At 54.4% G+C, this 57,671-nt stretch carries 54 protein-coding genes, 1 pseudogene and 1 riboswitch (1 of these 56 running past the window's edge); of the genes and pseudogenes, 49 read left to right on the forward strand and 6 right to left on the reverse strand.

The genetic code is table 11. The features are described 5' to 3' along the window. Nucleotides 1-368 precede the first annotated feature (368 nt). Nucleotides 369-3,431: an FAD-dependent oxidoreductase gene (locus tag KP806_RS27880; RefSeq protein WP_318153840.1), complete on the reverse strand. Its 3,063-nt coding sequence runs from the start codon at nt 3,429-3,431 to the stop codon at nt 369-371. A gap of 325 nt (nt 3,432-3,756) precedes the next feature. On the opposite strand from KP806_RS27880, the gene KP806_RS26380 reads away from it, so the two are divergent. The 3 genes from KP806_RS26380 (at nt 3,757) to KP806_RS26390 (ending at nt 7,078) form a co-directional block, all read left to right on the forward strand. Further along, nucleotides 3,757-4,176: an RrF2 family transcriptional regulator gene (locus tag KP806_RS26380; RefSeq protein ID WP_224726733.1), complete on the forward strand. Its 420-nt coding sequence runs from the start codon at nt 3,757-3,759 to the stop codon at nt 4,174-4,176. A 68-nt stretch (nt 4,177-4,244) separates the two neighbouring features. Then, nucleotides 4,245-4,556 carry a thioredoxin gene (trxA, locus tag KP806_RS26385; protein WP_224726734.1) on the forward strand — a complete coding sequence of 104 codons (312 nt, stop codon included), beginning with the start codon at nt 4,245-4,247 and terminating at the stop codon, nt 4,554-4,556. A 158-nt stretch (nt 4,557-4,714) separates the two neighbouring features. Further along, on the forward strand, nt 4,715-7,078 hold the full coding sequence (locus KP806_RS26390) for an S-layer homology domain-containing protein (RefSeq protein WP_224726735.1): 2,364 nt from the start codon (nt 4,715-4,717) through the stop codon (nt 7,076-7,078). 380 nt (nt 7,079-7,458) lie between these two features. Here the strand turns inward: KP806_RS26390 and KP806_RS26395 are convergent, their stop codons facing one another. After that, complete coding sequence (locus KP806_RS26395; RefSeq protein ID WP_224726736.1) at nt 7,459-7,602, reverse strand: hypothetical protein; 144 nt, start codon at nt 7,600-7,602, stop codon at nt 7,459-7,461. 165 nt (nt 7,603-7,767) lie between these two features. Between KP806_RS26395 and ychF the strand changes: the two genes are divergently transcribed. From ychF to prmC, 3 genes are all read left to right on the forward strand, one after another. Then, nucleotides 7,768-8,868: a redox-regulated ATPase YchF gene (gene ychF / locus KP806_RS26400; protein WP_224726737.1), complete on the forward strand. Its 1,101-nt coding sequence runs from the start codon at nt 7,768-7,770 to the stop codon at nt 8,866-8,868. A gap of 257 nt (nt 8,869-9,125) precedes the next feature. Further along, complete coding sequence (prfA, locus tag KP806_RS26405; protein ID WP_224726738.1) at nt 9,126-10,196, forward strand: peptide chain release factor 1; 1,071 nt, start codon at nt 9,126-9,128, stop codon at nt 10,194-10,196. Between the two features lie 486 nt (nt 10,197-10,682). Further along, on the forward strand, nt 10,683-11,675 hold the full coding sequence (gene prmC, locus KP806_RS26410) for a peptide chain release factor N(5)-glutamine methyltransferase (protein WP_224726739.1): 993 nt from the start codon (nt 10,683-10,685) through the stop codon (nt 11,673-11,675). 316 nt (nt 11,676-11,991) lie between these two features. Here the strand turns inward: prmC and KP806_RS26415 are convergent, their stop codons facing one another. Further along, nucleotides 11,992-12,429 carry a carboxymuconolactone decarboxylase family protein gene (locus KP806_RS26415; protein ID WP_224726740.1) on the reverse strand — a complete coding sequence of 146 codons (438 nt, stop codon included), beginning with the start codon at nt 12,427-12,429 and terminating at the stop codon, nt 11,992-11,994. Nucleotides 12,430-12,806: 377 nt separating this feature from the next. Beyond that, nucleotides 12,807-13,691, reverse strand: coding sequence for an RNA polymerase sigma-70 factor (locus KP806_RS26420; protein WP_224726741.1), 885 nt, complete (start codon nt 13,689-13,691; stop codon nt 12,807-12,809). A 316-nt stretch (nt 13,692-14,007) separates the two neighbouring features. Here KP806_RS26420 and spoIIR point away from each other — a divergent pair, with 316 nt between their 5' ends. From spoIIR to KP806_RS26480, 12 genes are all read left to right on the forward strand, one after another. Continuing rightward, nucleotides 14,008-14,754 carry a stage II sporulation protein R gene (gene spoIIR, locus KP806_RS26425; protein WP_224726742.1) on the forward strand — a complete coding sequence of 249 codons (747 nt, stop codon included), beginning with the start codon at nt 14,008-14,010 and terminating at the stop codon, nt 14,752-14,754. A 140-nt stretch (nt 14,755-14,894) separates the two neighbouring features. After that, nucleotides 14,895-15,956, forward strand: coding sequence for an L-threonylcarbamoyladenylate synthase (locus KP806_RS26430; protein ID WP_224726743.1), 1,062 nt, complete (start codon nt 14,895-14,897; stop codon nt 15,954-15,956). Nucleotides 15,957-16,304: 348 nt separating this feature from the next. Further along, the gene (locus KP806_RS26435) at nt 16,305-16,850 is read left to right on the forward strand and encodes a manganese efflux pump MntP (RefSeq protein ID WP_224726782.1); all 546 of its coding nucleotides are present in this window, start codon (nt 16,305-16,307) and stop codon (nt 16,848-16,850) included. 38 nt (nt 16,851-16,888) lie between these two features. Further along, nucleotides 16,889-17,467: an arsenate reductase/protein-tyrosine-phosphatase family protein gene (locus KP806_RS26440; protein WP_224726744.1), complete on the forward strand. Its 579-nt coding sequence runs from the start codon at nt 16,889-16,891 to the stop codon at nt 17,465-17,467. A gap of 81 nt (nt 17,468-17,548) precedes the next feature. After that, nucleotides 17,549-17,630: riboswitch (ZMP/ZTP riboswitch) on the forward strand. Between the two features lie 98 nt (nt 17,631-17,728). Beyond that, complete coding sequence (rpiB, locus tag KP806_RS26445) at nt 17,729-18,190, forward strand: ribose 5-phosphate isomerase B (protein WP_224726745.1); 462 nt, start codon at nt 17,729-17,731, stop codon at nt 18,188-18,190. 63 nt (nt 18,191-18,253) lie between these two features. Continuing rightward, entirely contained in the window at nt 18,254-18,859 is a 606-nt protein-coding gene (locus tag KP806_RS26450; protein WP_224726746.1) for a TIGR01440 family protein, read from the forward strand. 72 nt (nt 18,860-18,931) lie between these two features. Next, entirely contained in the window at nt 18,932-20,179 is a 1,248-nt protein-coding gene (locus KP806_RS26455; RefSeq protein ID WP_224726747.1) for a serine hydroxymethyltransferase, read from the forward strand. A 777-nt stretch (nt 20,180-20,956) separates the two neighbouring features. Continuing rightward, complete coding sequence (locus tag KP806_RS26460) at nt 20,957-22,630, forward strand: peptide ABC transporter substrate-binding protein (RefSeq protein WP_224726748.1); 1,674 nt, start codon at nt 20,957-20,959, stop codon at nt 22,628-22,630. Nucleotides 22,631-22,751: 121 nt separating this feature from the next. Further along, nucleotides 22,752-23,687: an ABC transporter permease gene (locus KP806_RS26465; protein WP_224726783.1), complete on the forward strand. Its 936-nt coding sequence runs from the start codon at nt 22,752-22,754 to the stop codon at nt 23,685-23,687. A gap of 3 nt (nt 23,688-23,690) precedes the next feature. Then, nucleotides 23,691-24,635, forward strand: coding sequence for an ABC transporter permease (locus KP806_RS26470; RefSeq protein ID WP_318153843.1), 945 nt, complete (start codon nt 23,691-23,693; stop codon nt 24,633-24,635). Between the two features lie 33 nt (nt 24,636-24,668). Next, complete coding sequence (locus KP806_RS26475) at nt 24,669-25,670, forward strand: ABC transporter ATP-binding protein (RefSeq protein WP_224726749.1); 1,002 nt, start codon at nt 24,669-24,671, stop codon at nt 25,668-25,670. Further along, nucleotides 25,667-26,623: an ABC transporter ATP-binding protein gene (locus KP806_RS26480; RefSeq protein ID WP_224726750.1), complete on the forward strand. Its 957-nt coding sequence runs from the start codon at nt 25,667-25,669 to the stop codon at nt 26,621-26,623. Before KP806_RS26475 ends, KP806_RS26480 begins: the two co-directional genes overlap by 4 nt. Before the next feature lie 292 nt (nt 26,624-26,915). On the opposite strand, the gene modB is transcribed toward KP806_RS26480, so the two are convergent. After that, nucleotides 26,916-27,590, reverse strand: coding sequence for a molybdate ABC transporter permease subunit (gene modB, locus KP806_RS26485; RefSeq protein WP_224726785.1), 675 nt, complete (start codon nt 27,588-27,590; stop codon nt 26,916-26,918). After that, a complete protein-coding gene (modA, locus tag KP806_RS26490) occupies nt 27,587-28,435 on the reverse strand; it encodes a molybdate ABC transporter substrate-binding protein (RefSeq protein ID WP_224726751.1) in 849 nt (282 codons plus the stop codon). The genes modB and modA overlap by 4 nt, the downstream gene beginning before the upstream one ends. A 162-nt stretch (nt 28,436-28,597) precedes the next feature. On the opposite strand from modA, the gene KP806_RS26495 reads away from it, so the two are divergent. The 31 genes and pseudogenes from KP806_RS26495 to nuoL all read left to right on the forward strand — a co-directional run. Next, nucleotides 28,598-29,548, forward strand: coding sequence for a helix-turn-helix transcriptional regulator (locus KP806_RS26495; RefSeq protein WP_224726752.1), 951 nt, complete (start codon nt 28,598-28,600; stop codon nt 29,546-29,548). Between the two features lie 527 nt (nt 29,549-30,075). Further along, nucleotides 30,076-30,306, forward strand: a pseudogene (locus KP806_RS26500) (ABC transporter permease); the annotation flags it as partial. 69 nt (nt 30,307-30,375) lie between these two features. Further along, nucleotides 30,376-31,449: a glycine-rich domain-containing protein gene (locus tag KP806_RS26505; protein ID WP_224726753.1), complete on the forward strand. Its 1,074-nt coding sequence runs from the start codon at nt 30,376-30,378 to the stop codon at nt 31,447-31,449. Nucleotides 31,450-31,666: 217 nt separating this feature from the next. Then, complete coding sequence (gene upp, locus KP806_RS26510) at nt 31,667-32,296, forward strand: uracil phosphoribosyltransferase (protein ID WP_224726754.1); 630 nt, start codon at nt 31,667-31,669, stop codon at nt 32,294-32,296. 37 nt (nt 32,297-32,333) lie between these two features. Continuing rightward, nucleotides 32,334-33,482, forward strand: coding sequence for a non-hydrolyzing UDP-N-acetylglucosamine 2-epimerase (wecB, locus tag KP806_RS26515; RefSeq protein ID WP_318153844.1), 1,149 nt, complete (start codon nt 32,334-32,336; stop codon nt 33,480-33,482). Nucleotides 33,483-33,673: 191 nt separating this feature from the next. Continuing rightward, nucleotides 33,674-33,907 (forward strand): AtpZ/AtpI family protein, encoded by a 234-nt coding sequence (locus tag KP806_RS26520; RefSeq protein WP_224726755.1) that lies wholly within the window; start codon nt 33,674-33,676, stop codon nt 33,905-33,907. Next, the gene (locus KP806_RS26525) at nt 33,900-34,268 is read left to right on the forward strand and encodes an ATP synthase subunit I (RefSeq protein ID WP_224726756.1); all 369 of its coding nucleotides are present in this window, start codon (nt 33,900-33,902) and stop codon (nt 34,266-34,268) included. The genes KP806_RS26520 and KP806_RS26525 overlap by 8 nt, the downstream gene beginning before the upstream one ends. A gap of 22 nt (nt 34,269-34,290) precedes the next feature. Continuing rightward, entirely contained in the window at nt 34,291-35,055 is a 765-nt protein-coding gene (atpB, locus tag KP806_RS26530; protein ID WP_224726757.1) for a F0F1 ATP synthase subunit A, read from the forward strand. A gap of 87 nt (nt 35,056-35,142) precedes the next feature. After that, on the forward strand, nt 35,143-35,358 hold the full coding sequence (gene atpE, locus KP806_RS26535; protein WP_091189914.1) for a F0F1 ATP synthase subunit C: 216 nt from the start codon (nt 35,143-35,145) through the stop codon (nt 35,356-35,358). Nucleotides 35,359-35,449: 91 nt separating this feature from the next. Beyond that, nucleotides 35,450-35,932, forward strand: coding sequence for a F0F1 ATP synthase subunit B (gene atpF / locus KP806_RS26540; RefSeq protein ID WP_224726758.1), 483 nt, complete (start codon nt 35,450-35,452; stop codon nt 35,930-35,932). Beyond that, entirely contained in the window at nt 35,929-36,468 is a 540-nt protein-coding gene (locus tag KP806_RS26545; protein ID WP_224726759.1) for a F0F1 ATP synthase subunit delta, read from the forward strand. Before atpF ends, KP806_RS26545 begins: the two co-directional genes overlap by 4 nt. Before the next feature lie 25 nt (nt 36,469-36,493). Beyond that, nucleotides 36,494-37,999 carry a F0F1 ATP synthase subunit alpha gene (gene atpA / locus KP806_RS26550; protein WP_224726760.1) on the forward strand — a complete coding sequence of 502 codons (1,506 nt, stop codon included), beginning with the start codon at nt 36,494-36,496 and terminating at the stop codon, nt 37,997-37,999. Nucleotides 38,000-38,187: 188 nt separating this feature from the next. Then, nucleotides 38,188-39,048, forward strand: a complete 861-nt coding sequence (gene atpG / locus KP806_RS26555) for an ATP synthase F1 subunit gamma (protein ID WP_318153847.1) — start codon at nt 38,188-38,190, stop codon at nt 39,046-39,048. Nucleotides 39,049-39,126: 78 nt separating this feature from the next. Next, on the forward strand, nt 39,127-40,533 hold the full coding sequence (gene atpD, locus KP806_RS26560) for a F0F1 ATP synthase subunit beta (protein WP_224726761.1): 1,407 nt from the start codon (nt 39,127-39,129) through the stop codon (nt 40,531-40,533). A gap of 21 nt (nt 40,534-40,554) precedes the next feature. Next, on the forward strand, nt 40,555-40,953 hold the full coding sequence (locus KP806_RS26565; protein ID WP_224726762.1) for a F0F1 ATP synthase subunit epsilon: 399 nt from the start codon (nt 40,555-40,557) through the stop codon (nt 40,951-40,953). Between the two features lie 212 nt (nt 40,954-41,165). Beyond that, nucleotides 41,166-42,200 (forward strand): ABC transporter substrate-binding protein, encoded by a 1,035-nt coding sequence (locus KP806_RS26570; protein WP_224726763.1) that lies wholly within the window; start codon nt 41,166-41,168, stop codon nt 42,198-42,200. A 38-nt stretch (nt 42,201-42,238) separates the two neighbouring features. Then, on the forward strand, nt 42,239-44,260 hold the full coding sequence (gene fhuB, locus KP806_RS26575; RefSeq protein ID WP_318153849.1) for a Fe(3+)-hydroxamate ABC transporter permease FhuB: 2,022 nt from the start codon (nt 42,239-42,241) through the stop codon (nt 44,258-44,260). A 158-nt stretch (nt 44,261-44,418) separates the two neighbouring features. Further along, nucleotides 44,419-46,638 carry a methyl-accepting chemotaxis protein gene (locus KP806_RS26580; protein ID WP_224726765.1) on the forward strand — a complete coding sequence of 740 codons (2,220 nt, stop codon included), beginning with the start codon at nt 44,419-44,421 and terminating at the stop codon, nt 46,636-46,638. Nucleotides 46,639-46,817: 179 nt separating this feature from the next. Further along, nucleotides 46,818-48,437: a spore germination protein gene (locus tag KP806_RS26585; RefSeq protein ID WP_224726766.1), complete on the forward strand. Its 1,620-nt coding sequence runs from the start codon at nt 46,818-46,820 to the stop codon at nt 48,435-48,437. Next, nucleotides 48,434-49,684, forward strand: a complete 1,251-nt coding sequence (locus KP806_RS26590; RefSeq protein WP_224726767.1) for a Ger(x)C family spore germination protein — start codon at nt 48,434-48,436, stop codon at nt 49,682-49,684. Before KP806_RS26585 ends, KP806_RS26590 begins: the two co-directional genes overlap by 4 nt. A gap of 9 nt (nt 49,685-49,693) precedes the next feature. After that, entirely contained in the window at nt 49,694-49,936 is a 243-nt protein-coding gene (locus KP806_RS26595) for a hypothetical protein (protein WP_224726768.1), read from the forward strand. A gap of 5 nt (nt 49,937-49,941) precedes the next feature. Next, on the forward strand, nt 49,942-51,165 hold the full coding sequence (locus tag KP806_RS26600; RefSeq protein ID WP_224726769.1) for a GerAB/ArcD/ProY family transporter: 1,224 nt from the start codon (nt 49,942-49,944) through the stop codon (nt 51,163-51,165). Between the two features lie 109 nt (nt 51,166-51,274). Then, on the forward strand, nt 51,275-51,646 hold the full coding sequence (locus KP806_RS26605) for an NADH-quinone oxidoreductase subunit A (RefSeq protein WP_224726770.1): 372 nt from the start codon (nt 51,275-51,277) through the stop codon (nt 51,644-51,646). After that, on the forward strand, nt 51,631-52,149 hold the full coding sequence (locus tag KP806_RS26610) for a NuoB/complex I 20 kDa subunit family protein (RefSeq protein ID WP_224726771.1): 519 nt from the start codon (nt 51,631-51,633) through the stop codon (nt 52,147-52,149). Before KP806_RS26605 ends, KP806_RS26610 begins: the two co-directional genes overlap by 16 nt. Continuing rightward, complete coding sequence (locus KP806_RS27885) at nt 52,146-52,787, forward strand: NADH-quinone oxidoreductase subunit C (protein WP_224726772.1); 642 nt, start codon at nt 52,146-52,148, stop codon at nt 52,785-52,787. The genes KP806_RS26610 and KP806_RS27885 overlap by 4 nt, the downstream gene beginning before the upstream one ends. Before the next feature lie 6 nt (nt 52,788-52,793). Next, entirely contained in the window at nt 52,794-53,894 is a 1,101-nt protein-coding gene (locus tag KP806_RS26620) for an NADH-quinone oxidoreductase subunit D (protein ID WP_224726773.1), read from the forward strand. Beyond that, nucleotides 53,894-54,907 (forward strand): NADH-quinone oxidoreductase subunit NuoH, encoded by a 1,014-nt coding sequence (nuoH, locus tag KP806_RS26625; RefSeq protein ID WP_224726774.1) that lies wholly within the window; start codon nt 53,894-53,896, stop codon nt 54,905-54,907. The genes KP806_RS26620 and nuoH overlap by 1 nt, the downstream gene beginning before the upstream one ends. 19 nt (nt 54,908-54,926) lie before the next feature. Continuing rightward, nucleotides 54,927-55,376 carry an NADH-quinone oxidoreductase subunit NuoI gene (nuoI, locus tag KP806_RS26630; protein ID WP_224726775.1) on the forward strand — a complete coding sequence of 150 codons (450 nt, stop codon included), beginning with the start codon at nt 54,927-54,929 and terminating at the stop codon, nt 55,374-55,376. Then, nucleotides 55,377-55,892, forward strand: coding sequence for an NADH-quinone oxidoreductase subunit J (locus KP806_RS26635; protein ID WP_224726776.1), 516 nt, complete (start codon nt 55,377-55,379; stop codon nt 55,890-55,892). A gap of 3 nt (nt 55,893-55,895) precedes the next feature. Beyond that, nucleotides 55,896-56,198 carry an NADH-quinone oxidoreductase subunit NuoK gene (nuoK, locus tag KP806_RS26640; protein WP_224726777.1) on the forward strand — a complete coding sequence of 101 codons (303 nt, stop codon included), beginning with the start codon at nt 55,896-55,898 and terminating at the stop codon, nt 56,196-56,198. An 8-nt stretch (nt 56,199-56,206) separates the two neighbouring features. Continuing rightward, nucleotides 56,207-57,671, forward strand: partial view of an NADH-quinone oxidoreductase subunit L gene (gene nuoL / locus KP806_RS26645; RefSeq protein ID WP_224726778.1) — the 5' portion only. 407 nt of this gene lie beyond the right edge of the window; only the first 1,465 of its 1,872 coding nucleotides appear in the window; the start codon lies at nt 56,207-56,209; its stop codon lies off the right edge, out of view.

Raw genomic sequence — 57,671 nt, forward strand, 5'->3', positions numbered from 1 at the left:
CAAATTGACGGTGGGAGACTCCAGAATTAAGGGGCCTAGCCGCTTTTGCATCAGAATGAACCTTAAACACCCCGATAAAGCCGAAAAGGTACAAATCTGATGCAACAAATGCAGCAGAGCTGAGCGAACAACATGATCATCCCCGTTCTAATGCACAAATTGCAGCAGAACGCGGAGCAGCCGATGTCCGGGCACCAAAAAACCGGCCTGGGGAAGACCCCCGGACCGGTTTTTGCTTCAACTATAAACGTATAAATGACTTCTTTTCAATGCGAAACGAGCTTTTGCCGCTAAAGGAAGGCACAGAACCGAGCTGCGCAAGAAGAAGTTAACGGTTCGTGCGTAGCGTCAGCCGTTTACGCTTGATGTTACTCAAATACCGTATCTGCGTAAAATTCAAGCACATCGCGAAGCAGCATAAACGATTCGCCATTCGTAATCGCGTTTTTGTCGGTAATGGCATCGATCGTCTCCTGCGTAATCCAGCCGCGCTCCAGCATCTCATCCAGGGTGAGCGTGTCTGTGTTGTCGTTGTGAATCGCCGCCGCGATCGTCTTGACCGCCTGCTCCAGCGTAAGCGGGATGGAACCGGCATTTTTGACGCCTTTAATCAGCAGCATCGGATCGCCTTTAAAGTAATCCGGCAAAATCTTCTTCACATTCAGCAGCTTGTAAACGAAACGCTCGTTGTTGGAGATGCCGTCAAGGTCAAAGTGCATGTTATCGTAGTTGCCGCTCGTATTCATCATGCTGACGGCGGTAATGAGCGCTTTGTAGGCTTTATGCTTCGTGTAATAAGGAGGCTCGAAGTCATTCATCTCCAGATCCATGCCCTGCTCCTCCAAATTGGCGCGCAGCTGAGCGATGAGCTCCTCCGAACGCGACAGCTCCCTTACCGTCATGCCGTTGTCGAGCGCAAGCTTCGCGGCGGCCCCCGCCGCTTCGGCGGTAGCCATGCCAAGCGGGATGACCCTCGCGCTGCCATGCGGCATGGAATCGAAGCTTGACGCACGGCCGACGACAAGCAGATCGTCTACCTTCAGCGGCACAAGCGTCCGGAACGGCACGCCGTATTGAATCGGCGACATCATAATAATGCCGGGGTCTTGATAGTTGATGCTCTGCATATCGACATCGTACGAGCCGTAAGCAACGGCATCCCAATGATCGCGGTTGTCCATCAGATCGGCCATCGTCAGGCGGTATTCGCCCTGAAAGTGACGGGATTCCCGGATATACAGCTCGTCGGCCGTGCCTGCGAACTTGAGATCCTTGAATTCGGGAAATTTCTTCTTCAGAAACTCTACGATCCGCGGAGCCTCGGCCTTGCCTGTCTCCATTGCAGCTTGTACGGAAGCCGGATCGAGCGGATCAACTCCGAAAATATGCATCGCATTGATCAGAATCGTATTGTCGTTCTGCCTGCCGATATTCAAGCCGCGCATCTTGACGCGCTCCGGATTGGAGGATGGATATTCGGCCGCTTCAAAAAAGCCCCAGCCGCTCATCGCATCGACGCCTGAGCGCTCATGCCTGCCGAACGAATCCCAAATGTCCTGCGTCACGCCGCTCAGCTTGAACACTAGCGTAACGGCCATTTGAGCCTCCGGCCTGCCCAGATCCTCACGGCCAATCGTGAACGGCGCCCCGGCTGCGGCCGCGATATCGCCGTCCTGCGTTGCATCGATGACGACGCTGGCCATAATATCCTGCTCGGTGCCGTCTTCCTTGACGATATGCAGGCCGTCGATCGCCGCATTTCCTTCTTTTCCATCTCCCATAATGGGCTCCATGCTTTGAACCTTCATGACGACGTCGATGTTCGGCTCTCCCGAAACTAATTTGTAAAAGACGTTAGCCGCGGTATTCGTATCGAAGGAGGTGCCTTCGACCTGGTCGTACCATTCCTGGAAAATGCCTTTATTCAAAAAATTATGTTTTCCGATAATGCCGGATTGCACCGGCGAATAGTTATTGTCGAGCGTATTCAATCCGCCTACGGTCATAAGGCCGCCGAGAATTTCGCGGTTTTTGCCGTCAACCAAGAGCACTTTTAGTCCGTTACGCGCGGCGGATACGGCTGCGGCGACCCCCTCGGGATCGGTGCCGGCGACGATGACGTCATACTGCTCGCTAACGACTTCTGACGAGACGACCTCCAATAGCTGCTGCCGCTCGTGCTTGTTGACGGTCTCTTCCGACTTGATCCAAATGCCGATCAGCGCGGACGCAGCAAGAATGGCAATTGCAGCTGCGGTGATGACCGCATTTTTTTTCGTAATCGTCATGCTTCTCTTGGAGCCGGCGACGTTGCCGAACAGCATCCAGGAGAACGGGATGAACCGGGTTGTAAAAGCTACTGCGGCCCAGGAGCCGAACAGCATGAACAGCCAGCTTCCCAAATAGCTGAAGTGCGCCTTCCACGTAATGCCGAAGCTTGGCATAAACCTGTCGTAAATAAAGGACAAGAACAATAAATGAATCAAATAAATGCCGAACGATAATTCCCCGATCCGATAAAGAGGTTTGGAGACAAAAGACGGAAAGCTTCGGTAAATAATAAATGCGGCTTGTATAAGCACAAGAGCCGAAAAGACCGAATGGAAATTCCATAAAAAATCGAACCATAACCCGTCATAGCTTTTGCCAAAGGCACGGGCGTTATAAAAAGTGTTAACATGGGTAAAAGCAAGTATAAGCCATGCCGCCCATACGGCAATCCAAGCGGTCACTCGGTAAGGGTTGGCGTTTTCCTTATTCATGATCATCCAATTTTTGATTTTCGGGTAATAAATGCCTAAAGCCGCTCCGAGGAAAAAGAAGGAGAAATAAGAGAGCGACCAGCTTCCCCTGTTTTCGACTTGCCAATCATATTTATTAATAAGGAAAAAGCCCCATTGAATAGCAAACCCGAGCGGAATCAGAAAATGAACGAGCGGGCGCCATTTTTTGGCGAGCCACAGCAAAATCGGAAACAGCAAATAAAATTGAATGCTTATATATACGAAATAAAGATGGGCGAACGCTTTGCCGGTGCGCAGCCGCTCCCAATAATCTTCCAATGAATCTATTGAAAAAATAGGCAAATCCGAGAGAATTCTGCCCAAAACAAAATAAACCGTCGAAAACAAAATATAGGGAACTATGATGTAAAGCAGCCGTTTTTTATAAAAGCCCGTAATCAGTTTGCGATCAAGCGGGCGGGAATAATAGCTGTAGAATAAAACGAAGCTGCTGAGTAAAATAAAGGTAGGCGTACCATATTTCATGAAAATATTAATGAAATTATAAAAGAAATAATAGCCCGATTCTTTCATGGTAATCGTTGCCGAGGCGCTGGCATGGACGGAAAGAACGCCAAGAATCGCCAAAGCCCGTACAATTTGCAGCTCAGGGATATGCCCGTTTTTTTTCAATTGGCTCGTAGTCATAATCAAACCTTTCCTAATCCGGTTTAGTGAAGTACAACATGTTCGATGTTAGCATTATAGAGAAGGGTTTGCAACTTTTTGAGCGCACTTATTATGCCCGTTTTGCGCGTTTCGCATACCTGTCGGCCGATAGGAATCTGTCAAAAATCTCTATTCTATTCTAGAAGTATTTGGCTGATTATAAATAGAGTTCCATTCTGCCATTTCCGGCGAATAAGCGATGCTGATCCGTCGCATGCTAGGGGATGGGAAGCGGCAGCCTGACTGTTGACAAATGTAACTGTAACTGATAAAATTACAGTACAAAGCAGGGAGGCCCTAAACAGTGAACAGCGAATTTACGATTGCCGTACACAGTCTCGTTTACTTGGCTTATTTGCCGGAAAGAATGGCGAGCAGCGATATGATTGCCGAGAATGTCGGAACTCATTCCGCACGCGTCAGGAAGGTAATGAGCGGTTTGCGCCGCAGCGGTTTTGTGGATACGCGCGAAGGCTCGGGCGGCGGCTACAGGCTGACGATCGATCCGAGCGTTGTGACACTGGCCGACATCTACCGTGTAATGGCACAGGGCTCGCTTATCCCGAGCTGGTGCTCGGGCAATCCGGATATGGATTGCGTGGTCGGCTCGAATATGAATCAGGTGATGTTCGGCATCTTCTGCAAGGCGGAGAAGCAGCTCGAGAACCATTTCAGCGCCATTACGATTGAAGATGTGCTTAAGCAAATCCGCGCCTGCGGTTAGTGTTTTTGAAAACGATGAGACGGGTAAACCCTTCATCATACACATTAGTTTGGAGAGGATGATTGAAAATGGCAGTAGCATTGACGAAAGAAAACTTTGCTCAAAGCGTGGAAAACGGCGTAGCTCTTGTAGACTTTTGGGCCCCTTGGTGCGGACCTTGCAAAATGCAGCTTCCAATCGTGGAGGAGCTTTCCACCGAGCTTGAAGGCCAAGCTGTAATCGCGAAAATCAACGTAGACGAAGAGCCTGAACTGGCTTCCCAGTTCGGCGTAATGAGCATCCCTACGCTTATTCTGTTCAAAGACGGCCAGCCCGTTGACAAAATGGTCGGCGTACAAAGCAAGGATGCGCTGAAATCGAAAATTTCCGGCCAGCTGTAAGACACGGATTAAGAATAACCGCATGAATTTAAAAAATATCGCCCGGCGTTTGGCTTGTGCTGAACGCCGGGCGATATTTTTTTGGGCAGGACTGCAACCTCCCGAATGTATGGCTCGTCTAGTTCATGAAGAAATTGGAAAGCATGGGAGGGATATTGATGATGAAAAATAATCGTAAGAAGGTAGCCGTCGTACTGTCTGCGGCTATGCTGATGAGCTCTCTGCCGGCTGCGGCATATGCTGAAAGCGTGAACAATCCTGTATGGTCGAGTGCTGTTGCGGCGCCGGGAGGAGGAGCATCTGCCGTGACCGTTTCTGACTCTGCACCAATCGAGGCGGACGTGACGAAGGAAAAGGCGGAAGCGCTCGCCAGACAGTATGTCAGCATTCCGAAGGATTATTCGCTGCAGGGGGCCAGCTTCTCGACGGATATGTTGGCCGGCGGCAAGCGCAACGTCTGGAGTCTCGATTTTGTGAAGAAAACAAACGGCAAACATGTCGGCAGCATTTATGTCCGGTTGAGCGCCGATGACGGCCAGCTGCTGGAATTCAACAGTTATGTCAATAACCCGTCTGCCAAGCCTACATATCCGCTTAAGGTAGAGCGCGAAGCCGCCGGCCAGATTGCGCTCGGTTTTATCGGCAAGCTGGCATCCGAGTACAAGGATCAGATCGCTTACAACCCGGAGTTCGGCGTACAGGTGCTGCCGCCATTGACAGGAGAGGTCGTCCATACTTTGCGTTACGATCGTATCGTTAACGAAATTCCGTACGTGGACAACTTTATACAGGTTGAGGTGGACAGCGAAGGGCATGTAAAAGGATATTCGCTGGTGTGGGACGATACGGTCACATTCCCGAAGGTGGAATCGAAGCTGACGGCGGAGCAGGCTAACGATAAGCTTCGCGCTGCGGCGGCCCCGCAGCTTTCTTATATTATTCCATATAATTCGCAAGGCAAGCGCAAGCCGCTGCTCGTTTACGGCCTGCAGCCGATCGCGATCGATGCGGTAACGGGCGAGGTAAAGGGGCAGCCTGAGGAAAGGTATTTCAGAGCGGGAAAGGTATCGGAAACGCCGGTTACAGCGCAGCCGCTCGGCGAGAAGCCGAAGGCCGGCAAAGTAACCGAAAAGCAGGCGGTCGAAGCGGTCAAAGCCGCATTCGAGCTTCCGGAGGGCGCGGAACTTAGCGGCTCGAGCTACAATGAATACCAAAACGAGTACCTCGGCAAAACGGAAGCAAGCTGGAATTTGAATTGGAGCATCAAGAAAGACGGCAAAGAAGCGGGAAGCGCGTCGGCGGCAGTGGACGGCCTCACGGGCGCCGTTCGTAATTTTTACATCTATTATTATAATGGTCAGCCCGCGGGCAGCCCGGCTATCACGCTGGAGAAGGCTTCGGACCTTGCCGTCGATGCCGTGAAAAAACATCTTCCGTGGCTGACACACGAGCTTTATTTCGTGAAGCCTGATCCGGAGCAGTACAAGGAGCGCGAAACCAGTCAGTATTATTTCAGCTTCGTTCATAAGGTTAACGGCGCAGATGCGCAATATGACAGCATTAATGTAGCCATCGACGCCAAGACGGGCGATGTCGCGAACTATGACGCCTATATTCAAAATTTTGATTATCCGGACAAGGCTCCATCGCTCATCTCGAAGCAGAAAGCGGTGGACAGCTGGCTGACTTACTACCGGACACAATTGACTTACCGCCTCGTGCAGCAGTATTCGTGGAACGGCCAGCCGATTCCGGTCGAGAAATATAAGCTCATGCTTGCATCGGGTGAGCTTGAAGCGGATAAAGTCGAAACGAAGACCGAAGCGGAGCTCGTCTACCGTCTCGTGCCGCGTCTGATCGACGAAGACGTGGTGCTGGATGCCGAGACAGGAGAATGGCGCAACTCGGGCACGGGAGAGACCACGCAGCTGGAGAAGCCGAAAGCAACTGACATCGACGGCCACTGGGCGCAGCGCCAGCTGGAGCTGATGGTCGCCTACAAAGCGCTGGACGTCAAGGACGGCAAGGTGCGGCCGAATGAGCAGGTTACGCGGGGAGAGTTGATCAAGATGCTCGTACTCGCCAGAAACAGCGGCCGGACGTACGGTTTGTCAACAGCGGACGGTGCAGCAAGGAAACAGTCGTTCAACGACGTTGCCGCGGATTCGAGCTACTTCGTCTATGTAGAAAGCGCGCTGGAGCAGAATCTGATCGATCTGGGTGACGGCTCGTTTAATCCGGAGGGCAAGGTGTCGCGCGACGATATGGCGGAGCTGATCGTAAGAGCGCTCGGCTACAATTCGCTGGCAAATCATGATCAGATCTTTAATACGTCGTTTGCGGACGCGAGCAAGATCACGAACAAAGGGCAGGCGGCGATCGTCGTTGGCTTGAAGATCATGAGCTTGACGGGCGGCAAGTTCCAGCCGGCCAAGCAAGTGACGCGCGCCGAGGCGGCGACGGCGTTTTTCCGTTACCTTCAAACGCGGGCCGATCTGCAGGAAGCTCCGATTCGGATGTAAGGATTTCTAAGTAATACTAAGTAATGCTGAGTAATTCTGAAATGGCTGGGTAATGCGACCCGATTAGCTGGGTTTCGTACAGTTATTTTAGTCTAAATGAATAAATAATGGTAAATAACTGGATTCGATGTATCTAAATCGCAAGAAATGAGCTGAATGGCGGCTTTTACTGTGATTTGATACCAGGAATCCAGTTATTTTTTTGGTGTAATATGAATCCGCGAAAATAATAGCAGAAACTACAGTTATGAATACACAGGTGTGTGCGGAAGAGGGCAGTGGCGGAAAAAAAGAGCATTCATATGAAGGAGAAGGTTGCGGGATAGGAGAGCGCAGAGCTTCATGCGCAGCGGCTCTCCTGTATTTTTGTCTGAGAGAGGTTAGTCGGATTTTTTCTTTTTCGTGGAAAAGTTCGTGACGGACTTGGCATCTTCCACATTGTCGTTAACGAAGGCCATGTCCTGGTTTTTCGCTTTCATGTTCGTTGTGGCTTTGTAGTTGCCCTTGTGCGACTGGTTTTCCATTTCGATCATCTCCTCGAATGTGATGGCTGGCCGTGAAGCCGTCCGCAATGCTAGTATTTCCCCGATGCCGTCAACCATTCCGCGCCGCGGCACTTTCAAAGTAGGGGGTACTGGGGTATAATAGCGGGAGCTATTTATTTTCGGGAAACAGGGGTGTCTTTGAGCATGGCATTGAAAGCTGGTATCGTCGGACTGCCGAACGTAGGCAAGTCGACATTGTTTAACGCGATCACGCAGGCAGGGGCGGAATCCGCCAACTATCCTTTTTGTACAATAGATCCGAACGTCGGAGTCGTTGAGGTGCCGGACGAGCGTCTGGACAAGCTGGTCGAGCTTGTTGTTCCGAAGAGCATCGTGCCGACGGCGTTCGAGTTTGTCGATATTGCCGGTCTTGTGGCAGGAGCGAGCAAGGGCGAAGGGCTTGGCAACAAGTTTTTGGCGCATATCCGTGAGGTTGACGCGATCGTTCACGTGGTGCGCTGCTTCCAGGACGAGAATATTACGCATGTCTCCGGCAAAGTGGATCCGATCAGCGATATTCAGACGATCAATCTGGAGCTGATTTTGGCGGATATCGATTCCGTCGACAAGAAAATCGAGCGTTCCCGCAAAAACCTGAAAAGCGGCGACAAGAAGGTTGCACAAGAGGTTGAAGTGCTCGAGAAAATCAAGGAAGCGTTGTATAACGACCAACCGGCTCGCAGCCTGGAGTTGAACGACGACGAGCGCCTGCTCGTCCGCGATCTGCATCTGCTTACGATGAAGCCGGTGCTGTATGCGGCTAATGTGAGCGAGGACGAAGTGGCCGATACGGACGGCAACGAATACGTGCAGAAGGTGCGCGAGTTCGCGGCGCAGGAGAACGCTGAAGTCGTGCCGATCAGCGCGAAGGTGGAATCGGAAATCGCCGAACTGGAAGGCGAAGACAAAGCGATGTTTCTGGAAGAGCTGGGCATGTCCGAATCCGGCTTGAACCGTCTGATCCGCGCAGCTTACAAGCTGCTTGGGCTTTATACGTATTTTACGGCTGGCGTGCAGGAAGTGCGTGCGTGGACGATCCGCCAAGGCACGAAAGCGCCGCAGGCGGCCGGCGTTATTCATACCGATTTCGAACGCGGCTTTATCCGCGCGGAGGTTGTCGCTTATTCCGACCTGCTGGCGGCCGGCTCGATGGTCGCTGCCCGGGAAAAAGGGCAGGTACGCCTCGAGGGCAAGGATTATGTCGTTCGCGACGGCGACGTGATGCACTTCCGTTTTAACGTATAGAGTGTGTATGACACTGGCCGTGCAATCGCGGCCGGATCAAAAAGCCCGGTAAGCGCGGCGATGCGCTTGCGGGGCTTATTTTGTATGGCTGAGGGAAGTTATGGCGGCCCTATCCGGTGCGGGAGTTGTCACCCTTGACGGCTGACAGGCATATGTAGAGGGTAAAGGCTAAAGGGCAACGATTGGTTGTCGATACGATGCCGCGGATATGATATAATAAGCATTATCCTAATGGAAAAAAACAGAGGTGAAGGAACGTGTTTGACCGATTAGAAGCACTCGCCGACCGGTACGAGAAGCTGAGCGAGCTGCTGTGCGATCCGGATGTGTCCAGCGATCCGAAGCGGCTTCGCGAGCTATCCAAGGAGCAGTCAGATCTACAAGAGGCTTATGACGCCTATACGGAATATAAGCAAGTGTCGGAGCAGCTGGAGGACGCCAAGCTGATGCAGGCGGAGAAGCTCGACGACGAAATGCGCGAGATGGTTAAGATGGAAATTGACGAGCTGAGCGAACGCAAGACGGGGCTCGACGAGAAAATTCGTATTTTGCTGCTGCCGAAGGATCCGAACGACGACAAGAACGTCATCGTCGAAATCCGCGGCGCGGCCGGCGGCGACGAAGCGGCTTTGTTCGCTTACGACCTGTACCGGATGTACACGAAGTTTGCGGATTCCCAAGGCTGGCGCGTAGAGCTGATGGATTTCAGCGAGAATGACCTGGGCGGATTTAAAGAGGTTATTTTCATGATCAACGGCAAAGGCGCATACAGCAAGCTGAAATTCGAGAGCGGCGCGCACCGCGTGCAGCGTATTCCGGCGACGGAATCCGGCGGGCGCATTCACACGTCGACATCAACGGTAGCGGTCATGCCGGAGGTTGAGGACGTGGAGGTCGAAATTCTCGACAAGGACATCCGGATCGATACGTTCTGCTCGAGCGGAGCTGGCGGTCAGTCCGTCAATACGACCAAGTCGGCGGTTCGGGTACTGCACGTGCCGACCGGCATTATGGCAACCTGTCAGGACGGCAAATCGCAGAACGAGAACAAGGCGAAGGCATTGCAGGTTCTTCGCGCGCGGATTTACGAGATCCGCCGCCAGGAGGAAGAAGCGAAGTACGCCGGCGAACGGAAGAGCAAGGTCGGAACGGGCGACCGAAGCGAGCGGATCCGCACGTACAACTATCCGCAAAGCCGCGTGACGGATCACCGGATCGGCTTGACTTTGCATAAGCTGGATGCGGTCATGAACGGCGACATGGAGGAAATCATTTCGTCACTGACGATCGCCGAGCAGGCGGACCTGCTGGAGCAGGAAATGGTGTAATAAAGGAACAACCGGACTGGGCTGCCAGAGGCTTGCGCGACGCAAGCGGCGGCCCGGTTTTTTGTTTTGTTGCGGATTTTTTAGGCAGCACTGTTCTGATGTACTTTTTGCATTAGAATGGGGTAAGTTTAGTAGAAATGGTTGTTTTGCTGTACTTTTTGCTGCGGAATGGGATGTCATTCGTTCGGATAGGGCGAAATCAGGGAGTTCTCGCGATTCTGATGTAAAAAATACAGCGGAGCTCGTTAGTTCGTCTGATATGACTTCATCTGCTGTATTTTGTGCAGCGCGACGGATGCGGCAAGATGATGTCGTTGCAAAGTAGAGGGCGATTGGGTATTTGGAGTTAGGGGCAGGCAGTTTTGGCGGGCATAAGTATCAGGATATAAGTAATCAGGATGGCAGTAAAGTACAGGTGTTCTGGTCTAGGCCTAGACCCGTAAGGAAAGTTGGGCATTTGTTTGATGGCAGGAAGGGGAGTTGGGGATGAGTCTGTTGGAAGGTGAAAAATGGTTTGAAGAGCCGCTGACGATTCGCGAAGCATGTATGCGGGCGACCGCGATTTTGAATGAAGCGGCGGTCGAGGAGCCGCGTAATAATGCGGAGCTGCTGCTGATGCATGTGCTGGGGATGGACCGGGCGGCTCTGCTGCGTGACGGAGGCGAACCGTTTCCGGCCGGGCGCTTGGCCGATTGGGAGCGGGTAGTGCGGCGCAAGGCCGGTGGCGAGCCGGTTCAGTATATTATTGGCGAGCAATGGTTTTACGGCCGGCCGTTTGTCGTTTCACCGGCCGTGCTGATCCCGCGGCCCGAGACGGAGCTGCTCGTCGAGGCCGTGCTTGAGGCGGGCGACCGCCTATGGCCCGGGGCGGCCCTGGAGCGGGACGCCGGCGGCGCCGAGCGGTCGCCGGGCGGCAGCGCCGGCGTGCCGACGGTCGTCGACGTCGGCACGGGCAGCGGCGCCATCGCCGTGACGCTTGCTGCGCAGCGTCACGCTTGGCGCGTAAGCGCGTCCGACCTGTCGCCGGACGCGCTTGAAGTCGCCCGCACGAACGCGGCCCGCCATGAGGCGGCGGGCCGGATGTCGTTCGTGCCGGGCGACCTGCTCGCGCCCTTCCTGGCGGGGCGCGGCAGCGGGGGCGGCTCCGCCGCCCCGCACATCGGGCTGCGCATCGATGTGCTTGTGTCCAATCCGCCGTATATCCCGGCGGCGGATTTGCAAGGGCTGCAGCGCGAGGTCCGCGACTATGAGCCGCGTCTCGCGCTGGACGGCGGGGCGGACGGGCTGGAGCCGTACCGCCGCATGCTCGGGCAGCTTCCGCTGCTTGCCGCGATTCCTCGCATTGTCGCTTTTGAGCTCGGCATCGGCCAGCCTCGCGTGGTCGCCGATATGATGCGCCATATGGGCGAATGGGACGATATCCGCATCATCACCGATTATGCGGGGATCGAGCGCCATGTTTTGGCCGTCCGCAATTGACTTGGAAAACTGCTCGAATGCGTGATTGAGGCAGCGCTGCTCTGCCGGTAGACCGACTAAGCTTAATTTGAGGTGTGCAGTTTGTGTGGCCGTCAGAGATAGCTGGATTCCATGTATTTATTTGCCCAGCACGACTTCGGGGCCGGGAAATACCTGTATTTTTGGTATCTAAATCGGTCATATCGGATAAATTCGCCGAATATCTGCGGTTTAGATACATGGAATACAGTTATTTTCCGCGAAAGCGGGCAACCGTTAAAAATAGATACACTAAATCCATTTACTCACTAACGGCGTTTGGCGGGCTGGCGCAGGTTTACTCCGGCATCATCCCGGTGCTGATGGCAATGCGGTTCCATGCGTTGATCGTGACGATCGCCATAATGAGCTCGCCCATTTGCGTTTTGTTGAAATAACGGGCGGCTTCGTCGTAGACGGCATTGGGCACATGCTCCTTCGTAATCACCGTAACGGATTCCGTCAGGGCAAGCGCCGCCCGTTCCTCAGGCGTAAAATACGGCGTATCACGCCAAGCGCTAAGCGCATAAATCCTCTGCTCAGATTCGCCGAGCTTTCTTGCGTCCTTGGTGTGCATGTTGATGCAATAGGCGCAGCCGTTTATTTGTGAGGCGCGGATTTTGACCAATTCCTTCAAGCTGGCGCTGACGCTCGATTCCCCCAAATACTTTTCCAGCCCCAGCATCGCCTGGTACGCACCGGGATTTTCCTTAATAATGACGGTTCTTTGTGACATGACTTCTATCTCCTTTATCTCTGAATATGGCCCAGCCATACCGCTTTCCGACCGGACTCATTATCTAAGACAAAACAGTGCCGCCGATTGTGACAAAGAAACGGAAATTCATATGCGTCCGAAATGAACACCGAAGCTTGGGGCAGAAGCATGACCCTGCCACTACTCCTGTTATTACTTCTGTTAGTTCTCCTGCCGCTACTCCCGCACCCGCACCCGCACCCGCACCTATACCCGCACCTATACCCGCACCTATACCTATACCTATACCTGAATCTATATCTGACTGCTCCTACTCCTACTCCGCACTTACTCCTGAGCACCCACACATGCACTTGCCCTTACATTTACCCTGGACCACCCCAACTCCCCCTCCTCTACCCAAGCGTCTCCACATGCCCGAGCTTCTCCGGATTCAGCTGGACGAAAATGCGCTCCAGCCGCTCCTCGGCAGCGTCCATTTGAAAGCTGATAACACTTCTGACGTGTCCCGCTTCATATGTCACGACGCCAAGCTGTCCGTTAACCGACGCAAGCCGGCGCTCTTCCCCGAGAAACCCTTTTGGAATGACTCCTTCCAAAAAGGCCCCGATACGCTCCCTGCCGAAAATCGGGAAGATCGCCGCACGCACTCTTCCGCCTCCATCGCTGACGAGAACGGCGTCCTCCGTCAGCAGCCGGGTCAGCTCCTCCAGCCTGCCGCTTCTCGCCGCTTCGATGAAGGCCGTAATGAGCGGCTCCGCTCGGCGTTCGTTCGAAGGCAGCGATTCCCGCTCGAGCTGCAGCTTCTCCTTCGCCCTGCTGAAAATTTTGCGGCAATTGGCTTCCGTCTTCTGCAAACATTCGGCGATCTCGCCGTATTCATAATCCAGCGATTCCCGGAGGATGAAGACGGCGCGTTCGACAGGCGACAGCCGCTCCAGCATCACGAGCAGCGCGTACGACACGTCCTCTTGGCGCGCGTATTGCTCCGCGGGATCGGAGCCTGTGAAGCTGACGTCCGGCTCGGGCAGCCAGTTCCCGACGTACACCTCGCGCCGCTTGCGGGCGGACTGCACCTCGTTCAGGCAGCGGTTGGTGACCATCCTCGTTAAATATGCTTTTACGCTCCGGATGCCTTCCGGCTCCAGACGGCTGTAATCGGCGAAAACGTCCTGCACCAGATCCTCAGCCTCGGCATGCGAACCGAGCATGCGGTAAGCGATCGAATGCAGCAGCGGCTTGTACTCTTTATAGGCTTGCTGGAAATCCAAGGGCGGCACCTGTCCTTTCATCCAAATATAAGAAAATATAAATTTCACTATATACTGGACTTGTATTTCATCGCGAAACGAGCTTTTTCCGCCAAAGGACGGCACAGAACCGAGCTGCGCAAACATGCAGCTAACGGTTCGTGCGTAGCGTCAGCCGTTTACGCTTGGGTTCAATTCTTTTGCTTAGTATAGCACTGAAACGGGAAACGTATAAAAAAATAGATTGCTAGGTTTAGAGGGAGACGGCAGCGGACATACTTACGGATAGAGACGTTCCGGAACGCAAGCAGCGCACCGACGGGTGCGGCGAGAGGAGCTTGTGTGTATGTCCAGCTATCATTCCTTTCATTCCTATCAATCCGTTGACACCCCGTCCCGTTCGGTCAGCCCTTATAAATTTCCTTACCGCAAATCCTACGGTTTTATCGTATTTGCACTTATTCTTCTTATTATGAGCTGGGAAGTCCAGCAAATGGACGCAGCGGTCGCAAGCGGCGATATTCCGCAGGAAGCAATCCGCCTTCGTATATTGGCAAATTCCGATCGTCCCGTTGACCAGGTCGTGAAGCGCGTGGTACGGGATGAGATCGTTAAAGCGATGAACGGCTGGGTGACGGGTCCTCAAACGATTGAGGAAGCGCGCGAGACGATCATGGCGCATATGCCTGAAATTGAACGGATTACCGCAGAGGTTCTGAAAAGCCGCGGCTTTACTTACGGCTCCTCGGCCGAACTTGGCATCGTACCGTTCCCTACAAAAATGTACGGCAACAAGGTGTATCCCGCCGGCGAATACGAAGCGGTGAGAATTACGCTCGGCGCAGGTGCAGGCGAAAACTGGTGGTGCGTGCTGTTTCCGCCGCTCTGCTTCGTTGACTCCGCTACGGGGGAGGCAGCCGCAGTTACGGCTTCCGCTTCCATCGAGACGGCGGCAGCCGCTCCGCTGCAGGACGAGGTGCAGGCCGCTCCCGCAGACGAAGCTTCTGCAGGTGTTCAAGCGCCGGAGGTTAAATTTTTTCTGTGGGAAATGATTGAAGCACTGATCGACTTTATCAAATCTTTGTTCTCTTAATTTTCCGATGAAGGCATGTCCGCCGCGTGAACGTACGCGCTAGAAGCGGGCATGCCTTTTCCGCTTGTAGCGGTTCTCTTATGGTATAATAACGTTATGTATACGCCTATAACTAACTTAGCAAGGATTGAAGCATAGACATGACCACTACGAAAATTTGGAAGGTCCGCGAAGCCGGCGAAAGCCGGCTCAGGGGCGAGCTGAAGGAGGCTGCCGCGCTGCTGGCAGAAGGCGGACTGATCGCTTTCCCGACGGAGACGGTGTACGGCCTTGGGGCCGATGCCCGCAGCTCGGCAGCCGTCGAGCGGATTTTCGCCGCCAAAGGGCGGCCTTCCGACAACCCGCTGATCGTCCATATCTCAGACAGGGACCAGCTTGACGGACTGGTGCTTCCCTATCCGGAGCTGGCCGGCGAGCTGATGGACCGGTTCTGGCCGGGTCCGCTGACCATCGTGCTGCCGGCAAGGGAAGGTGCGCTGTCGCCGCTCGTGACGGCGGGGCTGCCGACGGTCGGCATCCGCATTCCCGATCACCGGGCGGCGCTGGCGCTGCTTAGGGAAGCGGGCTGTCCCGTGGCGGCGCCTAGCGCCAACCGCTCGGGAAGGCCAAGCCCGACGCTGGCCGATCATGTGCTGGACGATCTGGACGGCCGGCTGGACGGCATCGTAGACGACGGCGCGACGGGCGTCGGCCTAGAATCGACCGTAGTCGAGCTGGCCGGCGAGCGGACGATCCGCATTTTGCGTCCGGGCGGTATCACCGCAGAGGCGCTTTTGCAGGCGCTGCCCGGCGCATTCATTGACAGTGAGCCTACCGGCGAGAGCGAGTCGGCTCCGAGGTCGCCCGGCATGAAATACGCGCACTACGCTCCGAAAGGCGAGCTGGAGCTCGTTCTCGGCCGGCCGGAAGAAGTAACGGAATATATTCGCAGCCGTCAGGAAGCAGCGCGCAGCCGCGGCGAAAAAACCGGCGTGCTGGCCTTCGAGGAGCGGCTGGCCGCATACGAGGCGGATCAGCTGCGGTCGCTAGGCAGCGAGGATGAGCTGGAGGGCGCGGCGCATGTCCTGTACGCCGCCCTCCGCGAGATGGATGCCGCCGGCGTCCAGCGCCTGTGGGCCGAAGGCTGCGGCGAGGGAGGCATCGGCGCAGCGCTGATGAACCGCCTCGTCAAGGCGGCAGGCAACCGGGTCGTTCGCGTGTAGATCCTCACCGTTGGCTTTAGATATAGGATCGTATAAGATTCACTCCAAATACTGATGCCTATGTCTCACCGCGAAACGCAAGCTATTGCCGCCAAAGGACGGCACAGAACCGGGCTGCGCAAAGATGCACCTAACCGTTCGTGCGCAGCACCAGCCGTTTACGCTTGAAATATAGGAAAGTATAAGTTTTCTCCATACTTGGCCTATATTTCTCGGATTGAAACGCGCCGTGCCGCCAAAGCGGCTACAGCCGTTTCATCTAGCCAAGTATGTTTGTCCCCATGTCCGCATATGTTTGGTAGAGAAAACAAGCGGACATGGGGGAGATTAGCTTTGATCGATGCACAAATGCAGGCCGGGCAGCTCCTGACGCTGCTGATTATCGCATTGGCGCTCGGGCTGGACGCTTTTTCACTGGGACTTGGCATCGGCCTGAAAGGGATACGGCTGCTGGATATTTTGAAGCTGGGCATCGTGATCGCCCTTTTTCATGTTATGATGCCATTAGCGGGCATGTACACGGGGCAATATGTCAGCGGGCTGCTCGGCGATGTGGCGACGACGGCCGCCGGTATTTTGCTCTTGCTTCTCGGAGGGCATATGATATACAGCTCCCTTCGCGGGGAAGAGGTGCAGTCCTTCGATCACCGGTCCTCGTGGGGCTTGCTGGTGCTTGCGCTCAGCGTGAGCGTGGATTCCTTCTCCGTCGGCATTACGCTTGGCATGTTCGCGGCGAACATTTGGATGACCGTGCTGCTGTTCGGTTTTTTTGGAGGGCTGATGTCGGTGCTGGGACTGCTTCTGGGCCGCAAGGTAAGCGGCAATTTGGGAGAGTACGGCGAGGCGTGCGGGGGAGCGATTTTGTTCGTATTCGGTATTCTTTTTATATTTTAATACGGCGCTTGAACACGAGTTGAAGGGAGCTGTGCATGATGAAACGGATCTTATTTATTTGTACAGGCAATACATGCCGCTCGCCGATGGCGGAAGCGATGCTTCGCCGGATGGCTGCCCAGCGGGGCCTGACGGTGGCGGTCCGTTCGGCTGGGGTATCGACTGTAGACGGTCTTCCGGTGTCGGCGCATGCTCTGGAGACGCTCCGCAGGCGGGAGATCGAGCACAAGAGCTCGTCGCGCGCGCTGACGGGCGAAGCGGTAAAGTGGTCCGATATTATTTTGACGATGACCTCCAGCCACAAGCGGGGTTTGCTGCAGTGGTACCCGGAGGCCATCGATAAAACCTTTACGCTCAAGGAATTCGCTTATCAGGATGAACGGCTGCTTGCGGATATCGAGGAGCTGGAGGGGCTCTACACGGAGCTGCACATGAAGCAGGCGCTTGGCGGCCAGCTGTCGGATGCGGAGCGGAACCGGCTGCTGGAGCTGGAACGGCGTATTCCGAGCTTCGACATCGTCGATCCGTTCGGCGGCTCCCTGTCGAATTACGACAGTTGTGCAATGGAAATTGAAGCGGCGCTTTCCAAGCTGCTGGACAAGCTGACGAAACGGTGATGAAACGGTAAATCCGCGCCGGTCCGCTTTCGAACGGATTGATTTTTGGGACGGATTCGGCTATTATAAAAGAACATATTCGGTTTCCGATGTAACTGGCGACGGAAGTGGGTTAACCACGGTGGAGCATCGGAATATACGGCCGGTCGCCTGGGCAAAGAGCAGCATGCTGATAAGCATGTCTTGCTCTTTTTTTCGTCTTTTTCTGCAAAAATAGGTATACTAGGACTGTGATGTTCAATTCGAAGGAGGTCTTTTACGTTGAAAATTGCAATCGGAGCCGACCACGGCGGTTATAGCTTGAAGGAAGTCATCGTTCCTTATCTGTTGTCGCTCGGCCACGAAGTTGAAGATGTCGGGTGCAGCTGCGACCAATCGGTGGATTATCCGGATTATGCATTGCCTGTATGCGACCTTGTAACGAGCGGCAAAGCGGAACGCGGTATCCTGATTTGCGGAACGGGCATCGGCATGTCGATCGCGGCGAACAAGGTGCGGGGCATCCGCTGTGCACTGGTGCATGACCTGTTCTCGGCGCAAGCAACGCGTGACCATAATGATACGAATGTGCTAGCGATCGGCGAGCGGGTAGTCGGTCCTGGCGTTGCCCAGGAAATCGTACGCATCTGGCTGGAAACGCCGTTCTCGGGCGGCGAGCGCCATGTAGGACGCTTGAACAAGGTGAAGAAGATCGAGGACCAATACGCGGGGCAAACCACTTAGAAACCTGCCCGAATAACGAACGCAGCGTGCAAATGTCACCACACAATGAGGAGGCTGGGCACTATGGCGGCAAACGACGGATTATGGCCGGAAGGCATTACGGATTCGGTGGAAACGATCGTAAGGGAGCTGGTCCGGGCGGGCGGGCTTACCGTGAGTCAGCTGCTGGTAATCGGTGTAAGTACTAGTGAAGTATTGGGCCGGCGGATCGGAACGGCCGGAACGGTCGACACGGCTGAGCAAATTTATGCGGGCGTGGAGAGGGTCCGGGCGGAAGTCGGCTTTGTGCCGGTATTCCAGTGCTGCGAGCACTTGAACCGCGCGCTTGTCATCGAGCGTTCGGCGGCGCTGGCGCTCGGCCTGGAGCTCGTATCGGCGGTGCCCGTCCCGAAGGCGGGCGGATCAATGGCGGCTTACGCATACCGCCAGCTGAAAGAGCCGTGCCTGGTGGAAGCCGTTCAGGCGCATGCCGGCATCGATATCGGGGATACTTTTATCGGTATGCATTTGAAGAGAGTGGCGGTGCCGGTTCGTCCGAGCATCCGCAGCATCGGCGGCGCTCATGTGACGATGGCGGTGACCCGGCCGAAGCTGATCGGCGGCGCGCGCGCGGTTTACGAGCTGGAAACGCGAATCGCTCCCGAGCAAGCGGCGGACACCTGCGAATAGACAGCGGAATAACTTGATCTTTATGATTTTATTTCAATAAATAGGCAGCACAATTTGAGGAGGATTATTAAAATGGAAAATTTGCGAAATCAAGATCCGGAAGTATTGAAAGCACTTGGCCTTGAGCTGAAACGCCAACGCGACAACATCGAGCTGATCGCATCGGAGAACATCGTAAGCGAAGCCGTTCTTGAAGCGATGGGCAGCGTTCTGACGAACAAATACGCGGAAGGTTATCCGAGCAAGCGTTTCTACGGCGGCTGTGAGCACGTGGACATCGTAGAAGATATCGCCCGCAACCGTGCGAAGGAGCTGTTCGGCGCCGAGCACGCGAACGTTCAGCCTCACTCCGGCGCGCAAGCGAACATGGCGGTTTATCTTGCCGCTCTGCAGCCTGGCGACACCGTTCTCGGCATGAATCTGGCGCACGGCGGTCACCTGACGCACGGCAGCCCGGTTAACGCTTCCGGCTTGCTCTACAATTTTGTTGCTTACGGCGTACAAGAGGATTCGTTCACGATTGATTACGAAGAAGTCCGCAAGCTTGCGTTCAAGCACCGTCCACGTCTGATCGTAGCCGGCGCCAGCGCTTACCCGCGCACCATCGATTTCGAAACGCTTGGCAAGATCGCAAACGACGTAGGCGCGCTGTTCATGGTGGATATGGCTCATATCGCCGGTCTGGTTGCTGCCGGCCTGCATCCTAGCCCGGTGCCGCATGCTCATTTTGTTACGACAACGACTCACAAAACGCTCCGCGGACCTCGCGGCGGCATGATCCTTTGCCGTAAGCCGTGGGCTGCAGCAATCGACAAAGCGGTATTCCCTGGTTCCCAAGGCGGACCGCTTATGCATATCATCGCAGCGAAAGCCGTAGCGTTCGGAGAAGCGCTTAAGCCTGAGTTCAAGCAATACGCGGCGCAAGTTGTGAAAAACTCGAAGGTACTTTCCGAAGAGCTTCTGGCTAAAGGCTTCAACATCGTATCCGGCGGCACGGACAACCACCTGATGCTGCTCGACACCCGCAATCTGGGCATTACGGGCAAAGCGGCCGAGCATGTGCTGGATGAAGTGGGCATCACTGTCAACAAAAATGCGATTCCGTTCGACCCTACCAGCCCGTTCGTCACTTCCGGTATCCGGATCGGTACACCGGCGGCTACTGCGCGCGGCATGAACGAAGAGGCGATGAAGGTGATCGCGGAAGTGATCAGCCTTGTGCTGAGAAGCCCGGAAGATCAAGAAGTGCTGGAGAAAGCCCGCGGCATGGTTCGCGATCTGACCTCCCAATACCCGCTTTACCCTAACATGACTTACTAATTTGAAATAGAATTTCCAAACACGCACATACTAAACACCGTCACCGGTTTCGCCGGGACGGTGTTTTTTTATGCACACAAGTGCATTCGGCCGTATAAAAGGCTGTGACAAGCTCCGACATTTCTGCCTCGAAAATTCCTCTATATGTTCGAAATATGTAAGGTTATTGTTGATTTTTTGTAAAACTGACGAAAGACGATGTATGGCATTGAGGCGAGTTGTCAGCTTATAGGTCTGCGGATGTCAACCAATGTGTTTCTCATTCTGCAAATTAGGTTAATTAATGTTATAAAATCGTTTAAGTTGTTTAAATAACAGACATTACGTCGAAATTTATAATTATTCATAATTACATAAATTAACTGTTTTGGGCTTAGAAATTCTGGAGACAAAAGCATCCAAATCGACCAAGTGACTGCTCAAGGTTATAAGGAATCTATGGAAAATAATAGGAATTCCCTTTAATGACTATGACAAATATGCATTAATGCGCATTCGTATTAATGCAAATACGCATTAATGCTTATATGTATCAATACAAAAATGCATTAATGCATTAAAGTTATGAAACATAATCAGAGGTGAAAAAGAGCATATTTAAGCGATTTTTGGAAATTTTTTGAGCCTTTATTCATGTTGACAATTGGTAAAATTAAATTGTATATTGAATAACGTTGATTAAATATTATTTTATGTTAGTATTTATTACACGAAAAATAATATTCATCTTCACCCTATTCAAACGGCTTTAAAAAAATCATATAGGAGTTGATGGTTGTGGAAGGTAGCTTCAAAAAGCCGGTACAGTTCATGCTGGTCCTAGTGCTTGCGTTCGGCATGCTGTTGACAGCTTGTTCGGGCAACAACAACAAACCTGCGAACGACGAGGGGGGAGCCGGGGGCGGAGATGGCAAAGCGCAAGAGTTCCGGTTTACGCTGGCCAGCGAACCTCCAAGCTTGGATCCCGCAACAATGACGGACGCGCAGTCCAGCATCGTTGCCGCAGGTCTGTATGAAGGCTTGACGCGTCTGAACACCGACGGCGAGCCTGAACCGGCAATCGCAAAAGAGTGGAAGGTTTCCGAGGACGGCAAAACCTACACGTTTACGCTGCGCGACGATGTGAAATGGAGCAATGGCGAGGCTGTAACAGCCGAAGATTTCGTCTACTCCTGGAAGCGTACGCTGGATCCTGAAACGGCTTCTGATTACGCTTACATGCTTTACTACATCGAAAATGCCGAGAAAATCAACTCCGGTGAAATAACAGACACGGATCAGCTGGGCGTAAAGGCATTGGACGAGCATACGCTGGAAGTGAAGCTTTACACGCCGGCTCCGTATTTTATTAGCCTGGTGTCCCACTATACTTACTTGCCGGTTAATAAAACGGCCGTTGACGGTAAGCCGGAATGGGCATCCGAAGCGAAAACGATCGTATCGAACGGTCCTTTCCTTTTGAAGGAATGGGCGCATGAGGACAAGCTGGTGCTGGAGAAAAATCCGGATTACTACAACGCGTCCGCGATCAATTTCGATAAAGTGACGATTACTTTGATTAACGATACAAACACGGTATACAACCTGTTCGAAACGGACAAAATCGATTGGATCGGAGCCCAGGCAGGCTCAGTTCCGACGGATTTGACGCCTCAGCTCGTAGCCGACAAAAAAGCGGTCATTACACCGGTAGCTTCGACCTATTACTACCTGTTCAACACAACGAAAGCGCCGTTCAATAATGCAAAAATCCGCAAAGCCTTCGCGATGACTGTCGATCGCCAAGCGCTGATCGATAACGTGACGAAAGCGAACCAGCAGCCTGCATTCGCATTGGTGCCGCCGAGCATCGCGGGCGTGGAAGGCAAATCGTACCGCGAGATGTATCCGGATACGGATTACTTCCAGGAAAACATCGAAGAAGCACAGAAACTGCTGGCGGAAGGCTTGGCCGAGAGCAATATGAAGGCTCTGCCTGAAATCACGCTTCTTTACAACACGGACGACGCCCACAAAGCGATCGCGGAAGCTATCGTCGACATGTGGCGCAAAAACCTGAACGTTGAAGTGAAGCTGGCTAACCAGGAATGGGGCACGTTCCTGGAATCCAGAAAAGCGGGTCAATTCGACATCGCGCGTTCCGGCTGGGGCGCGGACTTCAATCACCCGATCAACTTTACGTACGACCTGATTCACCCGCTGTCCGGCAACAACGACGGCAAATACAACAATCCGGAAGTGGCGAAGCTGCTTGACGAGTCTTTGCTGACTACGGACATCAAAGCTGGCATGGACAAAATCGCGGCTGCGGAAAAAATCGCCTTTGCCGACGATATGGGCGCATTGCCGCTGTACTACTACACGACGGTAACGATGGTGAAGCCCGGCATCGAGAATGTCGTATCCGACTACGCGGGTCACCTGGACTGGGTATTCGGCAGCAAGAAATAGGTCACTCCTGCATCATGTGCACAACATCTAAACTTAAGTAACTCGTTTCGGAAGGGTATATATAGCGACTATATATACCCTTTTGAAATGCCATTAAGATCGTGAGAGAGTGGGTGATCGCTTGATCCGCTACATTTTGAGCAAATTTATGTTTATGCTGTTGTCGCTGTTTTTGCTAATAACTGCTACGTTCGTGCTGATGAACGCCGTTCCGGGCAGTCCGCTGCAATCGGAGAAGGCGACAAGCGAGCAAGTACAGAAAAACTTGGAAGCGTATTACGGATTGGATAAACCGCTTATCGTCCAATATGGAACTTATTTAAAAAACCTTGTAAAAGGCGATCTGGGCATTTCCATGAAGAAAAAGTTCCAGTCCGTCGACAAAATGATTGCCAGCTCCTTTAAGTACTCGCTGAAGCTGGGTGTTTCGGCCATCGTGACTTCCGTAGTAGCTGGAAGCGTGCTTGGCATCGTGGCCGCTATGTATCACCGCAAATTTCTGGATAACCTGGCTATGATTATAGCCGTAATAGGTCTCGCCATACCGAGCCTGGTTTTGGCGCCGCTGCTGCAATACTTATTCGCTGTTAAGCTTAGAATTTTTGAAGTTGCCGGCTTGAACGGACCGATGGATTACGTGCTGCCGACCATTGCCTTGGCATCCGGTCCGATTGCTTTTATCGCAAGACTGCTAAGATCCACCATGATTGAAGTGCTGAATGCCGATTTTATTAAAACTGCCAAATCCAAAGGGCTTTCCGGTTACGTGATCGTGATGCGGCATGCTTTGCGCAACTCCATGCTGCCTGTCGTGACGTACCTCGGTTACCTGACGGCCGGGATCATTACGGGCTCCGTCGTCATCGAGGAAATTTTCGGGATTCCGGGAATCGGAAAGTACTTTGTTCAGAGTGTAACGGATAGAGATTACCCGCTGATTATGGGGATTACGATTTTTTACGCCATTATTTTGATGGTTACCCGATTTTTAGCCGATATCGCTTATGTGTTCGTTGATCCTCGCATGCGGGTGTCCGGCGGAAAGGCAGGAAAATAAGCTATGTCGAGAAGAGTAGACATCGATTCCGCCCGCCATCTGGCGCCGGAAATGTTTGAGAAAATTAGCCGGGACCGGGTCGGCGCAGAGGAAGTCGGCCGCAAAAGCCTGACGGCCTGGCAGGATATCCGGATCAGGCTGCTAGGCAATAAGCTGGCGATGACGGGTTTCTGGATTATCGTCGTCATCATGCTTTGTGCGATTTTTGTCCCGGTCCTGTCGCCTAACGACCACTTTACGAATGATTTGGCGAATACGAATAAAGCCCCGAGCGCGGCTCACTGGTTCGGCACCGACGATCTTGGCCGGGATCTGCTGGAGAGAACGTGGAAGGGTGCTCAAATTTCTTTGTTCGTCGGCTTGATGGCCGCCTTGATCGACCTGATCATCGGTATCGTTTATGGCGGCATTATGGGCTACTATGGCGGTAAAGTGGATGAGGTCATGAACCGGTTTGCCGAAATTTTATATTCGATACCGTATTTGCTGGTCGTTATTTTGCTGCTTGTCGTCATGGAGCCGAGCCTGACGACGATCATTATCGCTATGTCCATTACGGGCTGGATCAATATGGCCTGGATCGTACGCGGCCAGATTATGCAGCTCAAAAATCAGGAATACGCTCTTGCTTCCAAGTCGCTTGGCGCGGGCGCGATGCGCATTATTTTCAGGCATCTGATTCCGAACGCCATGGGACCGATTCTCGTAACGCTGACGCTGACGGTGCCAAGCGCGATATTTACCGAAGCGTTCCTCAGTTTCCTCGGACTCGGCGTTCAGTCGCCCGTCGCTTCCTGGGGTACGATGATCGACGACGGCATTAGCGCGATGACGATTTATCCATGGAGGCTGCTGTTCCCGGCTTTCTTCCTGAGCTTGACGATTTTTGCCTTTAACGTATTCGGAGACGGCCTGCGGGACGCGTTTGATCCGAAGCTGAAAAAATAACATTCCGTTGACAAGAGAGGAGGTCGCGGCATTATGAAAACTTTGCTGGAAGTGAAAGATTTAAGCGTCTCCTTCGACGTGTACGGCGGTGAGGTGCAGGCCGTCCGCAACGTCAGCTTCGATGTGAAGAAGGGCGAGGCGGTGGCGATTGTCGGCGAATCCGGCTCCGGGAAAAGTGTGACGGCGCAATCGATTATGCGGCTGATCCCTTCCCCTCCAAGCCGGATCAAGAGCGGCTCCGTCCTGTTCGAGGGAGAAGAGCTGCTGTCGCTGTCGGAGAAGGATATGCAGAAGGTGCGCGGCAACAAAATCGGAATGATCTTTCAAGATCCGATGACATCTTTGAATCCTACGCTGACGGTCGGCGACCAGATCATGGAGGGTTTGATCAAGCACCAGAGCTTGAATAAAGCGGAAGCCAAAGCGCGGGCGGTCGAGATGCTTCACCTGGTCGGCATTCCGAATCCGGAAGCGCGGCTGAAGCAGTTTCCGCACCAGTTCTCGGGCGGCATGCGCCAGCGGGTTATGATTGCGATCGCGCTGGCCTGCAACCCGTCCCTGCTGATCGCTGACGAGCCGACGACGGCTTTGGACGTGACGATTCAAGCGCAAATTATGCGAGTGATGAAAAATCTGCAGGAAAAAATGGGGACGTCCATCATTTTGATCACGCATGATCTCGGCGTCGTTGCCGACGTGTGCGACCGCGTTATCGTTATGTATGCGGGAAGAGTCGTGGAGACGGGTACGAAGTGGGAGATTTTCCAAAATCCTCAGCATCCGTATACGCGCGGCCTGCTCCGTTCGCTACCGCGTCTTGACCAGAAAAAGGACGAGCCGCTTATTCCGATTCCCGGGACGCCGCCCGATCTGATCAAGCCGCCGGTCGGCTGCAGCTTCTGCGCGCGCTGCGACGAAGCGATGAAAGTATGCGTGGATAACGATCCGGACTTGCATGCCGTGAGGGACGGCGGTTCCCATGCGGCGGCTTGCTGGATGCTGCATCCGTACGCCAAAAGGGAGGTGCCGGTATGAGCGCTCCGCTCGTGCAGGTGAACGACCTGCGGAAGTTTTTTAATTTGGGCAAGGGCAAAATTTTGAAGGCGGTCAATGAAGTCAGCTTCAACATCGGGCGCGGCGAGACCGTAGGCGTCGTAGGCGAATCGGGCTGCGGCAAGTCGACGGCCGGGCGCACGATCATGCGCCTTTATGAGCCGACAAGCGGGGGTGTAACCTTCGAGGGCAAGGACATCTACAAGCTGCGCGGATCGGAGCTGAAGGCGCTGCGCCGCAATATGCAGATGATTTTCCAGGATCCGTATGCCTCGCTGAATCCCCGCATGACGGTAACCGACATTATCGGGGAAGCGCTGGACATCCACAAGCTGGCCGGCAGCGGCAAAGAGCGCAAGCGCAAAGTGGAAGGTTTGCTGGACATGGTGAACCTGAACCCTGAGCATGCGACCCGTTATCCGCACGAGTTTTCCGGCGGACAGCGTCAGCGGATCGGCATCGCACGTGCGCTCGCCGTGGATCCGAAGTTTATTATTGCCGATGAGCCGATCTCCGCTCTGGACGTTTCGATTCAGGCGCAGGTCGTCAATCTGATGCAGGATCTGCAGCGGAAAATGGGGCTCACCTATTTGTTCATCGCGCATGACTTGTCCATGGTGAAGCATATCAGCGACCGCGTTGCGGTTATGTATTTGGGCAAAATCGTGGAAATGGCGGAAAGCAGCGAGCTGTACGACAATCCGCGCCATCCGTACACGAGGGCGCTGCTGTCGGCGATTCCGATTCCCGATCCTCAGGTGGAAGCGGAGCGCGAGCGGATCGTGCTGAAGGGCGATTTGCCGAGTCCGATCGACCCGCCGAAGGGCTGCCAGTTTCATACGCGCTGTCCGATCGCCACGGAGCTGTGCAAGTCGGACGAGCCTAAGCTGCTGGAAGTGTCGAAGGGTCATTTGGCTGCTTGCCATTATGCATAAAGGAATAGAAAGGGACATCCTGCGAAAGCTGCTTTGTGCGGCTTGCGCGGGACGTCCCTTTTTTTGTAGACGAGGCCAAGGTGGAATAACTGGATTTGATGTTCTTAATTTACGCTAAAAGTCTAATCGGGATGAAATAACTGGATTTCCTGAAGTTAAAACATTGCGTATTGCAGATTTTCAGGCAGCATCGGGATTTAAATATGTCCAATCCAGTTATTTTACACGAAAGAGGACAAGCTCCGGAATTAACTACATGAAATCCAGTTATCCACTACCGGGGTCTGCTTGCTCAAGCTTTAACCCGCCCCGTAAATAGAAGCAGCGCGAACGAAATGATGATAATCGAGCCGGTCCACGCCCAGGCCATCGTCAGGTTGCCCGAATCGACGGCGACGTAGATGGCGGTCGGAACCGTCTGGGTTTTGCCCGGAATGTTGCCGGCGATCATCAGGGTTGCACCGAATTCGCCCAAGCTGCGGGCAAAGCCAAGAATATAGGCGGTGATCAGAGACCTGAAGCTTAGCGGAAGCAAAATGTAACGGAGAAGCTGCCACTCGCCCGCTCCGATGGAACGGCCTGCATCCGTCAGGTCCTTATCGATCGAAGCGAAGCCTGTCTTCATCGTTTGATAGACGAGAGGGAAGGCGACGACAACCGATGCGATGACTGCCGCCCACCAGGAGAAAATAACAGGCGCGTCAAACAGCCATTCCGCGAAAGTGCCGATTGCGCTTTTCCGGCCCAGCAGGACGAGAAGAAGGAAACCGACAACGGTAGGCGGAAGCACGAGCGGAAGCATAAATAACGTTTCGAGCGCCGTCTTCCCTCGGAATGAACGGCGCGTCATTCGCCAGCTGACCCATACGCCCAGCACGATCGCAGCCACGCTGGAGAGTAAGGCAACTTGAAGCGAAAGCCGGATCGGCGGCCAAAATTCGTCCCAGCTTAATTCAATCACGTTCAGCTCGGTACGGAGAAGCCGTATTTGACGAAAATATCGAGCGCTTCCTGCGATTGAAGGAACGTATACAGCTGCTCGGCTTCCGCGCCGTGCTCGGTCGCTTTGACGATGCCGACCGGATATTCGATAGCCGAATAGAAGGCCGGATCGACGGTGAAGGCAATTTTTACTTTATCCGAAGTCATGGCATCCGTTTTATAGACGAAGCCTGCGTCCGCATTTCCGGTTTCCGAGTATTGGAGCACCTGCCTGACGTCTTTGGCCTGGACCGCTTTGGCTTGCAGGGCATCCCACAGCTTGGTGTTCGTGAGGGCTTCCTTGGCATAGTTTCCGGCAGGCACGCTTTCCGGAATGCCGATTGCGAGATGCTTCACTTCTTTCTTCGCCAGATCTTCCATGGAAGCGATGGCGATGCTGCTGTCAACGGGCACGACGACGACCAGTTCGTTTTGAAGCAGGTTATTCTGCTGTCCGTTATCGATCAGCTGCTTATCGACGAGCGCCTTCATGTTCTTGGAGGCCGCGGAAATAAACAAATCGGCAGGGGCGCCTTGCTCGATCTGCTGCTGCAGAGCGCCGGAAGCGCCGAAGTTAAAGCTTAGCTTAATGCTGTTATTATTGCTTTCGTAGAGCGCTTTGATTTCCTCGAGAGCGTCGGTCAGGCTGGCTGCCGCCGATATCGTAAGCACGACCGTTTCGGCAGTCTGCCAGTCGGTTTGAGCCGGGCTTGCCGAAGGGTTCGAAGCTGTGGTGTTTGTATTGTTGTTCGCCGCCCCGCATCCGGCGAGAATGACCATTAGGGCGATTAGGATCGCGATAAGTGCAAGGTTTTTCATTTTCTGCAGCATGGATGTCCCCCTCGATATAAATGTGAATATTGAAAAATAAAATGGACGAATCTTTTTATAGGGTCTCATTTTATTGTAAACTTAATAAAAATCGGCTGAAGTCCGTTCGGTTCAAGCGGCGTTCTGAAAAAATGGGCGCCTCGCATATTGAGGAGGGCCCTGATGTCTAACGATGTGTCTTATACGACTGAAGAAATTGCCAAGCTATTGAAGATATCGAAGCTCACGGTCTATGACCTGATCAAAAAGGGCGAGCTGCCCTCCTATCGCGTTGGCAAGCAAATGCGCGTGGACGCGGCCGACCTTGAAGCTTATAAGCAAAGGAACAAGGGGATTCGGCCGGCCGGCAAGCCTGCCGCGGCGGATGCGTCCTTGCCGCACGCTCCTACATCCTTCGCTCGCGGTCTCCGGGCGCTGGTTATCACCGGGCAGGATATCAGCCTCGACATATTGGCCCGGCACATGGAGAAGAGCGCTCCCGGCGTAAGGCCGCTGCGATCCTATGCCAGCAGTTTGGACAGCCTAATATCCATGTACCGGGGGGAGGCCGATATCGTCAGCACCCATCTGCTCGACGGCGATACGGGCGAGTATAACCTGCCGTACATCAGCAAGCTGCTTGTCGGCTCGTCTTATCGGGTCGTTAACCTGTTGTCCCGCCGGGCCGGCTTGTACGTACAGCGAGGCAATCCTCTCAAGCTTAACGGATGGGATGATCTAAAACGGCCGGGCCTTCGGCTCGCCAACCGCGAGAAGGGCTCGGGCGCGCGCGTGCTGCTGGATGAACAGCTGCGGCTTCACGGCATCAAACCGGCGCAGCTTGACGGATATGACCGCGTGCTAACGAACCATTTGTCTGTGGCGGCTCAAATCGCTGCCGGCGAAGCCGATGTCGGCGTCGGGATCGAGAAGGCGGCTGCCCTCGTTGGGCAGATTGACTTTGTGTCGCTCATTCAGGAGCGTTATGATCTTGTCATGATCAAAAGCCCGGAAAATGAAGCCTGGATCAGCCCGCTGATGAATATTTTGCAATCGGATGCCTTTATGCAGGAGCTTCGTGCCATTGCCGGTTACGATTTGACGCTGACCGGGAAGATCATATTTGAGAATTAACCAAGCATATTCATACTATTTATAACTAAACATAACTATTTATAACCAATATATATTGATACGAAATAAATTTCAATCTAATTATGTCAGAATAGCTTACAATAGAACCGTTCCTGTCGTTGGCGATGGAACCGGTTCTTTTTTTATGCCGTTAGTTTGATCTGAATCGCTGAAGCATCGGTTTGTCCACTATTCCAAATAGTCACACAATTATACACGGGTTGTTGATAAGTGAGTGGATAAGCTGTTCGTTGATTGTGAATTATTCACAGTTATGTGGATAAGTTGTGTGTAAGTGGTCTTTTCTATGTGAGCAAGCTGTGTGTAATAGCGAAATTTGTCGAAGAGCCGTTAAACTGCTGGCGATTTTCCCATCCAAAAAACTGTTTTCTTGTGAATAAGATGAGTGGAGACAAACAATTTTTTAATCCCTGGTTTATAGATGTGAATTTAGGATTATCGAAATACGGCTTTCAGGACGAGGTCAATCTAATGCAAGTCGACTGGGACGGCAATATCGTCTGGAAGCGATGGGAACGTCCTACATGGCGATTATCGGGGCGGAGATGATCGCCTCAAACGAAGGCGTCGGCTACTTGATCTGGAATTCCCGCCTGTTCTTCCGTACGGACTGGATCTTCGTCGGTCTGATTTCCCTTGGACTGATGGGTTTTCTGACGGACCGTGCGGTCGGCTGGTTAGGGCGCAGGCTGCTGTTCCGGTACGGCGTCGTCAGCTCGGCCTCGCTCAGAAGATAATCGGCGGCAGGAGCCTAAGCATCGGGATTTGTGCTAAAATGTGGATATCAAGATCGTTGGGAGGGTCCTATGTCGGAAATATTCACAGTGTTGGTCATTGCGGCACTTATCTTTATCGTTGTTTCGGTCATCATGAAGGCCAATCATAAAAATGCCGGCGCAAGAAGCATGGCGGGCAGGACGAACAGATTAGCTCCATGGCCGGCTGCGGCGCCGCCGGCCGCGCTCGGCGTCCCATACGGGCATCCGGCGAGGCAGGCGGCCGAGCGGCTGGAAGCGGCGCTCGGCTCTGACTTCGAGAGCCGGGTGAAGGATCGTGTGCTGAAGAACCGTCCGGGCATGTCGGATAAAGAGTGGGACTGGAACTGGTTCGAGCTGAAGCGGTATTTTCTGATGTGTGCATTGCTGCGCAATGTGCCGATGTACAGCAGACAGGCGGATGAACTGTGGCATGAAATGCTGATGTTCACCCGGGAGTACGAGCAGTTTTGCATGCAGTTCTGCGGCGATATGATCCATCATGCCCCTCATGCTCCCGGCGTGCAGCCTGCGGCGGACGAAAGGGCCTGGTTCGATTGGGTGTACGGCGAGCTGTTCGCGGCATCTCCCGTCGGCGGCAGAGTGTGGGGCGCTTTTTACCGCACCGGGCTGTCGAAGGGCAAGCTGGAAGAGCTGTCGGGCGGGAGCCCGCAGGAGCTGCGCGAGCGGTGGTTCAATGGGAAAACGACGTCGAAGCACCGCGATTTGGCGGCGACGGCGGATTTTTTGATCGAGCGCGCGAAAACCCAGCTGGCGGCTGCCCGGCAAAGCGGCAAGCCGGTTAAGCCGAAAGCGGCTTCAGCCGGATATACGGCCAGCGATCTGGGCCTCGGCGGAGTAGGCCTGCTGTCGGGCTTGCTCATCTATCACTCCGTGTCGAGTCCGGACGATTTTGCAAGGCAGATGGATAAGGAGCTGTCGGAGGAAGAGCGGCAGGCCAGCACCGGCAGCTCGACCTATGCATGCAGCGCCTCATCCGATGACGGCAGGGATCATGGAGACGGCGGCTCGGGTCACGACGGCGGCTCAGGCGGCGGGGACGGAGGCGGAGGCGGCTCCTCCTGCGGCTCGTCCTGCGGAGGCGGAGGCGGCTGCAGCAGCTAATCAAGGAAGAAAGGGCATCGCGGGCCGCCGCACTGCCCTTTTTTGCTATGAGCGGAAAAAAGGGAGTAGTTTCTCCTATGCCAACAAATAGTAAAGGAGAGCGTCCGGGACGTAAAAAATGAGTAAATCTCAAGATGCAACGGCAACTGGACAGTGCTATAATATACGGGATTGTGTGTCTGGGCCTATATCTACAAATCGGGAGGAATACCGCTCCATGAGCAAATTAGTCATTTGCGACCATCCGTTAATTCAGCATAAGCTGACATTTATTCGGAATAAAGAGACGAATACAAAAGATTTCCGGGAATTGGTTGATGAAGTCGCTACATTAATGTCATACGAAATTACGAGGGAAATCCCGCTCGACACGATTAAGGTGCAGACCCCCGTCGCCGAGATGGAATCGAAGGTCGTCTCCGGCAGGATGCTCGGTCTCGTTCCGATTTTGCGCGCGGGGCTTGGAATGGTGGATGGGATTCTTAAGCTCATTCCGTCGGCGAAGGTCGGACATATCGGTCTTGCCAGAGACCATGAAACGCTGCAGCCGAAGGAATATTACATAAATCTTCCGACGGATGCGCCCAATCGGCTGCTGATCGTGATCGATCCGATGCTGGCTACGGGCGGGTCCGCGATTGCGGCGATCACGTCGCTCAAAAACCGCAACTGCGACCAGATCAAGCTGATGTGCCTCATCGCGGCGCCGGAAGGCGTCAAGGCGGTGCAGGAGGCTCATCCGGACGTCGACATCTACATCGCGGCGCTGGACGAGCGGCTGAACGAGAACGGCTACATCGTGCCTGGGCTGGGCGATGCCGGCGACCGCATGTTCGGAACGAATTAGCGCATTTGGCGCGAATAGATAATAGGAGTGGAATGTTTTGTCTAAACTGAAGGTAATGACTATTTTCGGAACCCGTCCTGAAGCGGTGAAAATGGCGCCGCTGGTACTCGAGCTGCAAAAACGGGAAGAAGAAATCGAATCGATCGTCTGCGTGACTGCGCAGCATCGCCAAATGCTGGATCAGGTGCTTGATTTTTTCGAGATCCGCCCGAATTACGATCTGAACGTCATGAAGGACCGCCAGACGCTGACGGAGACGACGGTACGCGTGCTGGAGGGGCTCGATCCGGTGCTGGCATCGGCCAAGCCTGACATTGTGCTGGTCCACGGAGATACACAGACGACTTTCCTGGCAAGCTACGCGGCTTTTCTGAAGCAAATTCAGGTCGGCCACGTCGAGGCGGGACTTCGTACCTGGAACAAGCTGTCCCCGTACCCGGAGGAAATGAACAGGCAGCTGGCCGGCGTTCTCTCCGACGTGCATTTTGCCCCTACGGAGTGGTCGGCAAACAATCTGCGCAAGGAAAATAAATCCGAAGCTTCCATCTATGTCACCGGAAATACGGCAACCGACGTGTTCCAATATACGGTGGACGAATCGTTCTCGCATCCGGTGCTCGACTATGCGAAGGGCAAGCGCATGATTTTGATGACCGCGCACCGCCGCGAAGCGCTTGGCGAGCCGCACCGCAACATTTTCCGCGCCGTGAAGCGGATTGCCGACGAGCATGAGGACGTCGTTATCGTATACGCAGTCCATCCGAACCCTGCGGTAAGGGAGCCTGCGAACGAAATTTTGGGAGATCATCCGCGCGTGCGCCTGATCGAGCCGCTGGACGTTTTTGAGTTTCATAACTTCTACCCTCATGCCTATATGATCATGACGGATTCGGGAGGGCTGCAGGAGGAAGCGCCGTCCTTCGGAGTGCCGACGCTTGTGCTGCGCGATACGACGGAGCGGCCGGAAGGAATTGAGGCCGGTACGCTGGAGCTGGTAGGAACCGACGAAGAGAAGGTATACAGCCGGGCTAAGGCGCTGCTGACCGATTCGGCGCTATACGGCCGGATGAGCCGGGCGGCGAATCCTTACGGCGACGGACGGGCATCGGAGCGGATTGTCGACGCGATTCTGCATCATTTTGGCAGAGCTGAGCAGCGTCCCGACTCGTTCACACAACGTTCATAGTTTGTAAGCGGACCCGAGACATAGGCCGGAATGTACAGCATACAGTAGTACTGTACGGTTTTCGGCGCTCGGAATACCATATAAATCAAGGGATTTGGGCGATCTGTTCACGGAATGTTTGCAGTTTTATCAATTGACAAACCTTGCGCCGCTTCGATAAAATAAATGAGGATTGACAGGGGTATGAGCCTATGACGAAAAAGAGCAGAAAAGACGATCCGCTATTTGCCGCCGGCCTTGTCGGCGCACTCGGCATTCAAGTCGCTGTTTGTATTTTTCTAGGTTACTGGATCGGATCCTACCTGGACGGCCGTTTAGGCGGCGGGAAAGGATGGACGATCGGAGGCATACTGGTCGGTCTGGCTGTCGGACTACTCTCAGCCATTCTGCTCGTTAAGAAGGTTATGGAGGAATCCGATGGATAAAATAATGAAGACAGCGGTACGGACGCTTTTTTACTTGATGGCTGTATGCCTGATAGTATGGGCTTTCCTTCCGGAGTGGCGAACTGCAGCTCTCGGTCTTCTGCTCGGATTGGCAGCGGGTTCCATGAATGCGTTTTTACTTAGACGCCGCGTGGAAATGGTTACCTTAGGGGCAGCGGGGCTTGGACCGGCAAGGCGCACCCTGGGACTGGGGAGCCGCATTGCGACAGTGCTGCTTGTTGCTATGCTTGCCTATCGTTTTCCCGAGAAGTTCAGCATGCCGGCCGCATTGATCGGCTGTATGGTCATGCCGTTTATTCTTCTGGCAGCAGCTTATATCCACAATAAACGACAATCTTAGCGGAAAGGGGTGAAAATTTTACATGCATGAATTTCCCATAGTGACGGTTGGCCCGTTCAACATCGAGCTTGCCAGCTTTATCGCCATCACCATTTCGGCGCTCGTAACCTTCCTGGTTGCAAGGCTTGCAGTAGCCAACCTTTCAGTGGACAACCCTTCCAAGATGCAGAACTTTCTGGAGTGGGTCGTCGATTTCGTTCATAACCTCATCTCCAGCGCGATGCCTTTGAACCGCGTTAAGCCGTTCTTGTCGCTGGGCATGACGCTAATCATGTTCATTTTCATTTCCAACCTGCTTGGTTTGCCGTTCGGTATCGTGACGGATACGCACCACGCGCACGAATCGATCGGAATTACCGAGGAGCTGTTGGAAGAGAAAGGCGGACACGTTGAGATCGCCTGGTGGAAATCGCCGACGGCCGACATCTCGGTAACGGCGGGGCTCGCCCTGATCGTATTCGTCATCGTGCATTTCCTGGGTCTGAAGCTTAACAACAAGCATTACTTGAAGCACTATTTCCACCCGTATCCGATTTTCTTCCCGGTCAACATCATTGAGACCATCTCGAAGCCGGTTACACTTGCATTGCGGCTATTCGCCAACATTTATGCGGGCGAGGTGCTGATCGCAACGATTCTGATGCTCAAATGGGTCGGCATTCCGTTCCTTATCGCATGGCAGGGCTTTAGTATTTTCGTCGGCGGCATTCAGGCGTTCCTGTTCACAATGCTGACGATGGTGTACATTTCCCAAGCGGCGATTCACGACGAGGACGACCACCACTAGCACGGCGCTTAATTTCTTGAGCGAGCTAATCGCTCGGGGTTTGGCTATAAAACAACAAAACATATTTTATTGAGGAGGATTTACAAGATGGAAATTTTGGCAGCAGCATTGGCAGTAGGTTTGGGCGCCGTTGGCGCAGGCGTAGGTAACGGTATGATCGTCAGCAAAACAGTTGAAGGTATCGCTCGTCAGCCTGAGCTTCAAGGCAAGCTTCAAACGACAATGTTCATCGGTGTAGGTATCGTCGAAGTTGTGCCTATCATCGGCGTAGTTATCGGCTTCTTGGCTTTCTTCAGCGCTTAATAATTGAACAAATGGAATGGCGGGGAAGGCCTAGCCCTCTTCGCCTTCGTTGTGATTAAGACATTACTGTGGTAAGAAAGGAGTGGCTTCTATGTCATGGCATTGGGAATCGACAGTATATGCGATTATTGCATTTGGTATATTGTACTGGCTGTTAAGCAAGTACGCATTTGGACCATTGTTCGCGATCATGGAGAAGCGCAGAGAGCTTGTCCTTGAACAAATGAACACGGCTGAAACGAGCCGCAAAGCAGCCGAGCAGCAAATGGAAGAGCAGAAGGCGGCACTCCAGCAGGCTCGCAAGGAAGCTTACGAAATTATCGAGCAAGCTAGAACGACCAGCTCGAAGCAAGCGGATGAAATCGTTCAATCGGCTAAAAACGAAGCAACCCGTCTGAAGGACGATGCGCTGAAGGATATCGAAAGCGAGAAGAACAAAGCGATTGCTGCCCTTCGCACAGAGGTTGGCGGCATCTCCGTGAAAATCGCTTCCAAAATCATCGAAAAGCAGGTTGACGAGAAATCCCAGGAGCAGCTGGTTGATCAATACCTGAAAGAAGTTGGAAGCAAATGAGCCGGGATACGGTCGTAGCGAAGCGCTACGCTAAAGCATTGTTTGAGCTGGCCGCCCAGCAGCAGGCCGTTTCCGACGTAGAGGCTCAGCTGAAGCTGATCGCGGAAACGCTTGAGCAGGATCAGGACATTCAAAAGTTTCTTTCTCTGCCTAGCATCGATCCGGATAAGAAAATCGCCCTGCTGAAAACGGCATTCGGCGATCGCGTATCCGTGCTCGTCATCAATACGCTGGAATTGCTGATTACCCGCAGACGCCAAGCCGTGATCGGAGAGGTTTACGAGGCCTTTACGAAAATCGCGGGTGAAGCTCTCGGGCAAGCGCATGCGACGGTTTATTCCGCCAAAGCGCTGACCGATGAGGAGCTTGCAGGCGTTGCGGCGGAATTCGGCCAAATGACCGGCAAGAAGATTATTGCCCAGCAAGTTGTGGAACCATCGCTTTTGGGAGGCTTGCAAGTGCGCATCGGCGACCGTCTGTACGACGGAAGCTTGTCCGGCAAGCTTGAGCGTTTACAAAAATCGTTTAAAATCTAATGCACTTTAGACAGGGGTGAACGAATTGAGTATCAGACCTGATGAAATCAGCACGCTGATTAAACAACAGATCGAACAATATAAATCCGAAATTCAAGTCGTAGACGTCGGCACCGTAATCAATGTCGGTGACGGTATCGCCCGCGTACACGGACTTGAGAACGCGATGCAGGGTGAATTGCTCGAATTCGCTAACGGTGTTGTAGGTATGGCCTTGAACCTTGAGGAGAGCAATGTCGGTGTCGTTATCCTTGGACCGTACACGGATATCCGTGAAGGCGACCAAGTAAAACGCACAGGCCGCATCATGGAAGTGCCAGTAGGCGAAGAGCTTCTCGGCCGCGTTGTAAACCCTCTTGGCCAGCCGCTTGACGGCAAAGGACCAATCAACACAACTCATACGCGCGCAATCGAATCCCCGGCGCCTGGCGTTATCGACCGTAAATCGGTTCATGAGCCAATGCAAACGGGTATCAAAGCGATTGACGCGATGGTGCCGATCGGCCGCGGACAACGTGAGCTTATTATCGGTGACCGTCAAACCGGTAAAACGGCGATCGCGATCGATGCGATCATCAACCAAAAAGGCAACGGCGTAAAATGTATTTATGTCGCAGTCGGCCAAAAGCAATCCACGGTTGCTAACGTTGTGGAAACTCTTCGCCGCCACGGCGCGCTGGAGTACACAATCGTCGTTACAGCCGGCGCTTCCGATCCGGCTCCTCTCTTGTTCCTGGCTCCGTACGCAGGCTGCTCGATGGGTGAGTACTTCATGTACAAAGGCGAGCACGTTCTCGTTATTTACGATGATTTGTCGAAACAAGCGGCAGCATACCGTGAGCTTTCGCTCCTGCTCCGCCGTCCACCGGGCCGGGAAGCTTACCCTGGTGACGTATTCTACCTGCACTCCCGCTTGCTCGAGCGTGCAGCCAAGCTTAGCGATGCAAGAGGCGGCGGTTCCCTGACTGCATTGCCATTCATCGAAACGCAAGCATCCGACGTATCGGCGTACATTCCTACGAATGTTATCTCGATTACGGACGGACAAATCTTCCTTGAAGCCGATCTGTTCTATTCGGGTCAACGTCCGGCCGTTAACGTCGGTATTTCCGTATCCCGTGTAGGCGGCTCCGCTCAAATCAAAGCGATGAAGAAGGTTGCCGGTACGCTCCGTCTTGACCTTGCGGCATATCGTGAGCTTCAAGCGTTCTCGCAATTCGGCTCCGACCTCGACAAATCGACGCTTGCCCGTCTGAACCGCGGTGCGCGCACGATGGAAATCCTGAAGCAAGGCGTTAACCAGCCTATGCCGGTTGAGAAGCAAGTTATCTCGATCTATTCTGCTGTTAAAGGCCACCTGGATGATATCGCAATAAGCGACATTCTTCGCTTCGAGAAAGAGTTCCTGGCGTTCCTGGATTCGAACCATCCGCAAATCGGACAATCGATCCGCGATACGAAGGACCTTGTTGCCGACAACGAGAAAGCTCTCGTTGAGGCGATCAACAAATTCAAGAAAAGCTTTGCTTAAGCGGTTTTCGGGGAAATAACCCTCGTTCATTTCCCCGAAATGCCGGGGAGGCATAACGATAAATAGCCAAGCCCGCGAGACACCATCCGGGCTTGCTCCATAATCTTTACTCCTACCAACAACAGGCGGGATGAGCTCTGCTTGTTTAATCAAGCGGGCTCCAACGCAACAAAGGCGGGTGAAACCAAGTGGCAAAAGGCATGCGCGATATTAAACGCGAAATCAAGAGCAAACAAAACACGAAGCAGATCACGAAAGCGATGGAGATGGTCGCCGCATCCAAGCTGAGACGCGCTCAGGAGGCTGCGCAAGCATCCCGTCCTTACGCTCAGAAGCTGAAGGAAGTCGTAGCGAGCATCGCAGCCGGCACCAAGGATGTGAAACATCCGATGCTTGAAAGCCGTCCGATCAAAAAAACGGGCTATCTCGTTATTACGTCGGACCGTGGTCTTGCGGGCGGTTATAACTCGAATATTCTTCGTAAAGTGACGCAAACGATTCGCGAAAAGCATAAATCCTCAGACGAATATGTATTGTTCGTCATCGGACGCAAAGGCCGGGATTATTTCCGCCGCCGCAACATGCCGATCGTGGAGGAAGTAACCGGTTTGCCGGACGCTCCTACGTTTGCGGACATCAAAACCGTCGCTTACACTGCAGTTCAGAAATTTGCAGAAGGCGCTTATGATGAGCTTTACCTGTATTACAATCAATTCGTTAACGCCATTACCCAAATTCCGACAGAAACCCGTTTGCTTCCGCTTGAAGAAGTGAAAGGCAGCGCATCTGTTGCGACGTACGAATACGAGCCGTCGCCGGAAGGCGTGCTTGAGGTGCTGCTTCCTAAATATGCGGAGACGCTTATTTACAGCGCGGTACTGGACGGCAAAGCCAGCGAATTCGGCGCTCGTATGACGGCAATGGGCAGCGCGACGAAAAACGCGACGAAGATGATCAACCAATTGACGCTCACTTACAACCGTGCGCGCCAAGCGGCGATTACCCAGGAAATTTCCGAGATCGTCGCAGGAGCGAACGCGCAATCGTAATAGATAACCTGCAGCGGCTAGGAGCTTGCGATAAGCTGTCCGGCGTGCAGTAACAAGAAGGAACCAGGAGGGTAAACCATGAAAAAAGGACAAGTTGTATCCGTCATGGGTCCGGTCGTAGACTTGGAGTTCGAACGCGGCAATTTGCCGGAAATTTTGAACGCTGTCAAAATCGAGCAAAAAGGCGAAGCAGGCGGCCTGGACATCAACTTGACGCTTGAAGTTGCCGTTCACCTCGGCGACAATAAAGTACGTGCCGTAGCCATGAGCACGACTGACGGTCTTGTACGCGGCATGGAAGCTGTAGATACTGGCGCGCCGATCACGATTCCGGTTGGAGCTCCGACGCTCGGCCGCGTATTTAACGTACTCGGAGAGCCGATTGACGAAGCCGGTGACGCTTCGTCGACAATCAATCTTCCAATTCACCGTCCGGCACCGGCATTCGACGAATTGTCCACGCAAGCGGAAATTCTCGAAACGGGCATTAAAGTTATCGACCTTCTCGCACCATACGCAAAAGGCGGCAAAATCGGTCTTTTCGGCGGCGCGGGTGTAGGTAAAACAGTTACGATCCAAGAGCTTATCAACAACATCGCGCAAGAGCACGGCGGTATTTCCGTATTCGCCGGCGTCGGCGAACGTACTCGTGAAGGTAACGACCTTTACCACGAGATGAAGGACTCCGGCGTTCTTAGCAAAACGGCGATGGTATTCGGACAAATGAACGAGCCGCCGGGCGCGCGTCAACGCGTTGCTTTGACGGGTCTGACGATGGCTGAATATTTCCGTGACGAAGAAGGCAGAGACGTTCTTCTGTTCGTCGACAACATTTTCCGTTTCACGCAAGCAGGCTCCGAGGTTTCGGCCCTTCTCGGCCGTATGCCATCCGCAGTAGGTTACCAGCCAACACTGGCAACTGAAATGGGTCAGCTGCAAGAGCGTATCACTTCGACGAAAAAAGGTTCGGTTACTTCGATCCAAGCGATCTACGTACCTGCCGATGACTACACGGATCCGGCTCCTGCAACGACGTTCGCCCACTTGGACGCAACGACGAACCTTGAGCGTAAAATTTCCGAGATGGGTATCTTCCCTGCGGTGGATCCGCTCGCGTCTTCTTCCCGTATCCTGACGCCTGAAGTACTGGGCGAAGAGCACTACAACGTAGCTCAAGGCGTGAAGAAAATTCTTCAGCGCTACAAAGAGCTTCAAGATATTATCGCGATCCTTGGTATGGACGAGCTGAGCGAGGAAGACAAGCTGACGGTTTCGCGCGCGCGCAGAATCCAGCTGTTCCTGTCCCAGCCGTTCCACGTTGCCGAACCGTTCACAGGTACGCCTGGTAAATACGTTCCTGTTAAAGAATCCGTTCGCAGCTTTAAAGAAATTCTCGAGGGCAAACATGACGACCTTCCGGAAGAAGCTTTCCGGTATGTAGGTACGATTGAAGAGGCCGTGGAGAAAGCCAAAACGCTTTCTTAATGAAAGGCGGGAGGAATCCACATGAGTACCTTTTTGGTAGAAATCGTAACTCCTGAGCGTAAAGTGTACGAGGAGACGGCGAACATGGTCAGCGTTACCGGCGTGGAAGGCGAGCTCGGCATTTTGCCGAATCATATTCCGCTTGTAACTCCGCTTCGCATTGCTCCGGTTACTATTAAGCGCAACGGAAAAGTAGACGTGGTGGCGGTTAACGGCGGCTTCATCGAAGTACGCAGGGATAAGATCGTTATTCTTGCCGAGAGCGCTGAGCTGTCGACCGACATCAATATCGAGCGTGCGGAAGCCGCAAAGCAGCGCGCCCAGCAGCGTCTGGCTGCGAAGCGCGACGAAGTGGACTACCGCCGTGCGGAGCTTGCTCTGCAGCGCGCGATGAACCGTCTGAACGTGAAGCAAAAATAAGCATCGATTAAACACCGTTTTCGCCTTTGGGCGGAAGCGGTGTTTTTTTGTTAGGCAAACAGTAAATTGCCCTTGTAACGGAATTGACACAAATTGCAAAATGTAAGAGCTTTCAGTGAAAAAGAAATCATTTTCTTCATTGACAACGAGAATGAGAATCCTTATCATATAGAAAGATTGGTTGAGAAACATTATCAAATGGGGGTTAGAAAATGAAGCGGATGAAGTTTATCAGTTTTATGCTTGTAGCTATGGTCGTGTTTCTGGCTGCTTGCGGCGGTACGAATAACGGCGGCAACAATGCCGGAAGCGAGAATCAAGGGGCGGAGCAAACGAACAATGCCGGCGAAGCGACAAATGCCGCAGATCCGAATGCGACTCGCACCATCAAGCATGCCATTGGCGAAACCGAAGTGACCGGCGAAGTGAAAAAAGTAGTCGTGCTGGAATGGACTTATGCGGAAGACCTGCTCGCTCTTGGCATTCAACCGGCGGGCGTAGCCGATACGGAAGGTTATAAAGTATGGTATGGTTCCCTGGAGCAGCAGCTGGACGGTTCAGCTGTCGATGTCGGCACACGCCAGGAGCCAAGCATCGAGACGATTACAAGCATCGATCCGGATCTGATCATCGGCGTTAAATTCCGCCACGAAGCAATTTACGATCAGCTTAGCGATATCGCGCCTACCCTGATCTTCAACCCTTACCCGGAAGAGGGCCAAGGGGATCAATACTCCGAGATGGAAGAAACGTTTAAGGCGATTGCGGCTGCCGTAGGCAAACAAGCTGAAGGCGATAAGGTTCTTGCCGACCTCCAAGCAGCGTTCGAGGACAACAAAGCGAAGCTTGCAGCGGCAGGTAAGGAAAATCATGAAGTTGTTATGACACAAGCTTGGAGCACAGACGGCGTACCAACCTTCCGTTTGTTCACGGACAATTCGATGGCAATGTCGATTCTAAGCAAAATCGGTCTGAAAAACGCTCACAAGGACGAAGCGTTCCAAGTGTACGGCTACTCGGAAACATCGCTTGAAGGCCTGACGAAAGCGCAGCAAGCAAGCGTGCTGTACACGATCAGCCCTGAAGATACGATCTTCTCCGAGCTGCTCCCGAAAAACGATGTGTACAAAGAGCTTCAATTCGTGAAGGAAAACCGCTTGTACGATCTAGACGGCATTTGGCCTTTCGGCGGTCCATTGTCCGCTGAGCAGCTGGCGACTAAAGTGACCGAGCTGTTAACGAAGTAATGAGCCGGACACACGCCCGGCAGCATAAGCAACAACCTGTGAAGAGCCCTCTGCTGCTGTCAGCAGCGGGGCTCCTTCTGCTTGTTGTGCTGTCTGCCTTCCATCTGACGCAGGGAGAAGCCGATCTTCCGCTGAAGACAGTCGTAAATGCATTGGTGTCGGATGAAAACGCCATGGAGCACAATATTATCTGGTCGTTAAGAATGCCGAGAACCGTCATCGGGATTTTGGTCGGAGGGGCGCTGGCTGTAGCCGGAGCGCTGCTGCAGAACGCGACGCGCAATCCTCTTGCATCGGCCGCTACGCTTGGCATTAATGCGGGCGCTTTTTTTGCCTTGACGGTCTGTACGATTTATTTGCCTGCGCTGGCTTCCAAATTTCCGCTGCTGCTGACCTTCTCCGGCGCGGCGCTGGCGGCGGTTTTGGCATTCGCAATGGCTGGCGGCACGAAGGCGTCACCGGTGCGTCTGGCCCTCTCGGGCATGATCGTGACGATGACGCTGAGCTCCTTCATCGCGGCGCTGCAGCTGTTCTATGAACAAAAGACGATGGGCTTGTTTGTATGGGGCTCCGGCTCGCTCGTCCAGAACGGCTGGGACGGCGTCGTCCACGCGTGGCCTTGGATAACGGCCGGCATGATCGCCGCGCTGCTGATGTCCGGCAAATGGGACCTTATGGAGATGGATGAGGACACGGTCACGTCGCTCGGCCAGAAAGCGTGGCAGCTTCGTTTTGCAGGCTTGGCCATCGCCGTTTTGCTTGCCGCAGTCGCAGTAAGCGTCGTCGGACCGATCGGCTTTGTAGGTTTGATAGCACCGCACTTGATGAGGATGCTGGGCGCCAAACGGTTTATCGCGCTGCTGCCGGCATCGTTCATCTGGGGCTCGGTTATCGTAATCGCCGCGGATATTGTCGCCATGCAGTTCAAGCATTCGCTTGGGCCTCTGCCGGCGGGAGCGGTTACGGCTTTGATCGGAGGGCCATGGCTCGTCTGGCTGGTGCTCCAGACGGTTAAGGCGAAGCGAGAAGGGGCGCCTCAGACAACTGCTGCCGCCTCGCAGAGCCTGGCCAAGGCGCCGTATCCGGTGCTGGCGGCAGGCGCGGCTATCCTGCTTGTTGCGGGGATTATCGCCAGCTTGGCCTTCGGCAGTCTGAGGCTTCCAATCGGCGATGTCATCGCCGCTTTGCTCGGAGAGGGCGAAGACGGAGTGAGGAAGATGGTGTGGGAGATGCGGCTGCCGCGTACGCTTGTCGCCGCGCTTGCGGGTGCGGCGCTTGCCGTGAGCGGCCTGCTGCTGCAGGGCGTCGTCCGAAATCCGCTGGCCGACCCGTCGATTATCGGGGTTACGGCCGGGGCAAGCGTCGGAGCGATGACCGTCCTAGGCATCTTCACGGGCCTGCCGGTCCAGTGGCTGCCTGCGGGCGCCTTTGCCGGAGCAGTGCTCGTGTCGGCTATCGTGTTCTGGCTGGGCCGGAAAAGCGGTTTTCAGCCGGCGGTTGTCGCCTTGCTCGGCCTGGGCGTATCTGCGGTAGGCAGCGCGATCGTGCAAATTCTTGTCATCCGGATGAAGTTGACGGTCGCTTCGGCGCTCGTCTGGCTCGCCGGCACAACCTATGCGCGAACGTGGGAGGATTTCTGGCAGCTGATCTATTGGCCGGTCATTCTGCTGCCGATCGCGTGGCTGCTTGCGCGTAAAATCGACGTGCTGCAGTTCTCGGACGCGACGGTGACGAATCTCGGCTTAAAGGTAGACCGGACGCGGCTGTGGGTAGGCGGTCTCGGCGTTGCTCTGGCAGCCGCCGCGGTGTCCGTCGTCGGATCGATCGGCTTTGTCGGCCTGATCGCGCCGCATATTACCCGGATGCTTGTCGGCCCGCATTACCGCAAGCTTGTGCCGTTAACCGCTCTGCTCGGAGCGCTTCTGCTGGTGCTGGCCGATCTGCTGGGAAGATCGTTATTTGCGCCTAAAGAAGTGCCTTCAGGCCTAATTGCCGCGTTAATAGGCGCTCCGTATTTTATGTGGCTTATGAGGCAGGCAAGCGGAAGGAAAAAAAGATAATATCATTTAATATTCGTGTTTTAGGGCAGAACTGGCGGAAATCATGTCATGTTTTGCCCTTTTCTGTTGTAAATTCTAATATTCTGAATGAAAATCTCATAATCATATGTTAATATAGTTAACATCAACGACGTTTGCGCAGGCGGGGGGAGATTCATATGTTTGATTGGCTTGGTGCGAAAGTAGGATTTCCGTTATGGGTCTCATGGCATCTGAATAAGGATCTTAAGGAGGATGTGGAGCAAACCTTCGAAGGCATCGCCGAGACGCGCAAGGAGCTGCTGAACGCATGGGCTGCCGATTGCTGGAGCCGACTCGGACGGCTGGCCGAGCAGCTGTCGCCGCTGCTGGCGGACGGTCAAAGCTTTGCGGAGCATGCAGCAGCTGCAAGACTGCTGGAGGGTGCCTATGCGAGAGCCATCGATTTCACCGAGCTGTTTGTGCTGGACGCCGGTCAGACCGTTGTGAGCTCGACATACGCCCCGCATATCGGGACGAGCTACAAGGAGAGCGGCGCCTTTCAAGCGGGGCTCCGGTATTCGGGCAGCGGCGGCGGCAACAAGCGGCAAAACTGCCTGTACGGGCCGTACCGGGATCCGCTGACCCTGAAGCTCGGCGCACGCTCCTCCTCCTTTCACGATCAAATGACGCTGATGTTTATTTTTCCATTGACGGTTAACGGCACCTTCGCCGGCACGCTTTGCGGCAGAATACCGAATGACGTCATCGGCGATCTGATTCAGAGAGAATCGGGGCACGTCTATCCGGATTCCGGGGACAACTACATATTTATGGCGAAACCCGCCTTGAACACCGATATTCCGCCCGGCATGGCGCTGTCGCGAAGCCGCTTCGAGGACCGGACCTTCACGCACGGGGAAAATTTGAAGGACGGCGTGACGACGGACTGGGGCGTCGTATCGATCAAGGAGCATACGGAGCTTGAAATTATGTTTACCGACCCGGCCACAGGCCAGCTCCATCCCGGCGTAGCGAATACGATCCGCAGCGGGAGCAATTTGTTTGTCGAATTTCCGGGTTATTCGGACTACCGTCATATTCCGGTTATCGGGAAAGGAGTGACCTTCCAGCTGCCGCATTGCCCAGACATATGGGGAATGATGTGCGAGGGCGATTTGGAGGAGGTGTACCGCATCCGCAGCATCGGGTGGAGGCAGCGCAAACTGCAGCTGGCGGCGGGCATCACGTTAAGTGTATTAATGGTGCTGCTAATCGTATTTATCGCAGCGATTTCGACAATCTGGGTAACGGCGGCGGCGGCAGGCGCATTTAATCTGTTGTTCGTCCTGTTCGTCAGCGGAGCTTTCCAGGCGAAGGAGTCGAAGCGCGTCGTCTCGGATTTGCGCAAAATCAACGGCTTCATCCGCTCGAACGCGGAAGGCAAAGGGGATTTGACGAAGCGCTTGTCCCTCTCCGAATTCGATAATGACGAATCGAAGGATTTGGCCAAGTGGATCAATAATATGATCGATTCTCTGGAAGGGATTATGCTGCAGGTGAAGCTGGCTTCGGCCGACGTGCTGTCCAGCCAGAACGTGCTGAACGAATCCGCGGCAGTTACGGCAAAATCGACGGAGCGGGTGAGCGGCAAGGTCGGGGACATGCTCGGCAGCATCCGGCTGCAGCTTAAGGATATCGATTTGGCGAAGGATGCGGCCGGCGATATGCGTTCCACGTTAAGAACGATTGAGGAGCAGGCGGCCGGTCAAATCGCGGTGGCCAAAGCCGAAGTCGACCGGATCGGCGACAAGATGCACCATATTTCCGCCAAGGTGGGCGAAACGAACGGAACGATTCACCGGTTCATGGAGACCGTTCAGGAAATCCAAGGCGTGCTCCATGTGATCGAGGAAATTTCGGCTCAGACGAATTTGCTGGCGCTCAATGCGTCTATCGAAGCTGCGCGCGTCGGCGAGCAGGGCAGAGGCTTCGCCGTCGTCGCTTCGGAAATCCGGAAGCTGGCGGAAATGACGAAACGCTCGACGGAAGAGGTACATGTCATTACCCGTCATATTTACGAGGAAGCAAAGCAGGCTTATGCTTCAATGGACGAAGGGACCCGCGTCGTCGAGGAAGGCAATCAGCTTGTCGCAACTGCCGCAAGAACGCTCGCGGCGGCGCATGCGGAGGATTTGCGGAAGACGCAGGTGGTGGACGAGGTTGTGGAGCTGATGGAGAAAATCGCGCTCGTCAGCCGCGCGAACCGGCAAGTATCCGCCGACGTGGAGAGCAAGGTGCAGGAGCTGATCGGCGAAATGACGAATGTGCGGCAAACGTCGCAAAGCGTCGAATCGATTACGACGCTGCTGCAGCAGCTCGTAGGCCAGTTCAAGCTGACCGAGTCCAGATTACGCTAAACCTTGCTTTTATCGCAGCCTAGAAGCAATAGGGATGAAACCGCAGCAAGCCGGGAGCCGGCCGGCTCGCGGTTTTTTTGCATCCCGGAAGACAGCACTAAACGCAAGAATACATAAATATACGTTGGAATTGTTATCCTAAGGTTGAAACAGGTGGAATGTCAGGAAGGAGAGAGGCAATGTTCGGAAGCGGAAGCTACTTGCAGGGAAAGCGAAAATCGGGCGGCAAGTCGGACAAGCGGTCCGCAAGAGCGGAGCGGCACGAGCAGGAACAGCTGCAGCCGTTCGCCGGCCTGCCTCTCGGCGTTTCGCTGGAGAAAAACATGGAGCTGATCAAGCGGGAGCTTGGTGAGAGCCAGGACATTATTTTTCGCTGCCTGCAATTGAAGGATGCCGAAAGCACAAAAGCGCTGATCGTCTACGTTCAAGGGATGGTAGATGACGAGCGCCTGAATGAATTCATCCTTCAGCCCCTTCATCGGGAGGACTTTCCAGGCGAAGGAGAGCTGTCGCCGAAGGGGATGCTGGAGCGAATGAAAAACAAACAGCTTTCCACCGGCATAGTGTTGGATATTTCGGATTGGAAGCTGTTTTTTCAGAAGCTGTTCATGGGTTATGCGATCATTATGCTGGAGGGCTCCGATACGGCGCTGGGGGCAAGCGTTGTCGGAGGGGAGCGGCGCGGCATCGAGGAGCCGAAAACCGAGATGGCCATTCGCGGCCCGCGCGAAGGCTTTACCGAATCGATCCGGGTCAACACCTCCATGATCCGCCGGAAAATCCGCAGCCCGAAGCTGTGGCTGGAGCAGTGGACGATCGGCGAAATTTCGCAGACCCCGGTCAGCATTATGTACGTCAAAGGACTGGCAGATGAAAACGTTCTGGCCGATTTGCGGGAGAGACTTGAATCTATCCGCATTGACGGCGTGCTTGAGTCCGGTTATATCGAAGAATTGATATCGGACCAGAAATGGTCTCCTTTTCCGACAGTCATTAACATTGAGCGGCCTGATGCGGTTGCAGGCAATCTGCTGGAGGGGCGCATCGTTATTTTGATCGACGGCACGCCGTTTGTCCTGATCGTCCCGGCCATTTTGAATATGTTTTTCCAGGCGTCGGAGGATTATTACCAGCGCTTTGACATTGCGACCTTTCTGAGAATGCTTCGTTTCGTATCGTTTTTGATCGCACTGATGATGCCGTCCGTTTATATCGCCATTGTCGGGTATCATCAGGAAATGATCCCCACTCAGCTGCTGCTTAAGCTGGCGGCTCAGCGGGAGGGCGTCCCTTTCCCGGCTTATCTTGAGGCCTTCATTATGGAATTTGTTTTTGAAATTTTGCGGGAAGCGGTCGTCCGCATGCCAAGCGCCGCCGGCAACACGATTTCGATCGTCGGCGGTCTTGTGATCGGGCAATCGGTCGTCGAAGCAGGCATCGTATCGCCGGCCGTCGTCATCGTCGTCGCTTTTACGGCCATTTCCAGCTTCGTATCTCCGGCATACAGCCTCGGCATTGCCGCCAGGCTGCTTCGATTCCTGCTGCTGCTTGCCGCCTCGACGCTGGGTTTTTACGGCATCGGCCTCGTCGTCCTGCTGCTGCTGCTGCATCTCAGCAATATCCGCTCCTTCGGAATGCCTTATCTGAAGCCGTTCGCCCCGTCGTATTTCAGGGATATGAAGGATACGCTTGTCCGCGCCCCGATGTGGCTGATGCGTAACAGGCCGGAAAGGCTGGCTTCGGAAAATAAGGTCAGGCAGAACATCGTCATCGAGCCGAGAAAGGAGCCGGAGCAATGAGCGGAGGTGCGCGAAAGCCGAGGCTGCGCCCTGATAGCCTGGGCGTGAAGCTGGCGCTGCTGGCGGTCTTGTGCGGCACGATGTCGCTGCTCGGCGGCTGCTGGGACCAGCGTTACCTGGATAAGCTCGGCGTCGTGATGGCGCTGGGCATTGACGCGGACCCGACCGGAAAGCAGGAGTTTCTTGTTACGGTGCAAGTCGTATTGCCTCAAAACGTAGCTGCGGAAAGCAAAGGGGGGCTCGGGGGCGCCCCGGTAACGACTTTTTCCGAAGCGGGAAAAACTTTGTTCGAAGCGTTAAGAAAGATGTCTTCCAAAACGTCGAGAAGGCTGTTCTTCTCGCATACGCAGCTGGTGGTCATAGGGGAGAGTGCTGCGCGGAAAGGCATCTATCCGCTGGTCGACCTGATCGAGCGGAATCCGGATATCCGGAGCGATATTTCCATTGTGTGCACGCGCGGAATTAAGGCGCAGCAGCTGCTGCAAATGACCACTCAGATGGAAAATATTCCGGTCAACCAATTCCGCGAGATGCTGGACGTCAACCAGTCCGCTTACGGCACGAATTATGCGGTATACGTGAAGGATATCATCCGGATAAGGGGCAAGGGGCAAAAGCAGGCCGTCCTGCCGTCGATCAGGGCCGATGGGGACAAGCTGACCGGCCGTACGGTGGATAACGTGAGCCAGATTCCGCCGGCGGAAATTCCGGTTTTGTCGACGATGGCCGTATTCCGCGAAGGCAAGCTTGTCGACTATTTAAAGCCGAAGGAATCAAGGGGGCTGTCCTGGCTGCACGACAAGGTGAAAAGCACCGTCATTAATCTCGCATGCCCGCAGGCCGACGGCTACTTGGTGGTTGAGGTTCAAGAGGCGAGCACAGGTTACAAGATAAAAAGCGATGAAGAGGGAATGCCCGTCGTAAACGCCGAAATCCGGCTGACGGGAAGCGTGCAGGAAATTATGTGTCCGGACTTGGATGTCATGAACGAGGGCGTGCTGAACAACATCGGCGAGCTTGCGGCCAAAGCCGTGAAAGATGAGGCGGAGGCTGCGATCATCCGGCTTCAAAAAAAACTCCGTACGGATGCGTTGGGCTGGGGCAAGGAAATTTATTTGAAAGCGCCGTCGATTTGGAAGAGGATCGAGGACGACTGGCCTGATGTGTTCCCAAGGGTAAATAGCACCGTTACATGCAACGTAAAAATAGCAGGCTCAGGGACACGCGGCGAATCTATCTTGAAATGAGTGATCGGTATGCAGGCTTCAATCGGAATCGTGCTGCTTGCGGCGGGCATCGGCACGTTAATATGGATTCGTAACGGCGCGAAGCGGCAGATGAAGGAACGCGCCTGGGCACTGCTTCTGCTTGCGGCAGGGACAGCCTTGGCCGTATGCCTGCAAATGCGGGTGCCGGTTCCGAATCCAGCCGATGCCGTCAGCGCGGTATTCGCTCCCATATATAAGCCGATCATTGGCTGGATCGAGGAGGGGAAGTAGCAGGCATGGGCAAATATGCGGGAATCAACAATACGATGATCTCTTCGGGACAATGCGCGAAAATATTGTTTTTGTTCGCTCTCGGCAGCGCCGCGCTCATATTGCCTACGGCGGTAACGGTGATCGCCAAGCAGGATGCCTGGATATCGATGCTGTTGGCCGGACCGATCAACTATTTTGTCGTCATGATTTATTTGGCGCTTGCCGACCGCTTTCCGAATCTGACCCTTGCGCAATATTCGGAGAAGGTGATCGGCACCTGGGCGGGAAAAGCGTTCACGCTTACGTTCGTGTTTTTTATGCTGCTGCTTAGCGCGCTTGTCCTGCGGAATATATCGGATTTCATCACCCTGTCCGTCCTGCCGCTTACGCCGTTATGGTTCATCAACGTGACCTTTATGGTTGTCATCATCTACGGCGTTTATTTGGGAATCGAGACGATAGCGAGGACGGGGGAAATCATTTTCAGCTGGGGAATGTTTGTGATGACGATTCTTGTTTTTGCCTTGTTCAGCCAGTTCAACTTCCATAACTTTGAGCCGTTCCTGTATGAGGGCTGGATGAGACCGGTCAAAGGCATTTATCCGATATTGGGCTTTCCGATTGGCGAGTTCGTCTTTCTGACGGCCATTCTCCCGCTCATCAAACAGGAAGACCGCCAAAAGCTCAGGAAGCACTTGAAGCTGTCGGTGGTTCTGATTTCCACAATGTCCATATTGATGGTCGTATTCCTGCTAGGCGTGATGGGGGTATACGAGGCCAGCCGCAGCCCTTTTGCCATTTATGATATGGTCAAATATATCAACATCGAGGAGATACTCGTGCGGGTTGAAGTTCTGGTCGCGGTCATTTGGGTCGGCACCGTGTTCATGAAGCTGGCGTTATGTGTATACACGCTGTCGGTCATGAGCGCGCAAATGCTGAAGCTGGCCACCTATCGGCCCTTGGTCGCTCCTTATGCGTTCATCATCGTGCCGCTATCGATGATCGTCTACCGGAACAACGCCCACGCCAATCACTTTGCGATGGAAGTTTGGACGGTATACAGCGTTTTTCAGGGCGTCGTCCTTCCGCTGGGCCTGCTGCTGGTAGCGGTCATCCGCGGCAAAAAGGATTTCAGCGACGGCAGCTTCCCCGAGCCGAAGAAGGTTGAGAAAAAAGCGGGCGGCGAAAAGGGAGCGGGCGGTACTTCGGGCGGCGCGGCGGGCGGCGACCCGTCGCCCGCTTGAGGGCGGCAACTCCGTCATAGACGACCGTGGAAGCATTTGTTATAATTGTGAGGAAAAATTGAACAAACGCAGGCGGTCCGTACCATTCTTTTTTGACGGAGGCGATCGTATGGAGAATTACGCCGGTAACTATGTTGTCGTGGTTATTTTTATCCTGCTTGGCATTCTGCTGCCGGTTGCCGCTTTGACCGCGGGGCGGCTGCTCCGGCCCAGCAAGCCGACCGATCCGAAGCAAACCACCTACGAGAGCGGGAACGAGCCGGTGGGGGAAGGTCAGGTCCGTTTCAACGTTCGTTACTACCTTTTTGCGTTAATGTTCGTCATCTTTGATGTGGAAACCGTTTTCCTATATCCTTGGGCCGTTGCATATAATAAGCTCGGCTTATTTGTGTTCTTCGAAATGCTGATTTTTGCGGGAATGCTGCTCATTGGACTTCTATATGCCTGGAAGAAGAAGGTGCTCAAATGGAATTCAGTTTAGAGTCGATCACGCTGGAGGAACGCAAAGAACTGGAACGGAACGTGTTCATGGGAACGCTGGAGCAATTAAAGGCATGGGCCAGAAGCAATTCGCTGTGGCCGCTTACGTTCGGCCTCGCCTGCTGCGCCATCGAGATGATGGGGACGGGCGCTTCGCATTACGATTTGGACCGCTTCGGCGTCATGTTCCGCACGTCGCCGCGCCAGTCGGACGTCATGATCGTCGCCGGAACGGTCACGAAGAAGATGGGCCCGCTGCTGCGCAGGCTGTACGATCAGATGCCGGAGCCGAAATGGGTAATCGCAATGGGGTCATGCGCAACGGCAGGCGGACCATATATTAAATCATACGCGGTTGTGAAGGGCGTCGATCAGATCGTTCCGGTGGACGTGTATATACCTGGCTGTCCGCCTAATCCGGCTGCGCTTATTTACGGCATCAACAAGCTGCAGGAGAAAATCCGCTACGAAGCCAAAACCGGAAAGCGGGTGACGGGGCGGTGAGTGAGGAGCAAAAAAGCGAGGGGAAAGCGCTTACAGGCGATGCCGATCGCGAAGCGAAGCTGAAGGCGGCGGCGGAAGCGCGGGCGGCGCGCGCCGCGGCGAAGGAAAAGGCTGACGCGGAGGCGGCGCAAGCTGCGCCTGAAGAGCCTAAGCCCCCGTCGCCGAGGCAGCCCGAGCTGGACGAAATCGTCTCGCTGCTGAAGCGGGAGGTGCACGAGGACGCGGTGCTTGAAGCTTACGTGAACGAGCTGAACGGCGATATGCCGACCGTCGTGGCCGACGGCGGCCGCTGGCGCGAAGCGGCCGGACTGCTGAAGAAGCACGAGCGGCTGGGCTTTGACTATTTGCGCAACGTATCCGGCGTCGATTATGAGACGCATATGGAAGTGGTCTATCATCTCGTTTCGCTAGGCAGCAAGCGGGAGCTCGCCGTCAAGGTGAGGACGGAAAGGGAGGCGGCCTCGGTCAGCTCCGCAACGCCGGTATGGGCGTCCGCGAACTGGAACGAACGCGAAATCTACGACCTGCTCGGCATCGATTTTCCCGGCCATCCCGATTTGCGGCGCATTATGATGCCGGACGATTGGGTCGGCCACCCGCTCCGCAAGGATTACGAACCGCATGACCCGGAGGTGTAACAGGCCTTGATCCGTACTGAAGAGCTGCTGTTAAACGTTGGTCCCCAGCACCCCAGCACGCACGGGGTATTCCGAATCGTCGTCAAGCTGGACGGGGAGGTCATTACCGAAGCGACTCCGGTGATGGGCTATCTGCACCGGGGGACCGAGAAAATCGCCGAAAATCTTAACTTTACGCAAATCATCCCATACACGGACAGGATGGATTACGTCTCGGCCATGACGAACAATTACGTACTCGTGCATGCGGTCGAAACGATGATGGGACTGGAGGTGCCGCTGCGGGCGGAATTTCTCAGGCTGATCGTCATGGAACTGCAGCGCGTCGCAAGCCATCTCGTCTGGTGGGGAACGTACCTGCTCGATATCGGGGCGATGAGCCCGTTTCTGTATGCGTTCCGGGACCGGGAAATCATTATCGATTTGTTCAACGAGCTGTGCGGCGCAAGGCTGACCTATAACTACATGAGGGTCGGCGGCGTGAAATGGGACGCACCGCCTGGCTGGATGGATAAGGTGAAGGAATTTATCCCTTACATGGAGAACAAGCTTCAGGAGTATGACAATCTGGTCAGCGGCAACGAGATCTTTCTCGCACGGATTAAAGGGATCGGGCGTTACGACGCGCAGACGGCCGTCGATTACGGCCTTTCCGGCGCCAACCTGCGCTGTACCGGCGTCGACTGGGATTTGCGGAAGGCGGAGCCGTACAGCCTGTACAGCCGGTTCGAATTCGACGTGCCGCTCGGGAAGAACGGCGACTGCTATGACCGCTACCGCATTCGGCTGGAGGAAATCCGCCAAAGCCTGCGCATCCTGAAGCAGGCGGTGCAGCAGTTTCCCGAGGGCGGAGACACGATGGGCAAGGTGCCGAGGGCGATCCGGCCGCCCGCGGGCGAGGTGTATGTGCGGATCGAGTCGCCGCGCGGCGAAATCGGCTGCCACATCGTATCCAAAGGCAAGGCGGAGCCGTACCGGCTGAAATTCCGCAGGCCCTCCTTCGTGAATTTGCAAATCCTGCCGAAGCTGCTGGTAGGCGAAACGATGACGAATCTGATCACGATTCTGGGCGGCATCGATATTGTCGTCGGGGAGGTCGATTGCTGATGCCCCCTTGGCTGAACGAATCGCTAACATGGGGAAATGCGCTGATCCTGTTTTTGTGGGCGGCCGTCTTTTTGCTGATCGTGCTGGGCTTTGTGACTTATGCCATCTATTTCGAGCGAAAGGTGATCGGCTGGATGCAGCTCCGCATCGGACCGAACAGGGTCGGGCCGCTCGGCCTGCTTCAGACGGTCGCAGACATTTTCAAGCTGCTGATCAAGGAGGATACGATTCCGCGCAAGGCCGACCGGCTGCTGTTCGTGCTGGCCCCCGTGCTTGCTTACGTACCGGCCTTCTCGGTGCTGGCGGTGCTTCCTTACACGCAAAAGCTGTATTTTGCCGATTTGAACGTCGGCCTGCTGTATTACGTAGCATTATCAGGTATTACTACGCTGGCGATCGTGCTCGGAGGCTGGGCCTCTAACAACAAATATGCGCTGCTGGGAGGCATGCGCTCGGCCGCTCAAATGATCAGCTACGAGGTGCCGCTGGTCATTTCCGTTGTCGGAGTCATTTTGCTTAGCGGAAGCTTAAATTTGAGGGAGATTGTCATGGCCCAGGACGGAGGCTGGTTCTGGAATTGGAACTTCCTGCCGCAGATCGTCGGCTTTGTCGTTTTTATCATTGCGGCGGTGTCGGAGCTGAACCGGACGCCGTTCGACCTGCCGGAGGCGGAATCGGAGCTGGTCGCCGGCTATCACGTGGAATACAGCGGCTTCCGCTTCGCATTCTTCATGCTGTCGGAATACGTGTATGTGTACGCGATCGCCGCGCTGACGACCGTTTTGTTTCTTGGCGGCTGGCATGCGCCGGCGCCGTTTCTCGAGTTTGTGCCGGGCATCGTCTGGTTTCTGCTGAAGTTCGCGTTTATCGTGTTTTTCCTGTTCTGGATCCGGGCCACATTCCCGCGCATCCGGGTGGATCAGCTGATGGCCCTCGGCTGGAAGGTGCTGCTGCCGGCGGCGCTGCTTAACGTATTTTTGACCGCGGCCTATTTGGAGCTGTTTATCAAATAAACGCAAAGGGGCGAGACAGATGAACGGATTGATAAAAGGATTAGGCGTTACGCTGAAGTCGATGACGGCGCCGAAGGTGACGACCTCCTATCCGGACGTCCCGATCGATATGCCGGACCGCTTCCGCGGCATCCAGCATTTTATTCCGGACCTGTGCATCGTCTGCAATCAATGCGCGCGCATCTGCCCGACCGATTGCATTACGCTGACTGGCAAGCCCAATCCCGATCCGGACAAAAAGGGCAAGGTCATCGATACGTTCGACATCAATTTCGAAATTTGCATCTTGTGCGACCTGTGCACCGAGGTGTGTCCGACCGAAGCGATCGTCATGACGAATCATTTTGAGCTGTCGGCTTACAGCCGGGATGATTTGTTCAAGGACATCAAATGGCTGTCCGAGAACGACACGCTTGTCCGGGAGGATAACAACAATATCGGGGCGCCGGCCAAAGGGGGCGGCAAATAGTTGTTCCAAATCGATGTTACGGGCGAGTTCGCCGCTTTTTTTATCTTCTCGGCCATTATGATCTGCGGCGCGGTGCTTATGATCAGCCTCGTCAAGGTCGTTCATATGCTGCTGTCGATGGCGGCGGTGTTTCTGGGGTTGGCCGGCATGTTTGTGCTGCTGGAGGCGGAGTTTGTTGCATTCGTTCAGGTGCTGATTTATGCCGGCGCCGTTTCGATTCTGATGATATTCGGCATTATGATGACGAATCACCAGCACGTGGAGCGGGAGAAAGCGAAGCCGCTGCATGAGGCGCTGGCGGCCGTTGCGGCGCTTTGCCTGTTCGGCTTTATCTTTTATGCGATCCGCTCGACCACGTTTCCCGAGCCGGGGCCTTTCGATGCCGGCGAGGATAATACGATGGCGATCGGGGAGCTGCTCTATACGGGCTACGTCATCCCGTTCGAGCTGTTGTCGGTGCTGCTCACCGTCGCTTTTATAGGAGCGATTCTGCTGGCCAGGAAGGAGGCGGAGTAGCGGATGCTACCATCCTACTTAACGCTGGCGGCGATTCTGTTCTGTATCGGGCTTTACGGCGCGCTTGTCAAACGGAACGCGGTAATCGTGCTGCTATCGCTCGAGCTGATGCTGAACGCGGTCAACCTGAACCTTGTCGCCTTCTCGAAATACGGCGTCGTGCCGTCGTTGACCGGGCAAATTTTCTCCTTGTTCACGATTACGGTGGCGGCGGCGGAGGCGGCGATCGGGGTAGCGATTCTGATAGCGCTCTTCCGCCTGCGCGGCACGGTGAAGATCGACGAATTTGACGAAATGAGGAGGTAACGCGGCATATGGACATGTACACAAAGGCGGCTTGGATCGTTCCTTTGCTTCCGCTGGCTGCTTTCCTCGTTTTGACCGCGCTCGGGCGGGGCAGCAGGAGGGCCGGCGCCGTATTCGGCTCGCTGTTCTCGCTTGCCGCGCTCGTGCTGTCTCTGCTGATTGTCGCAGAGCGGCTTGAACCGGACGCCGTCGACTACAGTTATGCCTTCGACTGGATCCGGGCGGGAGACTTCACGCTGCGCATCGGCTTTGAAGTGACCAACCTGACCGCGATGATGCTGGCGGTCGTCACGCTCGTCAGCTTTCTCGTGAACGTCTACTCCGCCGGATATATGAAGAATGACGAGCGCATTACCGTTTATTACGGCTACGTCTCTTTGTTCACCTTCTCCATGCTCGGTCTCGTGCTCTCCGACAATTTGCTGTCGCTCTATATCTTCTGGGAGCTCGTGGGGGTATGCTCGTTCCTGCTCGTCGGGTTCTGGTATGCGAAACCGAAGGCGAAGGCTGCGGCCAAGAAGGCTTTTATCGTGACGCGGATCGGCGATGCCGGCCTGCTTATCGGCATCATGCTTTTGTTCTGGTACATGCCGGATCACGCGCTGGACTTTACGACGATTCAAAGCGTGTTCGACGGTCAGTCCGGCGCCATTACGACGGGCATTACGACGTTGATCGCGCTGTGCATTTTCCTTGGCGCGGTCGGCAAATCGGGCCAGTTTCCGCTGCATGTGTGGCTGCCGGACGCCATGGAGGGGCCGACCCCGATCAGTGCGCTCATCCACGCCGCCACGATGGTTGCGGCAGGCGTGTTTCTGATCGCACGGACCTACGATATATTTCAGGACTCGGCGGCTGCGATGGAAACCGTCGCTTACGTCGGCGGCTTTACGGCTTTGTTCGCGGCGACGATCGCGCTCGTCCAGCAGGACATCAAGCGCATTCTGGCTTACTCGACGGTCAGCCAGCTCGGCTACATGATAATGGCGCTTGGCTTGGGCTCGCTAACGGGAGGAATTTTTCATCTGTTCACGCACGCCTTCTTCAAGGCGCTACTCTTCCTCGGGGCAGGCAGCATTATTCATGCGGTACATACGCAGAACATTAAGGAAATGGGCGGCCTCGGCACGAGGATGAAGCTTACCGCCTGGACGTTCGCGATCGGCGCGCTGGCGCTGTCCGGCATTCCGCCGTTCTCGGGCTTCTGGTCGAAGGATCTGATTTTGACGGCCGCTTACGAGAGCAATCCGCTTCTGTTTTTCGTCGGCTTGGCGGCAGCTTTCTGCACAGCGCTGTACATGACCCGGCTGTTCATCCTCGTCTTCATGGGCAAGCCCGGTGCAGCTTCTGCAGCCGCACACGAGGCGCCGCGCTCCATGACGGTCCCGCTCGTCGCGCTTGCCGTGCCTGCCGCAATTGCAGGCTTTGTTGAAACGCCTTGGAACGGGTGGTTCGGCTCGTGGCTGAGCGGCC

It is taken from the genome of Paenibacillus vietnamensis (assembly GCF_020169515.1).
Classification (GTDB): Bacteria; Bacillota; Bacilli; order Paenibacillales; family Paenibacillaceae; genus Pristimantibacillus; species Pristimantibacillus vietnamensis.

Excerpts from the sequence above, each read along its gene's own strand:
- KP806_RS27880 (WP_318153840.1), bottom strand. The coding sequence starts at position 3,431 with ATGACTACGAGCCAATTGAAAAAAAACGGGCATATCCCTGAGCTGCAA.
- trxA (WP_224726734.1), top strand. The coding sequence starts at position 4,245 with ATGGCAGTAGCATTGACGAAAGAAAACTTTGCTCAAAGCGTGGAAAAC.
- KP806_RS26390 (WP_224726735.1), top strand. The coding sequence starts at position 4,715 with ATGATGAAAAATAATCGTAAGAAGGTAGCCGTCGTACTGTCTGCGGCT.
- KP806_RS26395 (WP_224726736.1), bottom strand. The coding sequence starts at position 7,602 with ATGGAAAACCAGTCGCACAAGGGCAACTACAAAGCCACAACGAACATG.
- ychF (WP_224726737.1), top strand. The coding sequence starts at position 7,768 with ATGGCATTGAAAGCTGGTATCGTCGGACTGCCGAACGTAGGCAAGTCG.
- prmC (WP_224726739.1), top strand. The coding sequence starts at position 10,683 with ATGAGTCTGTTGGAAGGTGAAAAATGGTTTGAAGAGCCGCTGACGATT.
- KP806_RS26415 (WP_224726740.1), bottom strand. The coding sequence starts at position 12,429 with ATGTCACAAAGAACCGTCATTATTAAGGAAAATCCCGGTGCGTACCAG.
- spoIIR (WP_224726742.1), top strand. The coding sequence starts at position 14,008 with ATGTCCAGCTATCATTCCTTTCATTCCTATCAATCCGTTGACACCCCG.
- KP806_RS26430 (WP_224726743.1), top strand. The coding sequence starts at position 14,895 with ATGACCACTACGAAAATTTGGAAGGTCCGCGAAGCCGGCGAAAGCCGG.
- KP806_RS26435 (WP_224726782.1), top strand. The coding sequence starts at position 16,305 with ATGCAGGCCGGGCAGCTCCTGACGCTGCTGATTATCGCATTGGCGCTC.
- KP806_RS26440 (WP_224726744.1), top strand. The coding sequence starts at position 16,889 with ATGAAACGGATCTTATTTATTTGTACAGGCAATACATGCCGCTCGCCG.
- KP806_RS26450 (WP_224726746.1), top strand. The coding sequence starts at position 18,254 with ATGGCGGCAAACGACGGATTATGGCCGGAAGGCATTACGGATTCGGTG.
- KP806_RS26455 (WP_224726747.1), top strand. The coding sequence starts at position 18,932 with ATGGAAAATTTGCGAAATCAAGATCCGGAAGTATTGAAAGCACTTGGC.
- KP806_RS26470 (WP_318153843.1), top strand. The coding sequence starts at position 23,691 with ATGTCGAGAAGAGTAGACATCGATTCCGCCCGCCATCTGGCGCCGGAA.
- KP806_RS26475 (WP_224726749.1), top strand. The coding sequence starts at position 24,669 with ATGAAAACTTTGCTGGAAGTGAAAGATTTAAGCGTCTCCTTCGACGTG.
- KP806_RS26480 (WP_224726750.1), top strand. The coding sequence starts at position 25,667 with ATGAGCGCTCCGCTCGTGCAGGTGAACGACCTGCGGAAGTTTTTTAAT.
- modA (WP_224726751.1), bottom strand. The coding sequence starts at position 28,435 with ATGCTGCAGAAAATGAAAAACCTTGCACTTATCGCGATCCTAATCGCC.
- KP806_RS26495 (WP_224726752.1), top strand. The coding sequence starts at position 28,598 with ATGTCTAACGATGTGTCTTATACGACTGAAGAAATTGCCAAGCTATTG.
- KP806_RS26505 (WP_224726753.1), top strand. The coding sequence starts at position 30,376 with ATGTCGGAAATATTCACAGTGTTGGTCATTGCGGCACTTATCTTTATC.
- upp (WP_224726754.1), top strand. The coding sequence starts at position 31,667 with ATGAGCAAATTAGTCATTTGCGACCATCCGTTAATTCAGCATAAGCTG.
- KP806_RS26520 (WP_224726755.1), top strand. The coding sequence starts at position 33,674 with ATGACGAAAAAGAGCAGAAAAGACGATCCGCTATTTGCCGCCGGCCTT.
- KP806_RS26525 (WP_224726756.1), top strand. The coding sequence starts at position 33,900 with ATGGATAAAATAATGAAGACAGCGGTACGGACGCTTTTTTACTTGATG.
- atpB (WP_224726757.1), top strand. The coding sequence starts at position 34,291 with ATGCATGAATTTCCCATAGTGACGGTTGGCCCGTTCAACATCGAGCTT.
- atpE (WP_091189914.1), top strand. The coding sequence starts at position 35,143 with ATGGAAATTTTGGCAGCAGCATTGGCAGTAGGTTTGGGCGCCGTTGGC.
- atpF (WP_224726758.1), top strand. The coding sequence starts at position 35,450 with ATGTCATGGCATTGGGAATCGACAGTATATGCGATTATTGCATTTGGT.
- KP806_RS26545 (WP_224726759.1), top strand. The coding sequence starts at position 35,929 with ATGAGCCGGGATACGGTCGTAGCGAAGCGCTACGCTAAAGCATTGTTT.
- atpD (WP_224726761.1), top strand. The coding sequence starts at position 39,127 with ATGAAAAAAGGACAAGTTGTATCCGTCATGGGTCCGGTCGTAGACTTG.
- KP806_RS26565 (WP_224726762.1), top strand. The coding sequence starts at position 40,555 with ATGAGTACCTTTTTGGTAGAAATCGTAACTCCTGAGCGTAAAGTGTAC.
- KP806_RS26570 (WP_224726763.1), top strand. The coding sequence starts at position 41,166 with ATGAAGCGGATGAAGTTTATCAGTTTTATGCTTGTAGCTATGGTCGTG.
- KP806_RS26580 (WP_224726765.1), top strand. The coding sequence starts at position 44,419 with ATGTTTGATTGGCTTGGTGCGAAAGTAGGATTTCCGTTATGGGTCTCA.
- KP806_RS26585 (WP_224726766.1), top strand. The coding sequence starts at position 46,818 with ATGTTCGGAAGCGGAAGCTACTTGCAGGGAAAGCGAAAATCGGGCGGC.
- KP806_RS26590 (WP_224726767.1), top strand. The coding sequence starts at position 48,434 with ATGAGCGGAGGTGCGCGAAAGCCGAGGCTGCGCCCTGATAGCCTGGGC.
- KP806_RS26595 (WP_224726768.1), top strand. The coding sequence starts at position 49,694 with ATGCAGGCTTCAATCGGAATCGTGCTGCTTGCGGCGGGCATCGGCACG.
- KP806_RS26600 (WP_224726769.1), top strand. The coding sequence starts at position 49,942 with ATGGGCAAATATGCGGGAATCAACAATACGATGATCTCTTCGGGACAA.
- KP806_RS26605 (WP_224726770.1), top strand. The coding sequence starts at position 51,275 with ATGGAGAATTACGCCGGTAACTATGTTGTCGTGGTTATTTTTATCCTG.
- KP806_RS26610 (WP_224726771.1), top strand. The coding sequence starts at position 51,631 with ATGGAATTCAGTTTAGAGTCGATCACGCTGGAGGAACGCAAAGAACTG.
- nuoH (WP_224726774.1), top strand. The coding sequence starts at position 53,894 with ATGCCCCCTTGGCTGAACGAATCGCTAACATGGGGAAATGCGCTGATC.
- nuoI (WP_224726775.1), top strand. The coding sequence starts at position 54,927 with ATGAACGGATTGATAAAAGGATTAGGCGTTACGCTGAAGTCGATGACG.
- nuoK (WP_224726777.1), top strand. The coding sequence starts at position 55,896 with ATGCTACCATCCTACTTAACGCTGGCGGCGATTCTGTTCTGTATCGGG.